The organism is Flindersiella endophytica, from assembly GCF_054779015.1.
Genome location: NZ_BAAGYY010000004.1, coordinates 56,704 through 112,813, shown reverse-complemented (window position 1 = coordinate 112,813; position 56,110 = coordinate 56,704). Strand labels below are relative to the sequence as shown.

The window sequence follows — 56,110 nt, the reverse complement described above, 5'->3', positions numbered from 1 at the left end:
CGGATTGAACACCGACTCGAGCGGCTGGAAACCCGCGCCCATCGCCTGGGCCGCGGTCGAGTCCGGGCGGGACTTCTCCAGCCAGCGCCCGAGCAGCGGCAGTGCGACCAGCGCACACGCCACGATGCCGGCGATGGTGAGGACAACGGCCATGACGGGGGTACGAACGGGCGGCCGTCCGCGTTCCTTTCCGTGGCAGGTACGACTACCGCGGCGCCGCGTTCCGCGGTAGTCGTCGTCTTCTCGTTTCAGCGCAGGACGCGGTAGGTCACGTGGGTGACCGTGCTCGCGGCGCGCGCCGACACCTGCTCCAGCTGCAGCGGCGGGACGCCCTCGAACAGCCGGGAGCCGCCGCCGAGCGTCATCGGCACGATGTGCAGGCGGAGCTCGTCGATCAGGCCGGCCGCGAGGTACTGGTTGACGGTGGCCGCGCCGCCGTGGATGGAGATGCCCCCGTCACCGACCGCTTCGCGTGCGCGTTTCATCGCGGCATCGATTCCGTCGGTGACGAAGTAGAAAGTGGTGCCGCCCTCCATCGGCTGGGGGTCGCGCGCGTAGTGGGTGAGCACGAAGACCGGGCCGTGGTAGGGCGGATTGTCGCCCCACCAGCCCTTCCACTGCCGGTCCCACTCACCGCGCACCGGGCCGAACATGTTGCGCCCCATGATGAACGCCTTGGCCGTCATCATCTTGGCGAACTCATCCGGGTGCTTCTCGGGACCCTCGCTGTACCAGGCGTGCAGCTTGTCGCCCCAGCCGTCGCCGCCGTCCTCACCGAAAGGGCGTTCCTCGGTCTGGTTGAGTCCGGCGGCGTATCCGTCGGCGGTGATCGTGAGCTCGCAGGTCACTATGCCGCTGTCTGTGGTGGTCATCTCGCGTCTCTCCTGGATAGTTGTCCGCTCGGTAACTGTGTGCGCGAGGCACAGTGTACGATAGGCACAGTAAGCTGAGGGGTGCAAGAGGAGAAATGCGACAGGTGGTGGAGTTGGCGCATGGCGGCGTCGGAGGACCTTGGCATGCTGGACCTGCTGTGGGGCCTGCGGGAACTACCCACCCGCGGGCCGAAGCGCGCGATGTCGGTACGCCAGATCGCCGAAGTCGGGGTGGCGATCGCTGACCGCGAGGGCCTCGCCGCGATCTCGATGCAGCGGGTCTCGGGGGAGCTCAACTACACCAAGAACTCCCTGTACCGCTACGTCCGCAGCAAGGCCGAACTGCTGGCGGTGATGACCGACCTCGCCATCGGCGACCCACCGGACCTCGGCCCGTTGGCCGACGGCTGGCGCGTCCGGCTGGGGCGGTGGGCGCGGTTGATCCGGGAGGCGTGGAAACGTCACCCGTGGCTCCCGCACGTGAGCGAGTGGCAGGTCAGCCCGGGAGCAGCCCGGCCAGTGACCGACGACCGCGTCATGGGCCCGAACGAGGTCGCCTGGGTCGAGGCCGGCACGGCGACGCTCGTGGGCCTCGGCCTGTCCCCGCACGAACAACTCGACTCTGTGTTTCTGGTCAGCGCCCACCTGCGCGCCACCCAGGCGATGACGGCGTATGGGGTGCTGCCGTGGACGCTGGGCTTGCCTCAGCGGGGGACTCTTGATGGTCTCCGCAGCAAGTACGAGGAGCAGTTTCCGGCACTGACCGAACTCGCCGCCAGCGTCCGCGAACCGGAACACAACGGGTTCGAGTTCGGGCTCGCGCGCATCCTGGACGGGCTGGAACTCCTGATCAACCAACGAGCCAGCGGGCCTGCGGCCAACAACGACGCCCCCGCGCCGTGAGAGGGCAAAGACTCAAGGCACCACCATCACCTGCGACGAGGAGAAGCGTGGGTTGCGGTATCCGGCCCGCCATCCGGCTCGCCGCTACGCCCGATGCGCCTCCCGCCACTGCCGCACCCGCCACTGCCGCACCCGCCACTGCCGCACCCGCCACTGCCGCACCCGCCACTCCGTGCCTGAGACCCCACCGCGCCACTCGCAACCCCCGCCACCTCCGACGCGCAGCGTGGGCTGGTACTCAGTCCCAATTGGTACTGGGTCCCAATCGGTACGCGGTACCAGTTGGTACTCGATACCAAGTGGTACTCGGTCCCAAATGGATCTCAGTACCTTTTGGGACCCGGTACCAGTTGAGACACCGTGGCAGGTTGGGACTGGGTACCAAATGGGACTAAGTACCAAATGGGACTCGGTATCAGGACAGGCGCTTCAGCCACTCGACTTGCGGGTTCGCGAGCTCCAATGCTTCTCGCAGCCAGTGGCGGGCCGGTTCGTCGAGGAGAGGCAGCGCCGCCTCGAAGTCGGCGGTGTCCTTCTCCCGCGCTTGCTTGGCCTTCATGTGCAGCACGATCTCCGGCCGGAGGTAGGGGATCCCGTCCGCAGCGGTGAAGACAGCCTCTGACAGCGGTCGTCGGATCCGGGGGTCGCGCTTGGAGATCCACAGGTCATCCTCGTGCGGTGTCAGCAGCAGGTCGGCCAGCCAAGGCGACTGGCTATCCCTACGCAGCCACAGCTGCTCGCACCCCTCCAGCAGTTCACCCGGCTCGCGCAGAGGACGCAGGGTGCCCCCGTGGTTGGACCAGACGCAGTAGCCGGCCAGCAGATGATCGAGCACTGCCGGCAGGTCACCCGTGCGGAAAGCGATATCCACGTCCTCGTGCTCCCGCGCTACCCCGGTGAACGCTTCGATGGCCCAGCCGCCGACGATCCACCAGGGGACGGGGAGGCCGAACATCAGTGCAGCGGCGTCGGGTGGAGACAGCGACGCCCACGGTCCGTACCAGTGAAAGAATTCGGCGTCGTCCACAAGCCACGATCTTGTCACGGAGGGAAGGCCCATGGTTTCGGAACTGTTCGACGAGCATGCCTGGGAGCCGGTCGAGGGTTTCGCGTTCAGCGAGATCACCTACCACCGGTCGGTCGAGCGGGTGTCCGGCCACGGGACCGTACGCATCGCGTTCGATCGGCCGGAGGTGCGTAACGCGTTCCGGCCGCACACGGTCGACGAGTTGTATCGGGCGCTCGAACACGCCCGGACCTCCGCCGATGTCGGGTGTGTGCTGCTCACCGGCAACGGGCCGTCGCCGAAGGACGGAGGATGGGCGTTCTGCTCGGGCGGCGACCAGCGGATCCGGGGCAAGGCGGGTTACCAGTACGCCGAGGGCGTCACCGCCGACACCGTTGACCAGGCCAAGCTGGCGCGGCTGCACGTCCTGGAGTGCCAGCGGCTGATCCGCTTCATGCCGAAGGTCGTGATCTGCGTCGTACCCGGTTGGGCGGCCGGCGGCGGGCACAGCCTGCATGTGGTCTGCGACCTTACGCTGGCCAGCCGCGAGCACGCGCGGTTCAAGCAGACCGATGCCGACGTCGCGAGCTTCGACGGCGGGTTCGGCTCGGCGTATCTCGCCCGCCAGACGGGGCAGAAGTTCGCGCGCGAGATCTTCTTCCGCGGAGCCACGTACTCGGCGGAGGACGCACACCGGATGGGCATGGTCAACGCCGTCGTCCCACACGCCGAACTGGAGCAGACTGCACTGGAGTGGGCGCGCGAGATCAACGGCAAGAGCCCGACGGCTATCCGCATGCTGAAGTACGCCTTCAACCTCGTCGACGACGGGCTGGTCGGCCAGCAACTGTTCGCCGGCGAGGCGACCCGGCTGGCCTACATGACCGACGAGGCGGCCGAGGGCCGGGACGCGTTCCTGCAGAAGCGCGAGCCGGACTGGTCCGCGTACCCCTTCTACTACTAGGAGCCCCGCAGTGAAGTTCGAGGAGCGCGCCGAGTCCGATCCGGAGCTGGCCGGGCTGCTGGACGCCGCGTTCGCGGAGTTGGTGGCGAAGTACGGCGCGGGGGGACGATCGCACGTACGTGAAGGCGCCCGCTATCTCGTCCTGTCGGTCGAGGGGCGGGCGGTCGGCTGCGGCGCGATCCAGCCTTTCGACGCGGGGATCGGCGAGCTCAAGCGGATGTACGTCGCACCGGACTTCCGCGGCCGCGGCCTCGCACGCAAGTTGCTCGCGGAGCTGGAAGACCTCGCGCTGGCGGCTGGGTTCGTGGCGTTGCGCCTGGCGACCGGGCACAAGCAGCCGGAGGCGATCGGGCTGTACGAGAGCAGTGGGTACGAGCAGACCGAGCCGTACGGAAAGTACGTCGACCAGCCCGGCACGCACTGCTACTACAAGCGCCTGGTCGCCGAGACGGCGCTTCCGCCCGGGATCGGGAAGGTCGCACGGGCCCAAGGCGATCCGGATCCTGCGGGATGAACTGGCGGCGCGCGGCCTCCCCTTCGCTAGGTGGCCCGGGCGGGAGTACGGAGCTTGGCGCGAAGCTCGCGGATGCCGTCGACCTGGCGGGTGATTCCGGGGAGGCCGACGCGGGCGAAGAGGCGTTCCGGCCCGTTGTTCTCGGGCAGGCTGAGGGCCAGCAGCTCCTCGACGCCGGTGGCGAGGGCTTGGCGGATCACCTGGCGCAGCAGCAGGGTTCCGATGCCGTGCCGTTGCCAGGCGTCCTCGACCAGCAGGGCGATCTCGCCGCAGGCAGGCTTCTCGTACGGCACGCACTGGGCCATGCCGACCAGCTTGCCGGACTCGGTGAACGCCAGGACGGCGAAGCCTTCCGACGGCGCGGCCAGGGCGTCCAACCAGCCGGCGGGCAACCGGTCGGCAGGCGCCATGAACCGCATGCGGCGGGACTCGGCGCTGCAGCGGTCCAGTAGTTCGGTGACCTGGGCCCTGTCGTGCGGCGTGCCGAGGCGGATCCGGAGCTCCGTGCCGTCGACCAGGGCGGCTCGCGTGCCGGCACGGACGCGTTCGCTCTCGACGGCAGCGGCCGCGGCGGCGAAACGCTCGGCCCGGGCGCGTTCGGTGAGGGTGAACGGTGCCCACGCCCGGCGAACCGTGACGTAGCCGCGGTGCCAGGGCACGGCGACTACCAGCTGGTGGCCGTCCTCCGGCAGTCGGTGACCCGACAGCTCGGCGGTGTCGGCGTTGAGCAGCTGGCAAAGCAGGCCGGGCAGGCCGGTCGGGTCGCTGATCAGGCGAGTCGTGAGGTCGAGCGCCCGGCTGGGACCGTCGACCAGCTCCTGTACGCGGGCGGCGCGAGCGTGCATCTCGTCCGGCCGCGGCGTCTCGTCCCCGCCGGGCAGCGACTGGCGCAGGGCCTCGGCGTCCAGCCGGTCGGGTACCTCGATGTAGAGGTCGTCGTGGACGTGCTCGGCGTCGCAGCGGTGGATGTCGACCGACACGATGTTGCCTCGGAGCCGGCCGAGAGCCGTTGCCAGTTTGGCGAGTGTGCCGGGTTCGTCGCGGACCTTGGTACGGATTTGCCACAAAGCCATTGGGTACCTCCTGCACACCAACGGTCGCCCCTCAGAGTTTCGTACGAAAGCACGCGGTGTTGCTAGTAGGAAACCAGGCGAATATGAGTTGGCTTTGCTCCGGCAGGCGGCTGCGCCCTGTTATGCAGTGGTTTGTGGGTCAGTCGGCCACCAGGCGCCGGGTGAGGGCGGCGAGCTGTTGCTGGGTGAGGCCGTTGGCGAGGAGGTATTTCTCCGCGTTCTCGTAGCGGCGTTCCAGATGGTCGAGCATGCCCAGCATGGACTCCGGCTCCGACCCCTGCAGCTCCCGCGACCGCCGGCGGCGGGCTTCGTCGGAGATCGCGACGAGCTCGGCGTCGAACGCGGTGGCCATCCGGCCGTAGCTGTGGGCGTAGTCGGCCGCGATCACGTGCCGGTCGACACCCACGAGATCCAGCAGCAACGCGATGACGATGCCCGTCCGGTCCTTGCCGACGGCGCAGTGCACGGCGGCGCCACCGCCGGCCGGGGCGTCGGCGATGAAGCCGATCGCCCGGGCGATCTTGTCGCTGTGCTGGTCGAGCCGGGCGGAGTAGAGCTCGGCGAGCGACCCGGTGGCCGACAGGCCGGCGATGGTGTCGGTCCAGTCGACGTTGAGGTAGTGCTCCGCCCGCGCGAACGGGCTCGGCTCCGCCGCACACTCGTCGGCCGCACGCAGGTCGACGATGGCGGAGATGCCGAGCGATTGCACCGCTGCGACACCGACATCGGTCAACCGGCTGTGCCGGTCGGACCGGATCAGCGCTCCGTCACGTATCCGTTTGCCGTCGCCAGCGGGCATGCCGCCAAGGTCGCGGGCGTTCAGACAATCAGGCCAGTCCAGATGTCGCGGCAGGTAAGAGGTCACGCAGGACGAGCGTAGCCAGCGATGTCAACGACGCGGTGACGATGATCCGAAGTCTGGACGGATCAGCTGCCGGCGTCGGCTGCGGGCCCAGACCTGTGCGGCCTCGCTGCCCTTGAGAACGGAGTTTTCCGTTGGCTCTGCCTTCGCTGTCAGGTGCAGCTTGCGTACTTTGTCGCGTACCTGCCGAAAACCCATGTCGTAACCTCCCCTACGAACAATCGCTAGCTTGCCGTAGTTGTGTTTCCGCCGCCAACTTTTCGTGTTGCGAACGTGAAACAGGAGGGCGATTCGGGGCCCAGCCTTCGTTGCTGGACCTCCAATCCGCGATCAGGTTTCCGACATCAGGGTGTCCATGCAGATGAGCCCATTCGACAGGGTCCTTATGCAGAACGGAATCCGTTGCCGAGGCATCGGGATCGGCGGCAAGAATCATTCGCGCGAACTCGATGTCCCCGCGATACGCGGCAACGTGGAGCGGTGACAACTGCCAGCTGCCGGTGCGTTGCCTGGCCAGGGTGGGGTTCTCGGCGAGCAGCTTGGCCGCCTCGTCCCGCCAGCCGAGCAACCACGCGGCTGCGACGTCGAGGGTGGCGCCGTGATCGACCAGCCAGCGCGCGGAGAGCGGCTGTCCGAGTCTGGTCGCGATGCCGAGCGGGGTGAGGTCGCAGGGTTGAATGGCGTCGAGGTCGCGCTCCTCTTCGTGGTGGGCGGATTCGGCTGCGTCGAGGTCGCCGGTGCCCAGGGCTTCGAGGAAACGTACGGCGGCTGGGCTTGGTGGATCTGCGTCGAGGTTGTGCTTCGGCAGCCACCAGGTCTGGCCGGCTTCGCCGAGGTGCTCGAAACCGGCGCGGGCGTAGACCGGCTGGCCGAGACCGGTCGCGTTGAGCATCACGAGCCGGCAGCCGAGCTCGCGGGCCAGGTGCCGGCCGGCGGCGACCGTCAGCGCGGTGCCGACACCTTGGCGGCGCGCCTCCGGCTCGACGCCCATGTCGTAGATGCCGCCGATCGGCCGGCCGTCGTGGTCGGACTGGTGGAACGACACGTGGCCGACCCGGCTGCCGGCGAGCCAGGCCTCGAATCCGGATTCGGCCGGCTTGACCTCCAACCCGGATGGGACGGGATGGTCAGTGAGGTGGGCGGGATCGAGTGCCATCCAGTTGGGCCGCCAGCCCCAGTGGAAGCCGCGGGCCAGCAGTGGAGCACCGATCGTCTTGGCGGCTGCTTCGTCGAGCGTCCACCAGCCGACTTGGTGCGGCCGAGGCTCCCGTCGGGCAAGGCCGACCACCTCGTCGGCGAACGCGGCGAGCTCGCCGGCCGGAACGTCCGGGAACCCGACCATCAAACTGCCGCCCGGCTCCTTGGCCACGACGCCGCCGTGCCGGAAGTCGGCGCTCCCGCCGGCCGCGGTGGCGGAGGCGGAGGCGGCGAAGAACGAGCAGTGGTTGGCCGCGCCCGCGAGGATCCGCCAATCCGTCACCGCAGCTCCTCTCCGGGGATGGTGCCCAACCGAGCGGGTGCGACGCAGCCGCACGGCGGACGGATGGCGGCGCCGCTGGTGGTGATGGCGCTGCCAGCGGGGTGAATGGCGAGTCGGCGGTCGGTCATCGCAGTTCCTTCGGGATTGGTGGCTAAGCGAGTGGGTGTGATGCGGCCGGGTGGGCAGTGCGGCGGGTGGCAGGTACGCGGCGACTGCGGGGATGGGCTGGCGCCGCGGTGGCGGGGGCGGGGGCGAACATGGCGTGGGAGGAGTAGTGGGTGGTCGTCCCGCGGCGGCGGTCGGTGTGCTGGGTCCGGGACGGCGTCGCGAGGGCTGACGGTTGGGGCTGGCTCGGGTCGTGATGGCGGACATGGAGAGGAACGGAGCTGTCGGCGATGGGAAGAAGACGTCGGGCGGTCATCGGGGCTCCTTCCCGGTGGGTTGGGAGTGGAGGCGTTCGGGTCGGTGGCTTGGTCGAGCGACGCCGGCGAGGCCAGCGGCGGGCGTTTGTGGGATGGCGGAGGCGACGGGGCTTGGGACGGCGAGGGAGATGGCAACGGGGACAGGCAGTGGGTCGGTGAGCGGGCTCGGAGTCGGTCGAGTGGGCCGCTGGCTCGATGGCTTGGCGAGCCAAGCCAGCGAGGCGGGCGGAGATGGCGTGGCGGCGGAGATGGGGCTGGTGGAGCGGCTGCGTGACGAGGGCGGCGGAGCGGCGACCCGGGTCGCCGGGCGCAGAGGTGGGTCGGGGTGGCGGGAATGGCATAGCGGTGTGCGGGCGGGGCTGGTGGAGCGGCTGCGTGACGGGGGCGGCGGAGCGAGTGGAGCGGGTGGAGATGGCGGGCGGGCGGCGACCGGGTGGTGGGCGCAGCAGCCGGGTCGGGTGGCGGGGATGGCGGAGCGAGACGGCGGCGCGGTGGAGCTGCGGGGATGAGGCGGCCGGGGCGGCTGGACTGGCGGAGCCACCGTCTCTCGGTGTAGGCGGCGCGGCAGCTGGGGTGGTGGCTGGGTGGGGATGCGATGGCGTTGCCGCCACCTGATGGGTGGGCGGATGGCGATCGTGGCTGACGGCATGTACCCGACGGCTCGTACCCGCAGGCCGCCATCCGCCCTGCCGGCCCGCTCCTCCCTGCCGGCCTGGTGGCCCGGCAGGGGGCGGGTCGGGATTAGGTGTCGTCGGTGGTGAGGGGGGTGAGGAGGGTGGTGGTTTCGGGTTGGTTTTCGTGGCGGGCCCAGCCGAGCGGGGTGGCGTTGAACTCGAGGTCGCGGATGTTGGGGTCGGCGCCGAGGGCTAGGAGCTTGCGGGTGAGGGAGACGTCGCCGCGGGAGGCTGCGTTGTGGAGGGCGGTTTCGCGGCCGCCTGGGCGCGGGGCGTCGCCGCGGCCGTAGGCGTTGATGTCGAAGCCCAGGGACATCAGCAGTTCGACGACAGGCTCGCGGCCAGGGGCGCTGGCGGCCCAGGACATCAGGCCCGGACGGCGGGAGATCGCCGACTCGAGGACGCCGGGGTGGGCGGCGCGCAGGGCCTCCACTGCCGCCGCGTCGGCGCGGAGGGCGGCGGCCAGGAGTTGGTCGACCGGGTCGACCTCGGGTGGGGTGGCGCCCTGTTCGCTGAGGAACTGGGCGATCGCCTCCTCGCCGTTGAGCTCGGCCAGCTCGCTCGGGAGGTAGCCGTCGTCGAAGCGGGCGTTGAGGGAGACGTCGTGGGCGGCCAGCAGGCGAACGCGATCGAGGAAGCCGTGCTCGATGGCCCAGCGCAGCTGGAAGCGGAGCTTGCCGCCCGGGGTGTCGTGCAGATCGCCGAGGCGCTCGTGCCAGGGGCCGCCGTCGCCCGAGCCGAGGCCGAACTCGAACAGCAGCTCCAGGTGGTCGTTGGCCGGCTGGAACATGCGGTTGTAGAGCGACTGGTCGTCGTTCGGGTTGGCGCCGGCCTCGAGCAACAGCCGGGCCAGCGCGAGCGAGTGCGGGTGTCGCGGCTGGCGTACGGGTCCCTGCTCGCCTTCGCCGAACGCGCCTGTGAGCAGCGTGAAGACATAGGGCTGGCCGTTCCACAGGTAGCCCTCGTTGGGATCCGCCCCGGCCTCGAGCAGCAGCCGCGCCGATCGGAGCACGGGCTCGGCGGGCGCGTCCGGATCGAGCCGGGAGTAGGCGAGATAGAACAGCGGACTCCACCGATGCGGCCCGCCGCGCTGTCGGGCCAGCGTCGGCTCGGCCTCGAGCAGCCGCTCGACCGTCGACGCCGCGCCTGCGGCCGCCGCGGCGTAGATGTCGTGTTCGGCGAGCGTCGGCTGCTCCGCCAGCACGGCACGAGCCCGCGCCCAGCGTTCCGGGGCGTCCTGCCCGGTGTAGGTGAGGCAGGCCAGCCAGCAGAACTCGCCGGCCAGCTCCCGCTCGGTCGGCAGGACGTCCCAGCGGTAGGTCGTGACGGCATCGACGTAGTGCTTGAGCTTCGGCCACGACGCGAAGCCGTATTCGCGCGCCACGACCAGCTGAGCCGTGGTCAGGCTGAACGTGTCGACGCCGCCGGACAGGCAGCCGGGATAGCGCGCATCGATCCTCGCGAGAGCCTCGGACTCGCCCGAACGGACACCGCGCTGCAGTGCCTTCGCCTGGTGGCGCAGCTGATCGAGCCGAGGGCGATTTGGGAGGGGCTTGTTGGTCGGCATGCCGACCTCCTTTCCAGGAGCCCGATGTCCGCGTCGTCGGGCGAAAGGAGGCGTGAGCCAAACCATTTCGCTTCAGGTGAATCAGGTGGGCTGTGCCCTTCCCGCGGACCGGGGGCTTCCTGGGGAGCCGAGATCGACCCTAGCCCAGATCTGGGGCAAATGCCAGAGGGAGTTCGAACGTATTTGCGAACCTCAGGGCCGCAGGTACGCCAGCACAGCCATCACCCGCCGGTGGTCGGAGTCGGACGGTGCCAGCCCCAGCTTGGCGAAGATGTTGCTGATGTGCTTCTCCACAGCACCGTCGCTGACGACCATCTTCTGCGCGATCGCGATGTTCGTCCGCCCCTCCGCCATCAGCCCCAGCACCTCGCGCTCCCGCGGTGTCAGCTTCGACAGCGGATCGCTGCGCGCGACCAGCAGCTGCGACACCACTTCGGGGTCGAGCACGGTCCCGCCGCCGGCCACCCGCCGCAGCCCGTCGAGGAATTCCTCGACCTCGACCACGCGGTCCTTCAGCAGGTAGCCCACTGCGCCGGCCTTGTCGGCCAGCAGGTCAGTGGCATACGACTCCTCGACGTACTGCGACAGTACGAGGATCGGCGCCGCAGGCACCCGCCGCCGGGCCTCGATGGCGGCTCGCAGCCCTTCGTCGGTGTGGGTCGGCGGCATCCGGACGTCGACGACCGACACGTCCGGCCGGTGCGAAGCGATCGCCTCGACCAGCGCCGGCCCGTTGTCGACGGCCGCCACCACCTCGTGGTCGGACTCTTCCAGGAGCCTGACCAGGCCTTCCCGCAACAACACACTGTCTTCGGCGATCACGATGCGCATGGCAGCTCCGCTGTGAGAAGGGTCGGCCCGCCGTGCGGGCTTTCGACGTCGAGGTGTCCACCAATGCCGCGTACCCGGTCGGTGAGTCCGGCCAGGCCGTGTCCTTTGGAGTTGTGGGCCCCGCCGAGGCCGTTGTCGGCGACGATCACGCGCAACGTCGCCATGCTCGGCTCAGAGCTCTCCGCACGGTAGACCTCGACCCGGCAGTTGCTGGCGCCGCTGTGCTTCGCGACGTTGGTGAGCGCTTCCGCGACCACGAAGTAGGCGGCGTTCTCCACCGCCGCCGGTAGTCGCTCGCCGTCGGTCAGGTCGATCGACAGTTCGGTCGGGACCGTACACCGGCCGGCCACCGCAGCCAGCGCGGCACGCAGCCCGCGATCGGCGAGAATCGGTGGCGCGATGCCACGAGACAGCGCCCGCAGCTCGTCGAGCGTCTCCCGGGTCTGGCGTACGGCGTCGCCGAGCAGCCTCTTCACGGCCTCCGGGTCGCGCTCGATCTTGCGCTGCGCGGCCGACAGGTCCATCGCGAGCCGCACCAGCCGTTGCTGCGGCCCGTCGTGGATGTCGCGCTCGATCCGGCGCAGCGCGTCGGCCTCCGCGGACACCGCCGCGTCGCGGCTCTCGGTCAGCTCCGACACCCGGAACTCCAGCTCCGCCACCCGGTCAGAGGTGAGCAGCGAGCGGGCCAGGCTGGCGTTCAGCGCGGCCGTGCCGCGTACGACGGCCGGCAGCGTCACCAGGAAGATCAGCCCGATGATCGTGTTCAGCAGGGCCTCGGCGAACGCGGTGTTGCCGTAGCCCAGCAGCTCGGCCAGCCCTGTCGCGTCCTTGTCGTACTTGTGGATCGCCCATTGGTACGCGAACGCCGTCAGTCCGGCCACTGTGACCGCCCACCACGCGATCGTGATCGCGAACGCGAAGATCGCCGGGAAGATCCCGAGCACGCCGTGCCCCCAGTCGGCCCAGCTCTGCCCCTGCCCGATCGGGACGAACAGCTTTCGAATGCCACGACGCTCCTTGGCGCTGCGGTAGGCCGGCCGGGTCGCCCTCCAACCCTGCACGGTCGACAGTCGCCCGCGGTCGACGTCGGCGAACCCCCGAGCGGTGTACATGCACGCAGCCAGCACCGGCCACCCCAGTGCGATCAGGAAGAGCCCGATGCCGATGAAGAACAGCACGATCAGCACCACGAACCGCACGATGGCCAGCGGGAGCTCCGACACGGCGTACCACGACCGGTGCAGCGTCTTCATGATCCACGGCCGGCGGGCCAGCGTGCGGATCCTGGCCGTCGATGGCGGTGGGGTGGTCATGCTGAGGAACCTACGCGGTCTCGCCACACAACCCAATCGGGCCGACCCCTGAAACCCCAGTAGGGCTGTCCCTAATCTTTGAGACATGAGCGACTCCGATCCGTACGTCATCGCCTGGGACGAGTTCCGCGACCGGCTCGCGGCGGCCGCACGAGAGGACGCCGACTGGTACCGCCAGGTCGCGGCGGGCCTGGCGCGCCCGGGCGACCGCCTCGCGCTCGACATCGGCTGCGGCGGCGCGGGCATGTCGATCGCGCTGGGTGACGCGCTGCCGCCGGGAGCGAGGGTCATCGGGATCGACGGCAACGCCGAGATCCTGGCCAGCGCACGGCAGAACGTCACGAACGCCGGCCTCGGCGACGACCGCGTGGAGCTGCGGCAGTTCGACCTGGAGGCCGGCCCGGTCGCGCTGGGCAAGGAGCTCGGCGAGCCGGCCGACGTCGTGTGGGCGTCCGGCGTCGTGCACCACGTCGGTGACCAGCAAGCGGTGGTTGACGGTCTGGCCGGGCTGCTGGCTCCCGGCGGCCGGCTGGCGCTGGCCGAGGGCGGCCTGCGTTCGCAGTACCTGCCGTGGGACGCCGGTGTCGGCGAGCCCGGGCTGGAGCTGCGGCTGATCGCCGCACAGGACGCGTGGTTCGCCCGGATGCGCGCCGAGCTTCCCGGCAGCGTACGGATGCCGTACGGCTGGACGACCGCGCTGAGCAGGGCCGGGCTCACGCAGGTGACGACGGTCAGCATCATGCTCGAGAAGCCCGCTCCGCTCGGCGACGCGGACCGGAAGGCGGTCGTCTCCCGGCTCGGCATGTTCGCCGGCCGGATCCGCGAGACCGGCCTGCTGTCGGCGGACGACGTGGCCGCCTGGGAACGGCTGCTCGACGAGACCGGACCGGACTGGCTGGGCCGCCGCGACGACCTGTTCAGCCTCAGCGTCCGCAGCGTTCACACTGGCATCCTGGAGAAGTGAAGCACCGGACGATCGACTGGGCCGACGGCGCGATCGTGATCATCGACCAGTGCGCCTTGCCGGCGACGTATCAGACGTTGCGCCTGACCAGCGTCGACGAGCTGATCGCGGCGATCCGGCGGCTCGCGGTCAGGGGTGCGCCGGCTCTCGGTGCGGCGGGAGCGCTCGGCGTCGCGCTGGCCGCGCTCACCGATCCCGAGAGCGTCCGCGAGCAGGCCGAACGCCTGGCCGCCGCGCGGCCCACCGCCGTCAACCTCGCCTGGGGCGTACGACGAGCGCTGGAGCGGCTCGACCGCGGCCCGCAGGCCGTCCTGGACTTCGCGCGCGAGCTGCTGGCGGAGGACGAGCGGGTCAACCAGCAGGCGTCCCGCCGGGCGGCCGACCTGATCCGCGAGCTCTGCCCACACCGTCCGCTGCGCCTCTCGACGCACTGCAACGCCGGCCACCTGGCGACGGTCGGCTGGGGCACGGCGCTCGGCGTGGTCTGGCACCTCCAGGAGTCCGGCGAGATCGGCGAGGTCTTCGTCGACGAGACCCGCCCGCTGCTGCAGGGGTCCCGGATCACGGCGTACGAGCTGCGCGAGGCCGGTGTGCCGTACCGCATCTGTCCCGACGGCGCGACCGCCTCCGCGCTGGCGCAGGGTCTTGTCGACTGCGTGGTGGTCGGTGCCGACCGCGTGGCCGCCAACGGTGACGTCGCCAACAAGGTCGGCACGTACCCACTCGCGTTGGCGGCCGCCCGGCACGGCGTCCCGTTCATCGTGGTCGCGCCGGAGTCGACGCTCGATCCAGAGACGCCGACAGGCGACGCGATCCCGATCGAGCAACGCGAGGCCGCCGAGGTGACGGCGTTCGGCGGTGCGCCCGTGGCGCCGGAGGGCTCGGCTGTCTACAACCCGGCGTTCGACGTCACTCCGAGCGATCTGGTGACGGCTGTGGTGACGGAGGCGCGGATCCTGCGTTGAGTACGTCGAGCGTGTGGGCGTACTTCCGTTCCAGCTCGAGTCGTAGGTCTTCCGGCAGCTTGGCCAGGCGTACGGGGTCGGAGTTGCTGGCGAGGTCGGCGCGCTTGACCAGGATCGCGCCGGGATGGGCGACGACGCGGGCGAGGTAGTCGTCGCGCGATTCGCCCGGCCGTTTGCTCAGTGCGTCGACGAGCTCAACGACCGGCTCGGGTGTGCCGAGCTCGCGCAGGTCGTCGAGCGTGCAGCCGGTGTCTTCCACGACGTCGTGCAGCAGCGCGGCCAGCTGCTGGTGGAGCGTCCCGCCGAACAGCGCCGTCAACCGTGCGACGCCACGCGGATGCTCGATGTAGGGCTCACCGGCCTTGTCGACCTGGCCTTGGTGTAGTCGCTCCGCGAGCCGGTCGGCGGCCTCCAGCGTGTCGATCATCGCTCAGCCTCCAAGCTGATCTCGCAGCATACGTAACACAGATGACCATCAGACAGCCGTGAAGTTACGCTTTCCTCCAACGACGTGTTTCTGGGGAGGGGTCGTCGTGGGTGGGGAGAAACCTGTACGCAGTCGTGGCTGGACCGCGGTGCTGTTCGTTGTCGTGATCGAGATCGCGGTGCTGGGCGCCGTCGGGATCTACGCCTCGGTCGCCGGCCATCCGACGTTCGAGTCGAGGGCATGGCTGAACCGGGCCCTGACGCCCGCGCCCACGCCGTCCGACAGCGCGAAGCCGCCGGACACCGGCAAGCAGCCGGCGAACGCCAAGCCGGTCGAGCTCGACCCGTGCGAGCTGATGCGGACCCAGGACATCAACATGACGCTCGGCACGCGCTTCCAGCCGACCAGGGCGTCCGCCGGCCCCGGCGGCAACGTCGGGATCCTGAGCGGCGAGGAGGGATGGTGGACGTCGTGCCTGTACGAGGACTACCCCCAGCGGACGGAGGGTCTCGAGGTGCTCGTCTTCACCGGCCCGCGGCTCAGCGCGCTCGAGCCGACCAAGGACGAGGATCCGCGAGCCGTTCCGGGACTCGGCGAGGAAGCGTGGGTGACCAAGGACGAGTCTGAGTCGACATTGATCCTCGAGGTGCGAACAGCGTCGGCGTTCCTGTCGCTGACGGAGTACCTGGAGGACACGCCGGCAGACACCGAGGAGCGTCGCCTGACCACGCTCGCCCGGGAACTGGTCGGGCGGTTGCCTGCCAAGCCGCGGATCACGCCGATGCGACTGGGCGACACCTGCGCGGCCATCCCGCTGGACGGCGGCGAGGACTTCCTCGGCGTCGATCTGGTCGGCGGCCGCCAGCTCCTGACGCCTGGCAGCGACACCACGTGCACGTTCACCGGTTACTACGGAGCGATGCTCGAGGTGACGGTGTTCGTGGAGGGCTCCGTGGACGGGGAGCGCGCGTTCTTCCGTGGTGAGGGCAAGCGCGTCGCCGGTGTCGGTGACGAGGCGTACGTCTACTACGACGAGCTGAACGGCCCGATCTTCTTCGTACGCGACGGTGACCTGGCGTTCTCGGTCATCTACTACACGGACGAGGAGCCGTCCGACGAGACAGAACCCACCGCGGCCGAGCTCGACCTGCTGAAGTCGCTGGTCGCAGACGGGGACGTGATCACCGGTTGAGGTTGGGAAGCCCCAGTTCAGGGCACCTTGATCGGATAGTTCCTAACCGGGAAGGGCGGCCATGGTCGAACAAGTCGATGTGGTCGTCGTCGGGATGGGGGTCGGCGGCGAGGCGGTCGCCGGTCAACTGGCCGACGCGGGCCTGCGAGTGGTCGGCGTCGAGGGCCGGTTGGTTGGCGGCGAGTGTCCGTACTGGGGATGCGTACCCAGCAAGATGATGATCCGCGCGAGCAACCTGCTCGCCGAGGGCCGCCGCGTCGAGGGCGTGGCCGGGCATCCGGTGGTCGTACCCGACTGGCGGCAGGTGGCGGCACGGATCCGCAGCGAGGCGACCGACGACTGGAACGACAAGGTCGCCGTCGAACGATTCACCGGCAAGGGCGGCCGGTTCGTCCGCGGCTGGGGCCGGCTGGCCGGCCGCGCGTCGAACGGCAACGTCCGCGTCCAGGTCGGCGACGACACGTACGAAGCCTCGCGTGGCGTGGTGATCGGTGTCGGCACCGAGCCCGCGATCCCCTCGATCGACGGCTTGTCCGACACGCCGTACTGGACCAACCGCGACGCGATCGAGGCCAAGTCGCTGCCGGCGTCGCTGACCGTGCTCGGTGGCGGCGCGGTCGGACTCGAGCTCGCGCAGGTCTTCGCGCGGTACGAGGTGCCGGTGACGGTCATCGAGGCCGACCGGCGGCTGCTTCCGATGGAGGAGCCGGAGGCGTCCGCGGTGGTCCACAAGGCGCTGGAGGCCGACGGCATCTCGGTGCACACGGGTGTGCCCGTGCAGCGGATCGGTCACAACCTCAAGGGCTTCGTCGTGACGCTCGGCGGCGGCATGGACGTGGCTGCAGAGCAGTTGCTGGTCGCGACCGGCCGTAAGCCCAACCTCGAGCTGCTCGGGCTGGAGACCGTCGACCTCGATCCGAAGGTGCGCGCGCTGGCCGTCGACGAGCGGCTGCAGGCCGGCGACAAGCTCTGGGCCGTCGGCGACGTGACCGGGCACGGCGCGTTCACGCACGTCGCGATGTACCAGGCCGGGATCGCCGCGCGCTCGATTCTCGGCGAAGAGGGGCCGCCCGCGGAGTACCACGCCGTGCCGAGGGTGACGTTCACCGATCCGGAGGTCGGCTCGGTGGGTCTCACCGAGGCGCAGGCGCTCGACGAAGGGCTCGAGATCGAGGTCGGGGTGGCGGAGATCCCGTCGTCCGCGCGCGGCTGGATCCACAAGGCGGGCAACGACGGTGTGATCAAGCTCGTCGCGGACGCCGAACGCGGAGTGCTCGTCGGCGCGACCTCGGCCGGGCCGATGGGCGGCGAGGTGCTGAGCGCGCTGGTGGTGGCAGTGCACGCCGAGGTGCCGGTCGAGCGGCTGCGGCAGATGATCTACGCGTACCCGACGTTCCACCGCGCGATCGAGGACGCCCTGCGCGACCTCAGCCCGCGTACCGACGGCGACTAGGCGACTGATACCTTTCTTTCATGGAAAGAAAGGATGTCGTACGCGGCCTGAACCGAGCGACGTTCGAGCTCGGGTCCGACGCCCAGCGCGGCATGGCGCGGTCGTTCGACGTGCCGCGGGTCGGGGTGTTGCGGTCGGTCGCGAACGAGAAGCTGCGGCCGAGCGAGATCGGCGAACGGCTCGACATGGCTCCCTCATCGGTGACCAGGCACGTCCAGGCGCTGGAGGACGCGGGTCACGTCAGCGTCGAACCCCATCCGGACGACGCGCGGACCTGCCTGGTCCTGGCCACCGCGGCCGGCGTGGAGGAGCTCGACAAGCTGGAACGCGCGGGGCTGGAGGCGTTCGAGCAGGTCGTTCAGGACTGGGACGAGGCAGACCTCCGGGAGCTCACCCGGCTGCTGTGGCGCCTGGCCACGGACTGGTCCGAACGCGGAGCCACCGCGCGCCGGCAGCCGAAGCCGGGGAGCGTTCCGCGATGGCGGTTCCGAGGTGCGACATGAGCCGGATCCGCTGGGCGGCGCTGTGCCTCTACGCCCTGGCCGCGTTCCAGGTCCTGATCGCCGTGCTGCTCTATCTCAACTGGGACGAGACCGTCGCCGGCTTCACGGGCAAGGCGTTCGCTCCGACCAGGGACGCGGCTGAGGGGTCGGCCGCCGGCGCGCTCGGCGTGCACATCCTGCTGGCGGCGCTCTACGTCCTGCTCGCGGTCAAGCTCCCGGCCGGGCGCCGCTGGGTGCGCGTCGTCGCGACGGTTCTGCTGGCGTACAACGTGATCGGCGGGATCGTGACGCTGGCCGCGATGTCCGAGCAGACGCCGCTGAACCCGATCGGCATCGTGCTCGCCGCGGCCGCGCTCCTGCTGCTCTGGCTGCCTCGGAACGATCGGAAGGCTCGGAAGGCCCCGGATCGCGCGGCTTCGTAGCCTGGGACGCATGCGGATCGCACTCGTCCAAGGCGACATCACCGAACAGGCCGTCGACGCGATCGTGAACGCCGCCAACTCCTCGCTGCTCGGCGGTGGCGGCGTCGACGGAGCGATTCACCGGAAGGGCGGGCCGGAGATCCTGGCGGAGTGCCGCGAACTGCGCGCCTCGCGCTACGGCAGCGGGCCCCCGGCCGGCCAGGCCGTCGCCACCACGGCGGGGAAGCTGCCGGCGCGCTGGGTGATCCACACCGTCGGCCCGGTCTACAGCACATTGGAGGACCGGTCGGCGTTGCTGGCTTCGTGTTACCGCGAGTCGCTGCGCGTGGCCGACGACCTCGGGGCGGAGACCGTCGCGTTCCCAGCGATCTCGGCCGGCGTCTACGGCTGGCCGGTTGTGGACGCCGCCCGGATCGCTGTGTCGACCGTCCGAGAGACGCCTTACCACCTGGCAGAAGCCCGGTTCGTACTGTTCACGCCGGATGTCTACGCCGCGTTCGCCGAGCAGGTCGGATAGACCTCCGCGGGAATGCCCGGGCGCGCTCAGGTGGTTGAACGTTGCGGACCCCATAGCGCGCAGGAGGGATGCGAGTGCGGCCGGATCGGGCACGGAATTCGCTCACGCCTCGCCGGGTCGCGATGCTGAGCGTGCACACGTCACCACTCGATCAGCCTGGAACCGGCGATGCCGGCGGCATGAACGTCTACATCGTCGAGCTGGCCCGTCAGTTGGCCGGCCTCGGTGTCCAGGTGGAGATCTTCACCCGGGCGACATCGAGCACGTTGCCCCCGGTCGTCGACCTGTCCGACGGCGTACGCGTGCGGCACGTGCTGGCGGGCCCGTTCGAAGGGCTCTCGAAGTACGACCTGCAGGGCCAGCTCTGCAACATCGCGGGTGAGGTGCTGCGGGTCGAGGCCGCGCACGAGCACGGGTGGTACGACGTCATCCACTCGCACTACTGGCTGTCCGGGCAGGTGGGCGTACTCGCCAAGCGGCGTTGGGGAATCCCGCTCGTCCACACCATGCACACGATGGCGAAGGTGAAGAACGCCTTTCTGGCCAAGGGCGATCGGCCCGAGCCGGAAGCGCGGATCCGTGCCGAGGAGGAGGTCGTCGCGTGGTCGGACCGGCTGATCGCCAACACCGGTGAGGAAGCCGGAGAGCTGATCACGGCGTACTCCGCCGACTCCACCCGGGTCGCGACCGTCAACCCCGGTGTCGATCTCGACGTCTTCTCGCCCGGTGAGCAGGTCGAGGCGCGCCGCCGGCTCGGCGTACCGCGCGAGGTGGACCTGCTGGTGTTCGCCGGCCGGATCCAGCCGCTGAAGGCGCCGGACGTCCTGATCCGGGCGCTGCCGCACCTGATGGCGGCTCGGGCGTCCGGCCGCCGGCTCGTGCTGGCGATCGTGGGCGGGCTCAGTGGATCGGGGCTCGCCGAGCCGCACGCGCTGGCGACGCTGGCCCGCAGGCTCGGTGTCGGTGACCTGGTGGTCTGGTCGCCTCCCGTACGTCAAGGGGAGCTTGCGCAGTGGTACCGCGCGGCCGATGCCGTGGTCGTGCCGTCCTATTCCGAGTCGTTCGGGCTGGTCGCGCTGGAGGCGCAGGCCTGCGGCACTCCGGTCGTGGCGGCGGCGACGGGTGGGCTGCGGACGGCGGTACGCGACGGCGTGTCGGGCGTACTGGTCGACGGCCACGAGCCGAAGCACTGGGGCCGCGTGCTGGGCGACCTGCTGGCGGCACCGGAACGGTTGCGGGCATACGGCCGGGCGGCGATCGCGCACGCGCGCGGCTTCGGCTGGGCGGCGACCGCCCGCGGCACGATCGACGTCTACGCCGACGCCCAGGCCGCACTGGGCCGCCCGCCGATTGTTGCCTAGGCCTGGCTGACCGTCGCGATCGTGCCTTGCGCGACGGCGACCGTACGTTCGGAGTCGCCGTCCGGCGTGGTGATCTCGCAGCGGGTGACGGCCAGCCGGGAGCCGGACGACTCGACGTGGGCGATCGCCCGGAGCAGTCCGGAGCGCGCCTGCCGGAGGTAGTTGATCTTGTATTCCGCGGTGACCACGTTGACGCCCAGCACCGATCCGCCGGCGAACGTCATCGCGTTGTCCGCGAGATAGCTGAGCACTCCACCGTGGACGCCGCCGTGCTGCTGCAGGAGCTCCGGCCGGATCGGCAGCGACAGCTCGGCACGCCCTGGCTGGAAGACGTCGAGCGACGCGCCCACAAGCACGGAGAACGGCTGGGCGGTGAGCAACTCGCGCCCGAGTGCGAGCAGCGCGGCAGGATCGGAAGGCAGGCCGGAGTCGGACACCTCAGGAAGTCTATTTAGGCTTCATGACCATGACTGGTGCGCCGTACCGACTGATCCTGCTCCGCCACGGCGAGAGTGAGTGGAACGCCAAGAACCTCTTCACCGGCTGGGTCGACGTCAGCCTGTCCGCCAAGGGCGAGGCCGAGGCCAGGCGTGGTGGTGAGCTGATCCGCGAGCGCGGGCTGGCTCCCGACGTCCTGCACACCTCCGTGCTCCGCCGCGCGATCCAGACCGCGAACATCGCGCTGGACGCCGCCGATCTCGGCTGGCTGCCGGTGCGGCGCAACTGGCGGCTGAACGAGCGGCACTACGGCGCGTTGCAGGGCAAGGACAAGAAGCAGACGCTGCAGGAGTTCGGCGAAGAGCAGTTCATGATCTGGCGTCGTTCGTACGACACGCCTCCGCCGCCGCTGGACGACAGCTCGGAGTTCTCCCAGGCCGGCGACCGGCGTTACGCCGACCTGCCGCCGGAGCTGCTGCCGCGTACCGAGTGCCTGAAGGACGTGCTGGGCCGCGCGCTGCCGTACTGGTACGACGCGATCGTGCCCGACCTGCGGGGCGGCAAGACGGTCGTGGTCGCCGCACACGGCAACTCGCTGCGCGCGCTGGTCAAGCACCTCGACGGCATGTCCGACGAGGCCGTGGTCAAGCTGAACATCCCGACCGGCATCCCGCTGCTGTACGAGCTGGACGAGTCGATGCGTCCGGCGAAGGCCGGCGGGGAGTACCTCGACCCCGACGCCGCCGCGGCCTCGATCGAAGCGGTCAAGAACCAGGGCCGCTGACCCCGCGACCTGGTGGAGGTATCTCGGCCCCGATATGAGAGAGACCGAGATACCTCCACCACCTTGCGGTCAGAACCTCAGAACGGGTTCTTGGCGACCGACACCGGCCCATCGCCCCGGCCATAGGCGTACAGCGAGCCCACCGCCGAGGTGTTGATCGGCAGCCGGACGAACGGTCCCCAGCCGGTCTCCTGGTCGTAGGTCACCAGCGGGTCGCCGCTCGCGACATCCCAGATCTGGATCCGGCGCGAGAACCCCGAGCCGGCGATCACCTTCGCGCTGTCGGCCGTGAACGCGACCCCCTGCATGAAGCCCTCGGAATCGCCCTTCAGCGTCTGGATCGTGCCGTCGGAGACGTTCACGACCTGGATGTTGGCGCCGAACTGCTGCACGCCGATCGCCAGGAACTTGCCGTTCGGCGAGAACGACAGCGGGCTCTCCGAGGTCGCGGCGCCGCCGAGGATCCGCAGCCGCGCACCGGTCAGCGCGTCGTACAACTGCACGCCACCCTGCCCCGGCACCGCCGCCACCGTGTTGTCCGGCGACATCTCCACCAGCCCCTGTGGGCGCCCGGTCGAGTTGGTCGCGAGCAGCGTGCCGTCCGAGACGCGCCACACCCGCAGCACGCGATCGTTGCCGGTGGTGATCAGCGTCCGGCCGCCTGGGCCGAAACCGACGCCGGTCGTGCCGAGGTTGTGGCCGGGCAGCGTGAGCGACGATGCCGTGCTGCCGGTCCGCCAGATCTTGATCAGGCTGGCCCCAGGTGTGGGGTTGCCGTCGACCGTGGCAAGCAGACCCCCGTCCGGCGAGAACGCGACCTGGCTGAGTCCGTACGGATGCTCGGCGAGCGTCGCCACCTCCTTGCCGTCGCCGGCGCGCCAGAGCCGGGCCGTCGTGTCGTCGCTTGCGGAGGCGAGCAGCGAGCCGTCCGGGCTGAACTCCACGTAGCGAACGCTTCCCGTGTGTTTCCCGAACGTCAGCTTCACGGCACCGGTCGCGACGTCCCAGATCCGGGCGTGGCTGTCGAACGAGCCCGACACCAGCGCACCTGGCGCGGTGCCCGCGGGGTTGCTGACGAACGCCACGCTGCTGACGCCCGCCTGGGTCTTGTCGTCCAGTGTGATCAGCAATCTGCCGGTGCTGACCTGGAACAGCCGGATCGCGTTGTCGAAGCCGCCGACGGCGAGCGTCTGGCTGTCGCCGGAGAAGTCGATCGAGCTGATCAGGTCCTCGCTCGCCTTGGGGATCGTACGGACCAGGCGGAAGTCGCTCGTCCGCCAGATACGTACGCTCTGGTCCCAGCTGCCCGAAGCGAGCAGCGTGCCGTCGGGTGAGAAGTCGACCGAGCCGACGAAGAACGTGTGTCCGGTCAGCGTGCGCTCCAGCAGCCGCCTCGGTACGTTCCAGACCTTCACGGTCTGGTCGGCACTCCCTGAGGCGAGTCGCTGCCCGTCCGGCGAGAACGCCACCGAGAACACCGAGTCCGTGTGGCCGACCAGACTGGCCACGAACGAGCGGTCGCTCATCCGGAACAGGTTGATCACGCCACCGTCGGCACCGTTCTGGTAGCCGGCGGCGAGCAAGGTGCCGTCGGGTGAGACCGCGATCGAGAAGACGAGGTTGGGCGTCGGGGAGGCGAAGTCGCCGAGAAACGCCCCGTCACTCACTCGCCATAGCTTGACGTTTCCGGAGGGGTCGCCGAAGACGAATTCTCCGGCCGACGCCAGAAATCGTCCGTCCGGTGAGAACGCCACGGAATAGACCGATCCGTCGTGACTTGCAAGGGTCCGGATCAGGCTGCCGTCGGAGGTCCGCCAGAGCTTGACCATGTTGTCCTGGCTCGCCGTCGCCAACACCTGACCATCAGGGGAAACGACTGCCTGCTGGATGCCGATCGTGCCGCCGCCGGTCCACGCCAGATCGGGCGCTGCGGCCGCAGCCGGAATTGCGGAGGACAGGAGTGTCGCGATAATTGATATCGCGACCAAAGCCCCCCGGCGTACGAGTTTCACCATTCCTCCAAGACTTGAAGGTGTCTTGTGCGGAGGAGATTAAGCGGAAGAGCTGACCAGAGCCTGACTTCGCGATGACTTGGGACGGGCCGCGGCCGACGCCAGGGCGTCCACGATCTGGGCACGTCCGGATTGAGCCATGCGCAATTGACGGCAACGGGCTACAGTGGTGGATTGCTGGACGAGGCTGTCCAGTCACGCAATACCGTCTTGCCCGGCTTATCAAGCTGAACTTGGGGTGTTTCAGCGCCATGCCAGCGTCACATCGGACGCCACGCTCGCTCTCTCCTCTTCCTCCCTTCCGCTTCCGTCGAAGGATTCGTCCACGCAGGGACATCGCTTACCCGTCGCTGCTGTGAGAGACAGAGCCGCCCGCTGCCGTTCGTAGCGGGCTGAGCTCAGCCGATCCATCCACACTCTTCGGACCACACGGAAGAAATCATCGTGCCTACCTCGGGGTCCCATGCCCGGACCCACGTCAAACCTGTCCTTCCCTCGCCGCGCCGTCCCGATGGCGACGCGCCCAAAAGTCAAGCAAACAAGGGTTGGCTCCAGTGGCTCTCGCCGTACCTCGGCCGCCACAAGGGAGTACTGATCTGGTCGCTCGCGGCGGCCACATTGTGGACGGCCGCGATGATCGCGGCTCCGCTGATCCAGAAGGTCGTCGTCGACGACGCCATCGTCGAGCACAGCAAGCCGGTCTTGCCCTGGGTGCTCGCACTCATCGGTGTCGGCGTGCTGCGCGCACTCACCAGCGCTCGCTGGCGGGACGCCGGCGGCCGGCTCAGCCTCCATGTGCTGAACGACATCCGCGACGACCTGTACGCCCACCTGCAGCGGCTCGACCAGGCCGCACACGAGCGTATGCAGTCGGGCCAGCTGGTCGCCCGGGTCAACTCCGACCTGGTGCTGGTCCAGCAGGCGGTCGGCCAGCTGCCACCGGTGCTCGGCACCGTGCTGCAGGTCCTGCTCGCGCTGACCATCATGGCGTTCCTCTCGCCGCTGCTGGCCCTGGTGCTGCTGGTCGTCCTGGCCACGATCGTGATCGTCGCCCGCAGGCTGCACATGCGGGTGTACGCAGCCTCGTGGGACGCCCAGCAGCGTGAAGCCGACATGACGACCGTCGCCGAGGAAGCGATCACCGGCGTGCGGGTGGTCAAGGGCTTCGGCCAGGAGAAGCCGGAGCTCTCCCGGTTCGTCGAGTCGCTGTCGTACATGTTCCGCTCGCGGGTACGCGCGGTCCGCCAGCGCGGCCCGCTGCTCGCGACGCTGCAGGCCTCGCCGCTGGCCGGCCAAGTGCTCGTGCTGCTGATCGGCGGCTGGCTGGCACTGAACGGCCACCTCACCGTCGGTACGTTCTTCGCGTTCCTGGCCTACCTCGCCGACCTCAACGGCTCGGCGAGGCTGCTGGCCGGCGTGCTGACGCTGCTGCCCCGGGCACGTTCCGGCGCGGAGCGGATCGCGGAGGTCTTCGCGGTCGAGCCGGAGATCCAGGACCGTACGGACGACGGCACCCGCCCCGAGCTGGACGCGGCGCCGGCTGCCGGGCACACCATCGGGCGCAGCCCGGGCGCGTTCGTCCGGTTCGACAACGTGCGCTTCACCTACCCCCAGGGCCCGGAGGCGCTGCGCGGCTTCGACCTCGACGTACTCCCCGGTGAGACGGTCGCGGTCGTCGGGCCGACGGGCTCGGGCAAGTCGACGGCGCTGCAGCTGGTGTCGCGGCTCCGCGACGCGTCGTCCGGCCGGGTGCTGGTCGACGGCATCGACGTCCGCGACCTGCCGCTTCCGGACCTGCGGCGCCGGGTCAGCGTCGTCTTCGACGAAGCGATGCTGCTGTCGGGAACGATCCGCGACAACATCGCGTACGGACGCAGCGACGCCACGCCCGAGGACGTCGAGCGGATGGCGAGGATCGCGGCGATCCACGACTTCATCGCCGGCCTGCCCGAGGGGTACGACACCGAGGTCGGCCAGGAAGGCCTCAGCCTGTCCGGCGGCCAGCGGCAGCGGATCGCGCTGGCGCGGGCGCTGCTGGCCGACGCCGATGTGCTCGTCCTCGACGACGCGACCTCCGCGGTCGACGTCCACGTGGAGCGCCGGATCCTCGACGCGATGCGTGAGGTCGTCACCGGACGTACGGTCATCGTGGTCGCGTACCGCGAGTCGACCGTGCAGCTCGCCGACCGCGTGGTGCTGATCGACGAAGGCAGCGTGGTCGACCAGGGCACACACGCCGAGCTGATCGAGCGTTCGGAGCTCTACCGCGCGCTGATGTCGGAGCTGCCCGACCACACCGAGGACGAGTCCGCCGAAGAGGACGTGACCCCGGAGGCCTGGCAGCCCGCTTCGCACGCGACCGGGGAGATCCGCGCGAGGGTCGGCGACCCGGCCACACCGGAGCTGCTCGCCGCGCTCGCCGAGCTGCCGCCGGCCCGCGACGACACCCGGGTCGACGTCGGCCACGAGTCGACGCGCGCGGAGAAGTTCCGGCTCGGCCAGATCGTCCGGCCGCAGCGCTGGGCGATCCTGCTGGGTCTCACGCTGCTGCTCGCCGACGCGTTGGCCGGCCTGTCCGGACCGCTGCTGGTGCAGAACGGGCTCGAGCACGCCCTCGACAACAAGTCGATGGCGATGCTGGGCGTGACGTGTGCGGCGTTCGGCCTGATCGCGGTGCTGAACTACTTCAACGTGTGGGGCACGCACCTCACGACGTCCCGTACGACCGAACGCATCCTGTACGCCTTGCGGGTAAGGCTGTTCGCGCACCTGCAGCGGCTCGGCATGGACTACTACGACCGCACTCACGCGGGCCGCATCATGACCCGGCTGACGGCCGACGTCAACGCGGTGGCGGAGCTCATCCAGGCGGGTCTGACGAACTTCCTGGTCGCGATCGTGACGTTCACGGGCATGACAGCCGTGCTGCTCGTACTCAACCCCACGCTGGCATTGGTGGTGCTGGCGGTGATCCCGCCGGCGGCGATCGCGACGATCTGGTACCGGCGCGTGGTCGGGCCGGCCTACGAGCGGGCGCGGGAGCTCAACTCCGCGTTGAACACCTACCTCCACGAGACCCTCGCGGTGCTGCCGGTGACGCAGGCGTTCCGTCGTGAGGACGCCAACCTCGCGCACTTCCGCGGCATGGCGAAGGAGCAGCTGGACGTCCGGTTCACCAGCACGCGGGCGACCGCGATCTACGTGGCGTTCATCGAACTGCTTGCCACATTGACGATCGCCGCGACGCTGCTGGTCGGCTGGCGGCTGATCGCGGCCGGGCAGCTGCAGGTCGCGGAGCTGGTTCCGTTCCTGCTCTACCTGGCTCTGGCGTTCGCGCCCGTCCAGCAGATGGCGACAGTGTTCGACGTCTACCAGCGGGCGAAGACCGGGGTCAGCCGGATCTCGGCGCTGCTGGCCGAGGAGGTCAGCGTTCCGACGCCTTCGGCGCCGTCGGAGGTCGGCGAACTGAAGGGCGACATCGAGCTGCAGGCGGTTTCGCTGCAGTACAACGGAACCCACAAGCCGGCCCTGCGCGAGGCGGACCTGCGGATCGACGCGGGCGAGCGGGTCGCGTTCGTCGGCCAGACCGGCGCCGGCAAGTCCACGATCGCCAAGGTGATCACGCGGTTCTACGACACGACCGGCGGGGAAGTCCAGGTTGACGGCACGTCGGTGCGTGAGTTCGACCCGTCGGTGTTCCGGCAGTCGATCGGGTACGTGCCGCAGGAGCCGTTCCTGTTCTCGCGGACGATCCGCGACAACATCGCCTACGGTGCGCCGGATGCCTCCGACGAGCTGGTGGAGGCGGCGGCGCGGGCGGTTGGCGCGCACGGCTTCATCTCGGAGCTCGACGGCGGCTACCTGCACGAGGTGACCGAGCGCGGGCGTTCGTTGTCGGCGGGGCAGCGGCAGCTGCTGTGCCTGGCGCGGGCGCTGGTGCTGGATCCGCGGGTGCTGGTGCTGGACGAGGCGACCTCGCACCTGGATCTGAAGAGCGAGCGCCGGGTCGAGCGGGCCATGCGCAAGGTGGCGGACGGGCGGACCACGATCGTGATCGCTCACCGGCCGCAGACCCTGCGCTGGGTGGACCGGATCGTCACCGTCCACGATGGGGAGATCGTCGCGGACCAGACGTTCGACGATTTCTCGGCGTCCCGCCACTGAGGCGCGAATGACCACGTTGACCACGGCTTTGCGTGGTTAACGTGGTCATTCGCGCTTCGCCACGCTAGTGCCGCGGCAAGAAACGTTGGCGTTGTAATCGTGTCGGTCTGACGCGTTGAGGGTTGCCTTGGCAGGGTTGTTGTCGGAGGTGGGCTGATGGCACGTCAGGCTGAGGTGTTCGTGCGGCCGCTGGAGCCGGAGGAGGCCGAGCGGCTGGTACGGATCACGCGTCGGACCAGGGATCGGGTGCGGCTTCGCCGGGCCGGGATCGTGTTCGCGTCGTTTCAGGGCCGTTCGGCGACAGAGGCGGCGGCGATGTTCGCCGCCACGGCGCAGTATGCGCGGGAGGTGATCCACGCGTTCAACCAGCAGGGGTTTGCGGCACTGGACCCAAAATGGAGCGGGGGCCGGCCAGTGCGGATCGGCCCCGCGGCGCGTGAACAGATCTGCCGGGTGGCCAAGAGCCCGCCGCAGAAGTTGGGGCTGCCGTTTACGACGTGGAGCCTGACCAAACTGGTGGAGTATCTGGCCAGGCAGCACACCATCAAGGTCAGCACCGAGACGGTGCGGCAGGTCCTGCGCAACGCCGGTGTCAGGTGGCAGGCGACTAAGACTTGGAAGGCCTCCAGGGATCCCGACTTCGTGGCCAAGAAGGACAAGATCCTCGCTCTGTATGACTCGCCGCCTGCCGACGGCAGGGTGATCTGTGTGGATGAGTTCGGGCCGCTGAACCTGCAGCCCAGACCCGGCCGCGGCTGGTTCCCCATCAGCGATCCAGCCCGGCTGCGGGCGACCTACCACCGCCTGGACGGCGTGCGGCACATGTTCGCCGCCCTCGACCTGGCCACCGGCAAGATGTTCTACCGGTTCCGCGACCACAAACGCTGGCCCCAGTTCCTGGACTTCCTCAAACAACTGCGCCACCGATTCGCCGGGAAGCTCTACCTGATCTGCGACAACTACGGCTCCCACGGCAAGGCCGAGGTCAGGGCCTGGTGCAAGGGCAACGACATGGAGTTGGTGTTCACCCCGTCCAACGGATCCTGGCTGAACTGGATCGAATGCCACTTCACCGCCCTGCGCTACTTCACCCTCGACAGCAGCGACTACCCCAACCACGCCACCCAAGAACACGCCATCGCCGGCTACATCCGCTGGCACAACCGACACGCCCAGCCGAAAAGCCACTTCGCCATCGGCTCCAAGATCCGACGACCCGATTACCTACCCAACGTTGCTTGACGCGGCACTAGGACGTCTTGAGACGGTCGGCTACGTCCCTCGAAGTCCCGCCGATGTGGCCTATGGTCATGAGACGTGACCCGAGCTGAATGGGCCGAGCGGACGGCCCGAACCCTCCTCGCCGATTCGCTTCCCCAGCGCCGGGCACACTCCCAAGGCGTGGCAGCGCAGGCACGAACGCTCGCCCCGATCCTCGGCGAGAACGCCGACCTGATCGAAGCCGCCGCGTGGCTGCACGACATCGGGTACGCGCCACGGCTCGTGACGGTCGACTTCCACCCGCCACGGTACCTGCGAGACAGCGAGCAGGCTGACGAGCTAGTGTGCCGGCTCGTCGCGCGCCACTCCTGCGCCATCAACGAAGCCAACGACACGGCTTGGGCAAGGACCTACTTGCGGAGTTCAGACGCCCGCCCCTTGACCTGGAGAAGGCTCTGATCTACTGCGACATGACAGCGAGCCCCACCGGCAAACCAGTGCCCGTTGAGGAACGGATAGCAGACATCTACGCACGATACGACGAGGAGGATCCGGTAACGCGCGCGACACGCCGCTCGGAGCCATCGTTGTTGGCAGCCACTCGATGCATTACGCAACGCCTTAGCCCGTAGCGATACGAGCTACAGATCGTCAGGATACGCGGCAGTGTTCGGCTATCGGATGGTGCCAACGTGCCACGCGCGGCGACCAGTCTTGTCGTTGGGGTTGTCCACCGACCAGGCGACGGCCGTGTCGTTCACGTGGACGTCGGCGAGCCCATGGGTCTCGGCGAGCTTGTGCAGGCAGTTGGTGCGTAGGTCGAGCAGGTAGTCGCTGGTGATCTCCTTGCCCGCGTAGAACCCCACCACGTCGCGGCCGGCGGTCAGCCAGAAGATGCCTTCGCCGCTGACATGGGAGATCTTCTCGGTGTCTCTGTAGACCACGGCGCCGTCGCGATTAACCCAGGCTGAGACATTCTCGTAGGCGGCCAGATACGCGCCACCGGCGTGTTTGTCGTCTTGATGGATCAGGCTGGTTTCGCCGGTGGTCAGGTCCTTGCGGTAGATCGCATAGGTGCGTGTGCGGTCGTAGCGGCCGGGGTCGAAGCGGGCGTAGTAGAGCCAGTGTCCTGTGACCACGGGTTGCGCTGCGTGGGCCACGATGAGCCTCTTCGGCTTGGGGGAGCCGAGCTTGCGGCCGTAGATGTTGACTTCGGGCTGGTTGCCGTTGGCCGGGCTGGAGCGGGCCTCGGCCCAGTACACCCAGCCGTTCAGCAGGCGTGGAATTGTCCAACCGGGGACCGCCGGGGAGGTGCCGATCTCCTTGACGATGGGCGCCTTCGCGACCTGGCTGATCTTCCTGGTCTTACGGTCGAACGCGTACATCGTCCAGCGATCGACGTCAAGGGAAGCGTCCGGCGTCTCGTTCCAGACCGCGTAGTCTTCGTCCAGAGCAGCGAACGTGGTCTGGGTTCCATCGTGTACGTCATCTCTTCCGAGGACAAGTTGGCGTTTCCCCGTCGCTGGATCGGTGACGTACAATCGCCCCGGATGCATGGAGCCCGCCCCAGCCGTACCCTCGCTGTGTTCACCGATTTCCTGCAGAACCTCCCCGGTCTCGGCGATCGCCCGGTTGCCGATGTACTCGGATCCCTCGTATGCGGGCAGCGCCAATTCACCAGTGACGGGCCAGCCAGCTGGATTGGTTAGTGCGGCGGCAGTGCGCTGTTTCATCGGATCACACTGAACTCGCGTCGACGCCGGATTGGATGTGTGCCGTACCGGGATCGCTTTCGGACCTGTCGTGCTAGCCGGATCCTCTTCGTTGGCAGTGCAAGCGGTCACGACAGCAGCCGCAACCGCCAACACCACAAGCGATCGCCTCACCAGACAATCGCTCCGTCACCGACGAAGGTACCCGCGAAAGTCCTCCCGGAGTAGTTGAAGTAGGCCGCCGGACCGCTCCAGACCGAGGTTGAGGAGTCCGCGAACCGAGCATCGGTCATGGTGCCGTTGCTGTAGTAGTACCCGTAGGCTGGCACCCAGTGCCCGATCCGCTGGTTCGGATGACCGTTGTAGTGAGCGCCGTTCGCGTACTCGTTCGTGGCCACTTCCTGGGCTTCTTTCACGTTCACGTCGAACGCCAGGGCGTCATAGAACTCGCCGAAGCTTGGGCCACCTATGAGGGCATAGGAGTACGGCGGGTTTGCCCATCGGTTCAGGCCCCGCTCCATGTCGGTGCGGTAAGTTCCGTCGAATACAGCATCGAGAAACTCCGGTAGGGCGAGGTTCGCCTCGGTCCAGGCGAGATTCTGGCCGTCGCGCGAGCGTTCGGTCGGGATTACGCCAGCGCGGTACATCTGCCGGATAATCATCGCCGCCGACGCTGGCCCGCACCAGTTGCTCTGATGTTGCCCGATCTGCCACAGATCCAGGTGATAGAACGTCGCGGTCGGTGTTACGTCTTTGCGCTCGAAAGCGGGAAGTCTCGCCTCGCCCGGGAACTGCGCCTCATACTCCTCCCTGGCGGCGTCATAGTCCGCGACCGATCCCTCGCCTCGCTGAGCTGCTCCCCAAGCCCTGGCTGCCCTCAGCTTGGCGTCACCCCGCGCTGTCTCCTCGGCAGTCGGAGGCGGCTTCGAGATTGAATCGCTGTCACCGCCACCCGAGGTAGTGGTCTCGGCAACAGCCGGAGGGACTGGTAGCACTTCCACGACCCCCGTGAGCTCACGCGCAGGGCGTCCCACCCTGATGCTGCCACGTCAAGCAATTCGCGAACGTCACTTACCAGATACGGAGCTTTGTGCCACGACGTGTTATCGAGCGCAACGCTGCCACGCCTGACTTCTAGTTGGCCTCCCAGAATCTCCGAAGCTTCTGGTTGCAATTGTGTGTCATCGGCCGTTTCGTCTCAGTCGAAGTACGGTTGTTGACGAGAACGGCAAGCGGCAGCAGTTCACCAAGACGTTCGACACCTTGAAGGAAGCGCGAGCGGAGCTGTCCCGGATACGCCACGAGTACAACAAGGGCGTGTACGTCAAGCCGTCCGAGGAGACGCTTGGTGCGTACCTTGACGAGTACTACAAAGGTGCGACCCGAGGTAGGCGCGAGTCCACCAAGGTCTCGTACCGGGACGCGTTCCGATGCCCGCGCGAGAAGCTCGGACACCGACCGCTCCAGTCGATCAGCAAGGCCGACATCGAGAACCTCGTCGAGTACATGCTCACCAGCGGTCGCAGGCGTGGAGGTACACCGGGTACAGGGCAGGGTGCGCGAAGCGTCCGCCTGACCCTCGGGCGACTCTCTGCGGCGTTCGAGATGGCGATCCGAGAGGGCAAGCTGGTACGCAACCCGGTCAAGCTGGTCACGCCGCCCGAGTACAAGAGGCGCAAGGCGGATACGTGGAGTACGGCCGAGGTACGCGCGTACCTCCGCAAGACCGAGCACGACCGCCTCTACGCGGCGTGGCGGCTCACGCTCTGCGGGCTCCGCCGTGGCGAGGTGCTCTGGCTGCGCTGGTCGGACATCGACCTCAAGGCCAAGACGCTCCGGGTCGACCAAGCCAGAGTGCTGGTCGACTACAAGGTCCGGATCGAGGAGCCGAAGAGCGAGAACGGCAAGCGGACGCTTCCGCTCGACGACGAGCTGGTGACGGCGCTCAAGGCTCTTCGCAAGCGGCAGGCCCAGGAGAGCGAGGAGGCGGGGGAGAGCTACCAGGCGGCACTCAACGACATCGACTGGTATGAATACAAGGATCAGTATGTGGTCGTCGACGAGCTGGGCATTCCGGTCCACCCGGAGTGGTACTCCGATCAGTTCGACCGGCTACGCACGGCCGCGAACCTCAAGAAGATCCGGCTCCACGACTCCCGCCACACGGCGCTGAGCCTGATGGAGAAGGCCGGGGTCCCGATCTCGATCATCAGCAAGTGGGCCGGGCACTACGACGCGGCCTTCACGATGAAGACGTACGTCCACGCGAACGACGACGACCTCAAGCAGGGGACGAAGTCGCTCGCGAAGATCCGCAAGATCGCCTGAACCATCTGTGAGAGATTGTGAGAGGCAGAGCGATGAGCTAGCCTCTCACCACGTCAGCAACATGGGGCTGACCTGCAGGAACGGTGCGCGCTCGGAGGGATTCGAACCCCCAACCTTCTGATCCGTAGTCAGATGCTCTATCCGTTGAGCTACGAGCGCAGGTCTTCAGTTGTGTGCCGCTTCGAGCACGTTCGACCATGATAGGGGTTCGCCCTGGTCACGGCCAATCAAAAAGTGCCTGCGCCAGCATACGGTACGGCAGCCAGCCCTCGCGCACCCCCGTCAGGCGGTGCGGCCGGGGAGCGGCCGCACCCGCGCCGACCTGGGGATACAGGGCTCAGGACTCGGGCGGCCACACCACCTCGTACGGCAGGGCGTTGGCCGGGCCCTCGTACGCGATCGTCCGGTCGGGGGCGACGGCGAAGCGTTCCTCCACCGGCAGGTCGTAGCCATCGCCGGGGTCGGTGAGGAGCCGGCCGCCTGGGCCCGGATCGCCGTCGGGGCCCAGGGGGTAGGCCTGCAGCACGGTCCGGCCGTCCTTCACGACCGGGATGACGGAGCCCGCGCGCACCATCACCGGCGTCACCTGCAAGCCGGCCTGGACGGTGACGTGGCCCGGGCCCTCGTGCGCGACCCCCGTCCAGCGGTCGTACCAGCGGCCCTTCGGCAGCCGGATGGTCCGCTCCCGCACACCCTCCTCCAGCACCGGTGCCACCAGCAGCGCGTCGCCCAGCATGAACTGGTCGTCCTCCCATCTCAGGGCGGAGTCGGAGGGGTCGGCCCAGACCATCGGGCGGACGTACGGCGCGCCTGTGCGGTGCGCCTCCCAAGCAAGCGCATACCAGTACGGCAGCAGTTCGTACCGCTCCAGCAGCGCCGGCCGCACCTGGGCCAGCACATCCGCCCCCAAGGCCCACGGTTCCCGGGGCGGAAGCGCCGCCGCGCAGTGGACGCGGAAGAACGGGAGGTACGCGCCGAGCTGGAACCAGCGCACGTAGAGCTCGTTCGACGGGTGGTCGTCGAAGCCGCCGATGTCGGGCCCGGAGTACGGAACGCCGGAGCAGCCCAGCCCGATCGTGAACGTCAGGCTGATCCGCAGGCCTTCCCACGAGGTCTCGATGTCACCCGACCAGGTGCCGGAATACCGCTGCAACCCCGCGAAGCCCGAACGGGAAAGCAGGAAAGGCCGTTTGCCCGGCCGCAGCTCGCTGACCGCCGCGAAGCCCGCGTGGTTCAACGACAGGGCATAGACGTTGTGCGCCTCGCGATGGTCGCCGCCGCGGCCGTCGAAGTCGTGCCGGGTGGACAGCGGCAGCGTGCCATCTCCCCAAGCCACGAACGAAGACGGCTCGTTCATGTCATGCCAGAAGCCACCTACGCCGAGCTCGAGATATTCCTTGTACTGCTCGCCCCACCACTGCCGCGCGCGTTCGGCGGTGAAGTCGGCGAACACCGACCACCCGGGCCACACCACGCCGGTCACGACGTGGCCGTCGGCGTCTTTCAGGAACGCGTCGGCGGCCAGACCGCTTTGGTACAAGGCGTCTCCGCGCTGCTTCCCCACGCCCGGGTCGGCGATCACGACGACATGGGTGTCGGTCTCGGCGAGCGAGGCGGTGAACGCGCCCAGGTCGGGATAGCGGTCCTTGGCGATCGCGAACGGACGATTGTCAACCAGGTGGTCGATGTCGAGCCAGATCGCCGACAGTGGCAGGTCGTGCTCCTTGAACTGCTCGACGATTCCGCGTACGACAGCCTCGCTGCCGTAGCCCCAGCGGCACTGGTGAAACCCGAGCGCCCACCGCGGCGGCAGCGCCGGCCGTCCGGTCAGGCGGGTGTACTGCTCCAGCGCGGCCGACGGCCCGCTCACGCCGCCGTCGGCGAAGACGTAGTAACGCAAGGGCCCGTTGGTCAGACGCGACACGACTTCGGGCCCGACCTCCACCTTGCCGTCGAACGTGTTGTCGTAGAACGCGAGGTGCGTCCCCGCGTCGGCGACGACGAGGTAGACGGGAATCGACAGGCAGAGCGGGTCGTCGCCGGTGGTGTACGTGCCGCCGGGGTCGGTGTTCCACAGCCGGTACGTGCGCCCCTGCCGGTCCATCCGCGCGCTGCGCCCGCCGAGCCCGAACACGGCCGCGTCGCTGTCGAGAACGCTGCGATGCGCCCAGGCCGGACCCGTCCAGCTCGGCGCCGGATCGTAGCGAAACGCCTTGGCAGGCTCGGCTCCGCTGTCTTCCCGGAACGTCAAGGCGCCCACGGCGTCGACCTCGACGACCAGGCCGTTGGCACGGACTCGCCACCCACCGTCGATCTCGTCCAGCCGGCTGTCGGCGCTCCACTCCGGCGTGACATCGACACCGCCGTAGCTTCCCAGCGCGTACGAAGGAACCGCCTGCGCACCGTCCCAGCTGACGAAAACCCCACCAGCGTTGAGGAAACGTACTTCGAGCGCCATCGTCGCGAACTGGAAGCGTGCCCCGCCGGCGATCGCCGCGGCCGACTCGAGCGTGCCAGGCGCCTTCGGCTGCGTCGACGGATGCTCCCGAGCAAACGCCTTACGGTCGATCTGCCCGCGCCGGATGGTGTAGATGACCGCGCGCAGGCTGTTCTTCCAGCCGATCAGCTTGAAGGACTTGAAGACAGCGCGAAATCGAGCGAAGACGTCCTCCCGGGCTCGTAGCCGTAGGTGGCGCCACCAGCCGGTGATGGGTTCGGCGGGCGTTCCGGACTCGGTCGGACGAAGTTCGCTCTGCCTGGTCATAACGCGAAATGTTATGGGAACGCTTCGCACTGTGCATGTGAGATCCCTAACGCTTCACCTAGCGGCATCGTCCAGAACCCGACAAGCACCCGGCAAACGCCCGGCAAGCCGGTCGCTCAGTCCGGCGAGATGCCCAGGTCGAAGTCCCACTCACCGGCAACCTTGCCGTGCTCGAGCGCGCTCATGATGCGCCGCGCCGGAACGTTCGGCGGTACGTCGACGGCGACCAGCCCGAACTGCGTGGCCTTGGCGTTCGCCCCCAGGCGGATGAAGTGATGCGCGACGCTGTGCAGGGCCTCGGGTTTCCAGGGGAGTACGCGCACTGTCCAGTGCCCGCCGGAGTCGAGCACCTGCGTGGCCCAGACCCGCGTGTCGCCCTGGACGTGGACGACCTCGACGACATCACCGCAGGCGAGCCCTTCGACGAAAACGGGGATGCCGTCGATGCGGTAACGCCCGTTGCCCAGCGACGTCGCCGCGATTTCCTCTGCCTCGAAAGGCGGGTAGCCGTCGGCGTCTTGCTGGAGCTTGACGTACACATGGGTGCTTTCGGTCATGTGAGGCCCGGCTCGCAATCTAGAGGCGTCCTGTCGTCCATCCGCGTCAGAGAGGATTCTGGCAGGACGTCGCGACCACGTGTCGATCCCGAAGCCGCTCGTTCGTCATGCCTGTGGAGGCGATGATGTTCACCGAAATGTTCCCCATCTTGACAACCCGTGACATGCAGCGTGCGCTGGCGTTCTATCGTGACCTACTGGAGGCGAAGGTCGACTATCAGTTCCCGCCGGACGGCGAGCCAGTCTATGTCGGCATGCGGTTGGCATCGACCCACTTTGGCATCGGACTGGATGCCGACCAACGGCCGGCGCAGGCGGCCGACGGCAAGCGCTGGATCGAGCTGTGGATCTACGCCGACGACTGCGACGCCGCGCTGGAACGCCTGCGGTCGGCCGGCGTCACCGTCGTGGACGAGCCGGTAGACCAGCCGTGGGGCGAACGCGTGGCGAAGGTGGAGGATCCGGACGGGCACCGGATCTACGTCGCCTCGCGCGCGGCCACATAGGCCGCCGAACGCGGGTTCGACTTTCTGCCGGCTCGAAGGCTGAGAACCACTCGAAAGCAGGGAATCCGCTACCCGGCCGTGACGTCGGCCAGGTAGCGGAGAGCTTCGCCCAGGATCAGGACCAGCATCAGAAGGAGACGCCGACGCCGCCGCGCGTGTCGGCGCCGTAGCGGGTGATCTCCTTGGCCAGGTCGAGCGCGCGGATCTGCGTACGCCCGGCCACGGTCTCGGCGGTGAGAAGGTCAGCGGGTACGAGCCAGGACACCTCGAACTCGATACCGTCCGGATCCTTTGCGTACAAGGCCTTCGTGGTCGAGTGGTCGGCGCTGCCCACCAGCGCGCCGAGCTCGCTCAGCTTGGCCGCGATGCGTTCCAGGTCGGCTAGCGTCTCGACCTCCCAGGCCAGGTGGTAGAGCCCGACCGAGCCGCGGCCTGCGGCCGAGGAGGCCGCGTCCGCGCCGACTTCGAACAGCCCGAGGTCGTGGTCGTTCCTGGAGCCGGGCGCCTGCAGGAACGCGGCGCCCTTCAGCGCGTCCATCCCCGCGATCGGCCGGAAGCCCAGCGTTTCGGAGTAGAACGCGACGCTGCGCTCGACGTCACGGACGTAGAGAACCGCGTGGTTGAGCCGGAAAACGGCCATGTCGCACCTCTGGTTGGTTACTACGGCCGTCGCACGACGGCCGAGCCACAGTTTGTCGACGGCGAGCAGCGTGCCGAGCACCGGAGCATCCCCCAACCCTAACTGGTAGTTTAAATTTGAACAAGTGACCGGCAGGGTGAATAATCAGGAGGCGTGACCAGACCCCGGTGGCTCAGCGCGGCCGAGCTCGACGCGTGGCGTACGTACCTCATGACGACGCACCTGCTGGAGCGTCGGATCGAGGAGCAGCTGAAGGCCGACGCGGGCCTGACCCACGGCCAGTACGAGATCCTGGTCCGGCTCGCCGACGCGCCCGAGCGCAGCATCCGGATGACCGAGCTGGCCCGGCAGACCGTGATCTCCAAGAGCGCGCTGACCTACCAGGTCGGCCAGCTGGAGAAGGCCGGGCTGGTGGAGCGGGCCAGCTGCGCGACCGACGAGCGCGGCGTGCTCGCCGTGCTCACCGACGAGGGCATGCGGACGCTGGAACGGATCGCGCCCGCTCACGTCGAGGTGGTCCGGGAGTACCTCCTCGACCAGCTGACCAGCGACGACCTGGGCGCGCTGGCCGAGATCATGGCGAAGGTGAAGACCCGCCTTTCGGCCTAGCGGCCCGGCGGCCCGGCGGCCCGCAGACGGAGAAAGCTACTTCGCGCCGAGCTCGGTGAGCGCCTTCTCCGCACCGGGGTTGAGCTTGATCGGTGTGGTCTGCTTCGCGGTGTCGAGCGAGATGCCCTCGGCCGCCGGGTTGACCGCCACCAGGTCCGACTTCTTGTCGAAGATCAGCTTGACCAGCTTGCCGGCCAGCTCGTCGTTGAAGCCCTTCTTCACCAGCAGCACGTTGGGTACGACGATCGTGGCGGTGTCGGCGGGGGTGTTGTAGGTCTTGCCGGGGATCGAGCCGGCCTCGTAGATGTCGCCGTACTCCTGCTGCAGCTTCGGCAGCTCCTTCGACAGGTCGATGAAGTCGACCTTGCCCTTCATCTCGGTCGTGAGGTCGGTGATGCCGCCGGTCGGCAGCCCGCCCGACCAGAACAGCGCGTCGATCGTGCCGTCCTTCATGCCGTCGACGGACTCCGGGAGGCCGAGCCGCTGCGCCTGGATGCCGCTCTTCGGGTCGACGCCGGCGCCCTCCAGCAGCCGGTTGGCGATCACCTCGGTGCCGGAGTTGGGGGAGCCGGTGGAGATCCGCTTGCCCTTCATGTCGGCGATCGAGGTGATGCCGGAGCCCTTACGGACGACGACCTGCGTGTAGTTGGAGTAGATGCGCATCAGCGCCTCGACGTCCTGCTTCTCCTTGAACGAACCCTTGCCGGTGACGGCGTCGCTCGCGGTGTCCATCAGGCAGAACGCGATGTCGTACTTGCCGCCGACGATGCCCTGGACGTTCTGGACGGAGGCGCCGGTCTCGCTGGCGGTGGCCTGGGTCCCCTTGATGTTCCGGCCGATCAGCTTGGCCAGACCGCCACCGAGCTGGTAGTAGACGCCGGTCGTGTTGCCGGTGGCGATCGTGAGCCGCGACGGAGTACCGCTATCGCCGGTGTTCTCCCGGCGGCCACCACAGCCGGCGGTGACGGCGAGCGCGCCGACCATGACGGCGACGAGTGCGACCTTGCCACGCATGCGCATCCCAGATCCCTCCGGTCGTCCAACTGATCCAAGTAGCGAACCAAACCAGCACGTAGAGTGCAAGCGACCTTCCGGTAACCGCCAGGCCGGCTGGTACGGCCAGGTCGGCTACGGCACGATCCGGACGGTGGCGCAGGTGGCGCCGGCGGGAGGAGCGGGCTTGCCGGCTTCGCGGAGCCCGCAGTTGCCGGCCGCGACCGGCTGGACCCCGGCACGTTCGTCGCCCAGTTGGGCCGTCACGCCCGCCCAGGGAAGTTCGGCCTTGGCCGGAACGGTGATCGTGAAGCTGTAGTCGAGGTCGCCCGCAGCGTTCGGGCCGGCGAAGGTCCGGTACACCTCGGCCGGAGGGTCGGGCACGCGCACGTCCTGATCAAGGAGTTCGACCCGGATCTCGTAGCGGTCGTCGTTGGACAGGCCGGTCGCCGCCACCTTCCCCGTAAGCGTCACGCTTTCACCGGACGGCTTGGCGGTGAGCTCGATCGTCGGGCGCCCGGTCGTACGCAGCGTCGCCGCGATCAGGATCACCACGCACAGCACGGCCATGCCGAAGAGGTAGACGCCGGCCATGGAGAGCACGGGACCGGCCCTCCAGCCGGGCTTGCGCCAGGCGACGGCCGCGATGCCCGCCGTGACGCCGGCCAGGAAGGTGAGGAAGAGCCACCAGGCGACCATCTCGCCGAGGGAGTTCGCGCCGCGGCCGGTGAAGAACCACCCAACCATCACCAGCGCGTCGGCGACGCACAGCGCGCCGAGCGCCAGGGCGAGCTTGGTCCACCTGGACTCACCGAGCCGCTGGTTGCCGACGAACGCCGAGCCGAGCCCGACCATGACGCCCACACCGCCCAGGCCGGAGACCGTCAGCGAAGGAGCCGGCGCGTTGCGGAGCAGTGCGGTGGCGATACCGGCGCTGACGCCGAAGATTCCGAGGACACTCGCCGCGATCGTGACGGTGCCGGCCGCGATGTTGATCAGCTGCCCGTAGCTCCGCTCGTCGCTGTCCTCAGCCATGGTCGGTCCCGCTCGGCGGGTGAGCGGTGGACGGCTCCTCGTCCGGGGCGAGCTTGCGGCGGACCACGTGCACAGCCACGGCTGCCACCAGCAAAGCGCCGCCGAGGGCGATGGTGAGCGGAGCGAGGTAGAGCAACAGCAGGGCGGCTCCGAGCGCCAGCACTCGTTCGACTGCGTTCGCCGGCCCGAGCAGCCAGCCGCCCGTGGCCGCGCCCAGCGCCACCACCGCCACGATCGAGACCGCCGCGGTCCACAGGATGCCGGCGAACGAGCCCTGGGCCAGCAGGTGCGACCCCGCCGGCGTCAGAACGAACGCGAACGGCACGAGGAACGCCGGCAGGGTGTAGCGCCAGGTCGCCCACATCGTGCGCATCGGATCGCCGCCGGTGATCGCGGCGGCTGCGACGGCGGCCAGTGCCGTCGGCGGGCTGACCTCGGACAACACGGCGTAGTAGAAGATGAACATGTACGCCTCGGGCCGCTCGACACCGGCCGCGACCAGCGCCGGGGCGATGATCACCGAGGCGATGATGAACGACGCGGTGACCGGCACCGCCAGGCCGAGGATCGCGACCGCCACCGCCGAGAAGACCGCCGTCAGCAGCAGGACGAGCGTGGGATGGTCGCCGACCGCACGAGCGGAGTCGACGATGATCGCGGCGAGGTTGAGTCCGAGGCCGGTCTGGGTGACGACCGCGACGATGACGCCTGCGGCCGCGCAGACGGCGGCTACCGGCAGTACGCCCCGGATCCCGTCGGCCAGGGCCCGGAAGAGCCGCGCCGGCCCCATCCGATGGGCGGGATCGAGGAAGGAGAAAACGAACTGCAGGATCGTGGCGTAGACGACCGCGCGAAACGGCGGGATACCCAATGCCATGAACGCGACAATAAGAAAAAGCGAAAGGAAATGATATCCGAAGCGGAGCAACAACCGTAGGGGCGATCCACGATCTGGGATTTCGACGGAGTGCGCCTGATTCTTTCGAGCGTCGATTTCGATTGCCACAATGATGCCGACGTAGTAGAGAATCGTCGGAATCAACGCGTAAACCAGCACCAGAAGATAGCTCGTGCGCAACAACTCGGCGATGATAAACGCCGCCGCCCCAAGCGTTGGCGGGGACAAAATCGCGCCGATTCCGGTCGCCGCGAGAATTCCTCCGGCCTGCTCCTTGGGGTAGCCGGCCCGCCGCAGAATCGGCCAGGAGACCGTGCCGAGGCTCACCGCGGTGGCGGTTCCGGACCCCGAAACGGTGCCGAGCAGGAAGCCCGCGAGCGTGACCGTACGCCCCGGCGCCGACCGCGAGCGCCCGAACGCCGCGAACGACAGGTCGATGAAGAACTTCGACGCGCCGGACCGGTCGAGCACCGCGCCGTAGATCGTGAACAGCACGATGTAGGTCGCAGCGACGTTCAGCGGGACGCCGTAGAACCCGCTCGTGCCCATGTACAGATGCGCGACGATCTCGTCGACGTTGAAGCCGGTATGGGCGATCGCCCAGGTCACCGGCAGGTAGCCGCCGTAGTAGGCGTACGCCAGGAATCCGACGCAGATCAGTGGCAGCCACCAGCCGGTCGTACGGCGAGCCGCCTCCAGGATCAGCACGAGCAGGACGAGGCCCATCACGATGTCGAGCGTCGACGGCACCTGCCGCCGCTCGAGGAAGTCGTCGAAACCGGCCAGAGGGTACGCCGCGACCACGAACGACAGCGCCGCCAGCACGTAGTCGACGACGCCGGGGTTGTCGCTGCGCTGGCTCTGGACAGCGGTTTCCACCATGCGGGCTTCGGGTTCCGGACCGGCGGCGTCGTCACCCGTCTCGGCGGCACGCTTCCGCGCCGGCCGGCTGAGCCCTGAGCGGTAGCCGCAGAACACCAGCGGCAGCACGACGGCCAGGAAGATCGTGGCGTAGTACTGCCCGCCCTGCGGCACCGGCCGGAACACGTTGTACAGCACGAACAGGCTCAAAAGCGCGCATACGACCGCGAACCCGATATCTACGCCACCCGACAGCCGCCGGCCCGGGCGTTCCTCGTCGTACTCCGCGAGGAGGGTCTCCTGGTTGGTCGTCACGCTGTCCCTCCTGTCGCGTTCGGGTCACGTTGCGTCGCCGCCACGGTCGGACACACCCGTCCGCAGCGGTGTGGAGAGTCAACCAGATTTTCTCTCGCCGCCGCCTACAGTCAAGACTTTTGCATTATTTCGGCAAAAACCGGACGCAGATTTGCGTATAGGTGGGCACTTCGATGGGATGGAATTATGGACGGGGGCGCCAAAGCGCGCTTCCGCACGGAACGTCCGACCCAGAAGGAGGACCCGTTGCCGCCGCGAAATGCTGAACACAGCGAATCCGCACGCGCGAAAACCCCACTGAAGTTCACCGTCCATCTGCCCACCGCCGACCAGGCTGGGGTCGACCAGGACGCCGAATGGTGCATCCTGGAGACGCCGGAAGAACGCCGCCGCGTTCGTTTCCACGACTACAACGAGATTTACAACGTTCCGGGATTCTACGAGCACCTGTTCTACGACAAGCTCGAATGCGTCTCGCCTCGTGTAGTGCGCAACCTGGTAGGTGAGGTGCTCACCGACCGCAACCTGGGAGCCGAGCAGTTGACCGTCCTCGACGTCGGCGCCGGCAACGGCATGGTGGCCGAGGAACTGGTCGATCTCGGTGTCGGCTCCGTGGTGGGCGTCGACATCATCCCCGAGGCGGCCGCCGCCGCAGAGCGCGACCGTCCCGGCATCTACGACGACTACCGCGTCGTCGACCTGACCGACGTACCCGCGGAGGACAACCAGTACTTCGAGTCCGTCGGCTTCACTGGAATGACCACTGTCGCGGCCCTAGGGTTCGCCGACATCCCTCCGAACGCGTTCGCCCAGGCCTACAACTACGTCCGGCCTGAGGGCTTGGTCGCGTTCACCATCAAGGAGACGTTCGTCGGTGACCAGGACCAGTCCGGCTTCTCACGCCTGATCAAGCAGATGCTGGACAACGGTCTCATCGAGGAGCTCGCTGAGGAGCGGTACCGCCACCGTCTGGCGGTCTCCGGCGAGCCGCTTTACTACCTCGCCTATGTCGCGGAGAAGCACTCCGACATTCCGGAAGACTGGATCGCTTCGCTCCAGCCGGTCACCGCTTGACGCCGAGCGGTTGGTGTAAGCGCAGGGTGACGTGCCACGCTCAGAGTTATGAGCGCATCTCGTGAGTTACAGGGTGGTGCTGCCGAGCCGGGCGGACGACCGTTCGCGCGCTGGTCGGCGGAGGCCGAACCCCCACCCGCTCACGCGTTCTCATGGCTGGCACACCGGCTGGGTGACCTCACGCCCAGTCCTGAGGTACCGCCCGACGAGATCGAGTTGCCCGCGACGGCGTTGCCCGTCCCCACCAGGGACGGCCTGCGCCGGATCGTGGGTGACCAGCATGTCGACGACACGCCAACTGGCCGGCTCAGCTGCGCCGGCGGTCAGTCGTACTCCGATCTGATCCGCCGGCGCAGTGGCGCCGCAGTCGCCGCGCCGGACGCCGTTGTCCGGCCCGCGACCCATGACGAAGTACTGGCCGTGCTGGCGCTGTGCTCCGAGCACCGCGTCGCTGTCGTTCCGTACGGAGGCGGCACCAGCGTGGTCGGCGGCGTCGAACCGCAACGCAACCGGCACTACGCCGTGGTCACGCTCGACCTGCGGCGGATGGACCGGATGCTCGCGGTCGACGCCGTGTCCCAGGTGGCCGTTTTCGGTGCCGGCGTGACCGGGCCGCGAGCCGAGGAGCTGCTGGCTCCGCATGGGCTGACGCTCGGTCACCTGCCGCAGAGCTACGAACGGGCAACGCTGGGCGGGTACGCCGCGACGCGTTCGGCCGGTCAGGCGTCAACTGGCTACGGCCGGTTCGATGATCTGCTGGTCGCGCTGCGCGTCGCGACTCCCGTCGGCGAGCTCGCGCTCGGCACCGGCACGCCCAATGCCGCCGGGCCCGACCTGCGCGGCCTGTTCTCCGGCTCGGAGGGCACGCTCGGAGTGCTGACCGAGGTGACCGTGCGCGTCCGGCCCAAGCCGCCGGAGCAGCGTTTCGAGATGTGGGCGCTGCCGTCGTTCGAGGCGGGGCTCGGCGCGCTCCGTTCGATGATCCAGGAGGACGCCGCCGCCGACGTCGTACGGCTGTCCGACGAGTCGGAGACCGAGGTCACCCAGCAGCTCGCGGGCATCAAGGGCAAGGCCGCCGGGCTGTTCGCGCGGGCCAGGGGCGCGCGCTCGCCGGCGTTCTGCGTGGTCGGCTGGGACGGCACCAAGGGCTCGATCAAGCGCCGCCGGGAACGCACGGTCGAGGTGCTGCGCCGGGCGAACGCGGTCCGGATCGGTGAGCAGGCCGGCGAGACCTGGCGCCGGCACCGCTTCGCCGGGCCACGGCAGCGCGACCAGTTGCTCGACGCCGGTGTCATGGTCGAGACGCTCGAGACCGCGACGGCGTGGTCGCAGCTCGGCGAGCTGTACGCCGCGGTCCGGGCGGCACTGAGCCAGGCGCTCGATCAGCAGGGCACGCCGCCGATCGTGATGACGCACGCGTCGCATCTTTACCCGACCGGTGCGTCGCTCTACTTCACGGTGCTGGCCCGCCGGCAGGCCGGCGGACCGGAGGCCACACTGGCGCAGTGGGCGGTCGCGAAGGCCGCCGCGTGCGAGGCGATCCTCGCGCAGGGCGGCACGATCACCCACCACCACGGAATCGGCCGCGACCATGTGCCGTACCTCCCGACGGAGATCGGCAAGCTCGGCGTCGCCCTGCTGGCGGCCGCCAAGCAGACGTTGGATCCGTACGACATCCTCAACCCCGGCGTGCTGTTGCCGCCTACTCCCAGTGGAGTAATGCGAAACGCTTCCCAGAGCTGACGTGGAGCGCCCGGATCGCGGCGATGATGAGCGTATGACGACAGCAGACAGGAAGTTCCGGTTCGGTGTGGTGGCGGCGATGGCGCCCGACGCGCAGGCGTGGACGAAGCTCGCGCAGCGCGCCGAGGAGCTCGGCTACTCCACGTTGATGATGCCCGACACGCCTGGCACGTTCGCACTTTCGGCGCTCGGCGCCGCGGCCGCCGTGACGAGCAAGCTCCGGGTCGGCAACCACGTGCTCAACGTGAGCTTGCGCACGCCTCAGATGACCGCCTGGGAAGCACTCTCGCTCGACGTGGTGTCCGGCGGGCGGTACGAGGTCGGGCTCGGCACCGGCCGGGCTCCTGACGACGCCGAGCGGCTCGGTCTGCCGTTCGGCTCTCCGGGGGAGCGGCTGGCCCGGCTGGGCGACACGATTGCCGCCCTGAAGCAGGGGTTCGCGAAGGCCCAGGGACCTCTGCGACCCGTGCAGCAGCCGCACCCGCCGATCCTCGTCGCGGCCGGAGGCAAGCGTGCCCTGACGCTGGCCGCCGAGCACGCCGACATCGTGACGTTCGCGATCCCGGCCGACACGACCGAGGAAGCCCTTGTGGAGAAGGCAGATCAGTTCCGAACGATCGCGGGCAGCCGCCTCGACCAGATCGAGCTGGCGCTGAACATCTCCTGGCTCGGTGAGGATGTGCCTGACTGGATGCTCCGCATGATGCGCAAGCCGAGCCTCGGAATTCCTGTCTCCGAAGCGGCCGCGTTCCTCACCGGCACCCCGAAGGAGATGGCCGACACGTTGCTGCGGCGCAGAGAACGCACGGGCATCTCGTACGTCATGGTCAACGGCCAGTTCATCAACGAGTTCGCGCCGGTGGTCGAGCAGCTGGTCGGAACCTGACGCCCGACCACCGGTAGGCGATGCGAACTCAGTTGTAGGAAACGGAGAAGTTGTTCGTGCGGAAGTCCATGCCGCCGCTCGACGACGTGATCTCGTAGCCGAACTGCACGTCCCCGACTGTCACGTCGCCGAACCAGCCGCGAGCTCGGATCCAGTTCAGCACCGCGCGAACGTCCACGGTGCCGGAGCTCGTGTTGCTGGTTCGGACGAACGAGAACACCTCGTTCGAGCCGTTGCTGCCGCGGTAGACCTGCCAGCTGTGCCCGCCGACGGACACCGTGGTCTGGTAGGAGCCGAGCGGCCCGACCGGCCCGAACTTGTTCATCCACAGCATGATCTCGTACGCGTGGTTGTTGGCCCAGATGTCGTACGCCGAGGTGTACGACCCTCCGCTCGGGACCGACACGTTGAACTGACTGGTCAGCGAGTTCAGCGAGCCGAGCTGGCGATTGACGTTGCGGGTCGCGTTGGGGTACGACTTCACGCCGCCGGTGTTGGGATGGTTGGCCCAGACTCCCCAGTTGCTGAAGGAGTTGGCCCAGATCGTCTGCGGTCCGGCGCCGCTGCCCCAGATGTTGTTGTAGAGCGTGTAGCCGCCGTTCTGCCAGGTGCCCCACTGATCGGACGAGGACCAGACCGCCGCTGTGGCAGGGGTTTGGGTCAGCCCGACGATCAGGGCGAGGAGGAACGCGGGTGTGAGAATGCGAAGGATCCTGCGCATAGGTTTCCTTATCGTGCGGGGTTTCCTCGCACGCTAGGAGTCGAACGAATCGAACGCAAGGGCCGCGGAATGCGCTTCCACCAGGACAACCTTCACCGGCCGGCCGGTCTTCTCCGCCGCTGCTACGACGTCGTCGTATTCCGGCTGCACGTTCACCACATCGCCTTCGTACGACGCGATCTTCACCCGAATCGAAACGCCGCCAGGCAGTTCGATGGTTCGAAACTCGCGTACCAGCGGGTGTTTGGCGACTTCGTGGCTGCGCAGGCCGATCGCCGAGGTCTCGGTGAACACGACCTGGCGGACGGCGCCGGCGTTGGCCGGTTCGACGAGGATCGACAGCTGGTGCGCCGGACGACCCTTCTTCATCAGGATCGGTGTCAGCCACGCGTCGGCGGCACCGGCGTCCAGCAGGCGTTGCAGGACCGCGGGCCAGAGCCGCGGATCGAGGTCGTCGACGTTGGTCTCGATCACCAGCTGCGTCGAAGCCTGGTCGCGCGCGTCGGGTAGGTCGCCGACCAGCAGGCGCACGACGTTGGCACGGCCTTTGGTGACGCGTGTGCCGGCGCCGAATCCCTGTGTGGCAACGCGCATCGGCGGCTGGGCGCCCCATTTGTCGACATGTGCGAGCAGGAGTGCCGCGCCGGTCGGCGTGCAGAGCTCGCCGACCGGCGTGCCGGGCTCGATCTCGCCGGCGTACGACGGAACGCCTTCCCGCGCCAGCAGCTCGACGACCGCGGGCACAGGGACGGGCAGCTTGCCGTGCGCGGCGCGAACGAATCCGGAGCCGACCGCGATCGGCGATGCGTGCAAGGCGTCCAGCTCGAGGTGCGCGAGACCGGCACAGACGCCAACCACGTCGGCGATCGCGTCGAGCGCGCCGACCTCGTGGAAGTGGATGCTGTCGGGCGTCGTGTCGTGGACCTTCGCCTCGGCTTCGGCCAGGCGGCGGAACGTGTCGTGGGCGCGCTCGCGTACGGCCGGGGCCAGGTCGGCGGCGTCGAGCAACGCGCGTACGTCGGCCCAGGTGCGGTGATGCGTGGAGTCGGTGCCGTCGATCTGGACGTGCTGGGCGGCCAGGCCGCTGCGCTTGACCGGCTCGGCTCGCAGCGTCAGCCGCTCGGGCGCTACGGCGTCGACCGCGGCGGAGATCACCTCGAGTGGAACGCCGGCTGCCACCAGGGCGCCGAGCAGCATGTCGCCGGAGGCGCCGGACGCGCAGTCCAGCCAGCCGATTCGCTTGCTCAAGCATCGTCCTTCCGGGACCGAGGGGCGGCGCGGCGGGCGACCCGGGACGCGAACACGCCGGCGCCGAAGCCGTTGTCGATGTTGCACACCACGACGCCGGGCGCGCAGGAGTTGAGCATCGCCAGCAGTGCCGCCAGCCCGCCGAACGAGGCGCCGTACCCGACGCTCGTCGGAACCGCGACCATCGGAACGCCGGTCAGCCCGCCGACAACCGACGGCAGCGCGCCCTCCATTCCGGCGATCACGATCAGGCAGTCGGCGGCCTCCAGCCGGTCTCGTACGGCCAGCAGGCGGTGCAGGCCGGCGACGCCGACGTCGACGATCTGCTCGACTCCGGCGCCGAACGCCCGCGCGATGAACGTCGCCTCCGCCGCGACGGCGAGGTCGGACGTGCCCGCGGCGACGACCGTCACCAGCCCCTGCGGCTCGGGCAGCGGGCCGACGGCGATCGCCTGGGCCTGCTCGTCGATCAGCGCGTCCGGGAACGTCGTACGCGCCTTGGCCAGCGCCTCGGGCGGGAGCTTGGTGGCCAGCGCGGGGCGGTCCGGGTGTGCCTCGCGGAGGGCTTCCAGCAGGCCGAGCGTCTGGTCGGCCGTCTTGCCGGCGCCGTAGACCACTTCGGGGTCGCCGGTACGCCCCAGCCGGTCGGTGTCGAGTCGGGCGTATCCGAGGTCCTGCCACCCCTGGTCGTTCATGGCTTCGAGCCTAAGCGGTCACCGAAGGCAGCCGAGTGGTGCCGGATATGTCATAGTCCGGCGCTTGCTCGCCGACGAGCGCTTGACAATGGATACTCGCTTACGAGTATGCTGAGTCGAACATCCACTAGAGAGGTAGTGACAACCATGAAGACCCTGATCATCGGCGGCGGGATCGCCGGCCCGGTGGCTGCGATGGCGCTGCAGAAGGCCGGCATCGAGGCGACCGTCTACGAGGCGTACGACTCGACTGCTGACGGCATCGGCGCGTTTCTCGGGTTCGCGCAGAACGGCGTCGCGGCGCTGGAGGCGATCGGTGCGGACCACGCCGTGACCGAGGTCGGCTACGAGACGCCGCGGATGCGGATGGGCAGCTACACCGGCAAGTGGCTCGGCGAGATGGGCAACGGTGGCTGGATCGTCCGGCGGTCAGACCTCTATCTGCGATTGCGCCAGGAGGCGCTGGCTCGCGGCATCGAGATCGTGCACGGCAAGCGGCTGGTCGACGCGTCGCAGACCGCGAGCGGTGTCGTCGCGACGTTCGCCGACGGTACGACCGCCACAGGCGACCTGCTGATCGGTGCCGACGGGATGCGCTCGCGTACGCGTCAGCTGGTCGACCCGAACGCGCCGGAGCCGCACTACGTCGGCATGATCGGCACCGGCGGCTACACGACGTCGGTCGACGTCGACCTGCCGGCGGGCACGCAGGCGTTCGTGTTCGGCAAGCGGGCGTTCGTGGGCTACGGCAATCCAGGCGACGGCACGACCTGGTGGTTCGGCAACATCATCCGCCAGCCGGAGCCGTCGCCGGCCGAGCTCGCGGCCGTCTCGTCGGACGAGTGGAAGCGCGAGCTTCGCGAGCTGTACGCCGGCGACTCGACGCCTGGTGTGGCGCTGGTCGACGGCACCGAGCACGACCTGATCACGCCGCTGGCGATGCACCACATGGAGGCGCCGGCGCGGTGGTACCGCGGGCGGTTCGTCCTGATCGGGGACGCGGCGCACGTGACGTCGCCGAGCTCCGGGCAGGGTGCGTCACTCGCGGTCGAGGACGCTGTGATGCTGGCGCGGTGCCTGCGCGACAAGCCGACGCCCGCGGACGCGTTCTCGACGTACCAGCGCTTGCGTGCAGGTCGCGTGCACAAGGTGCTCGAGAACGCGAAGCGGACCAACAGCAGCAAGGCGGCAGGGCCGATCGCGCGGATCCTGCGCGATGCGATGATGCCGTTCTTCATTAAGAAGCTGGCGGACCCGAAGGCGACCGAGTGGCTCATCGGGCACCGGATCGACTTCGACGCGCCGGTCGACTCGGAGCTGATGGCGGCCTGACGGGCTGAGGTCCAACGTCATGGTCCGCATGCCATCTGACCTGTTGTCCGGGGGATTTCTGCCTGGGTGGGTGAGCCCGCGATGCGAAGACGTCGGATATGAGATAGCCTCCGGTGTGTGACCGAGGACTACCTACGCCGGATCGGCTATCTCATCCGCGACTCCCGCAAGCACCGCGGGTGGACGCAGACCCAGCTCGCTGAGGCGCTGGGCACCAGCCAGAGCGCGGTCAACCGGATCGAGCGCGGACATCAGAACGTCAGCCTCGAGATGCTCGCCCGCATCGGCGAGGCGCTCGACTCCGAGATCGTCTCGCTCGGACAGGCGGGGCCGATGCACCTGCGGGTCGCCGGTGGCGCCCAGCTGTCCGGCAGCATCGACGTGAAGACGTCGAAGAACGCCGGGATCGTGCTGCTGTGCGCGTCGTTGCTCAACCGTGGGCGCACGGTGCTGCGCAAGGTCGCGCGGATCGAGGAGGTCAACCGGATCCTCGAGGTGCTCAACTCGATCGGCGTGCGCACCCGCTGGCTGAACGCCTCCAACGATCTGGAGATCGTCTGCCCGGAGAAGCTCGACCTCGACGGGATGGACGCCGCCGCCGCGCGACGCACCCGGACGATCGTCAACTTCCTCGGGCCGCTGATGCACAGGGAAGACTCGTTCCAGATTCCCTACGCCGGCGGGTGCGATCTCGGCACGCGTACCGTCGAGCCGCACATGCAGGGGCTGCGCCACTTCGGCCTCGAGGTGAAGGCGACCGGCGGCCACTACCAAGCGTCGGTGGACCGTTCGGTGTCGCCGACGCGCGCGATCGTGCTGACCGAGCGCGGCGACACCGCGACCGAGAACATCCTGATGGCGGCCGCCCGCCACGACGGCGTGACGGTGATCCGGAACGCCAGCCCCAACTACATGGTGCAGGACCTCTGCTTCTTCCTGGTCTCGCTGGGCGTTCAGATCGAGGGGATCGGGACGACGTCGCTGACGGTGCACGGCGTACCGTCGATCGAGCGCGACGTCGACTACTCGCCGTCCGAGGACCCGATCGAGGCGATGAGCCTGCTGGCGGCGGCGATCGTCACGGGCTCGGAAATCACCGTACGGCGGGCGCCGATCGAGTTCCTGGAAATCGAGCTCGCGATCCTCGAGGAGATGGGCCTCGACTACGACCGGTCCGCGGAGTATCCCGCGGCGAACGGTCGTACCCGCCTGGTCGACCTGACCGTGCGTCCGTCGACGCTGCACGCGCCGATCGACAAGATCCACCCGATGCCATTCCCCGGCCTCAACATCGACAACCTGCCATTCTTCGCCATCATCGCGGCGGCGGCGCAGGGATCGACGTTGATCCACGACTGGGTGTACGAGAACCGGGCGCTGTATCTGACCGAGCTGACGAAGCTCGGCGCGCGCGTGACGTTGCTGGATCCGCACCGGGTGCTGGTCGAAGGCTCGACGCACTGGTCGGGCGCTGAGGTGATCTGCCCACCCGCGCTGCGTCCGGCGGTCTGCGTCCTGCTCGCCATGCTGGCGGCGAAGGGCACGTCGGTGCTCCGCAACGTCTACGTCATCAACCGCGGCTACGAGGACCTGGCCGAACGCCTCAACCAGCTCGGCGCGCAGATCGAGACGTTCCGCGACATCTAGGGCGCTGCGTTGCTCCAGAGCCGGTCGAAGTCGTTGGTGATCGTGGCTGCCGGCGTCCTCGGATCGATCTCGCGATCGACCGGCAGCCCGACCATCTCGACGTCGCGATAGCCGAACCACATCGTCGGCAGGCTTAGCACCAGGCCGGAGCGTGGCAGGAGGTACGGCACGACGTTGCCGAACGTTATGCAGCCCATCGACCGGCCGCCCATCAGCTTCGCGCCGAACGCGGCTCGGAGTATCCACGCCGCGCCCTCGGCCGCCGATGCCGACCGTCGGTCGGTCAGCACGATCATCCGGCCGCGCCAGGGCTTGGAGCCGGCCTTGAAGATCGGCTGGTCATCCTTCTCCAGCTGGAACTCCGCGTCCGGTGCCGGCGTGGGTTGGTTCGCTCTCACCAGCTCGGGCACCCAGTCGGGGCCGTGCTGGATCTCGTCCTGCACGATCGGGTTCCACGCGCCGAGCGGCTTGCCGTCCAGCTTCCACTCCTGGCCGGCCGTCTGCGGGAACGCCGTCGGCACGTGCTCGGCCATCCACCGCTGCACGAACTCCTCGCTGCCGCCCGGGTTGTACCGAACGTCGACCACGATCCGCTCGTGCGCGAAGTGCTCGTCGTGCCGCTCCACCCATTCGTTCAGCAGTTCCGTGCTGGCCGCGCCACCGCCACACTGCCGGATGCGTACGTAGAGCACGCCGTGCTCGACGTGCGTCTCGATCACGGGCTGTCCGGGCTCCTCCTCGTAGGCCGGCTCCCGCAGGCGAGCGTCCACCTCGGCGAGCAGTTCCTTGTCCTCACCGACCGCGCCGACATGCCGGTCGCGAAGCAGCCAGCGCAGCCGGTGGACGTCGGTGCCGAGTGCCTCGCCCCACGTCCCCGGCTGCTCCGTGGCGAGCCGCGCCTCCCAGCCGGCCGCCCACTCGTCGAGCCCAGTCCCATCGGTGATCCCGGTGGCGACGCCGAAGTGGCGTTCGCGTAGCAGGATCAGCAGATCCGCCAGATCGGCGGCAAGCGCTTGTGCATCACAGTTCGTCGCGGGTGTCCGGTCACGCGCCTCGCGTAGCTTCTCGACGACATCTGCGTTGTCCGGATCGAGCAGCCAGGACGCTCCTGTCTCGGCTGGATCCAGGTACAACGCCCGCAACTCACGACTCGGCTCCACGGCGAACCCCCTCCTGCGCAAGCCGCTGATCCGCGGCACTACGACAGATCACGTCTCGTCAAGATCCACAAGGATATGTCGGTGGTCGATGCGAGCCTGTCTCCATGGTGGTTGCGTTCAAGGGATGGCCCGAGGAGGCCTACGACCTGCTCCTCAGACTCGAAGGCGAGCCCTCACTCGCCTACCTCCAACGGCATCGCGAGCAACGCGTTCGCCTGGTCCGGGATCCGATGGATCAGTTGTGCGCCGCGCTCGACGGGTTGGAGAGATACGGCGAGCCGCACGTCTGGAACCTCCACAAGAACCCCTGGCTCTGGCAACACCAGTGCGCCGACCTCTGGATGGGCCGCCGTGTGCGGTTGTTCCTGCGCTTCGACCTCGATGGCATCACGATCGAGGGTGGCTGGTCCGGCGGCGGCGAGCCCGGCCAGATCGCCCGTTATCGCGACGCCGTGGCCGCCGCCGACACCGGTGAGGAGCTGGCCGCCATCCTCGACGACGTCGCCAAGGCCGGCTACGAACCCATCGACACCCCGATGAAGCGCATCCCACGCGGCTACCCGCCCGACCATCCGAGAGCCGACCTGCTCAGGCGAAGGGGCCTGGTCTTCCGCCGCGAGCTCGGTGCCGATCCCTGGCTGCACACCCCAGCCGCGCTCGACCACGTCAAGGACGGTCTCGACCAGCTGCTCCCGTTGAACGAATGGTGCCTCACCCATGTCTCGATCGCCGGATCCGTCCGCGCCGACTGAGCCGCCGAGTCGCCGGGCCGCTACAGCGGCTCGAGAAACTCCGTCGCGATCCACGGCAGCCGCCCGCCGCCACGGCTGCCCGACTGCTGGATGCCCCAGATCAACAACACGTGTACGAGCTCCTCGCTCGACCACTCCGACCCCGTGGAAGCCTTCGCCCGCAGCGCCCGCGCCGCCACCTCGACCAGTTCGTCCGGCAGCTCCCAGCCGGTCACGACCAGAAGCACGTCACGCGCCAGCGAAACCCACGGCCGCGGCAGCGAAGAACGAACCGTCCGTACCCGATCCCCGGAGGTGCACACGACCCCCAACCCCTCAGCCGAGCGCTCGAAGACCAGCGACCACGTGCCGGGCGCGTTCAGGTAGTGACCAGCCAACGGATCATCCGGCGGCAACGCAACGACATTGCCCAGCCACAGCTCCTGATACTGGTCGGCCGTCGCGTCCACGATCGTCCCGTCCGGCAGGCGGTTCCAGCAGTGCACCCAGCTCACCGTGCCGTCGAGCAGCTGCAGATACCCGTTCTCGCCGGCCCACCCGAACTCCGCCGAGAGCGCCGACACGACGTTCCCGCACCGCCCGTCGTTCGGCCGCGCGTCGGCCAGCCGCACAGCCCGGCGTACGGCATGGATCCGCCGCAGCACGGCGGGATCAAGCGACGCCGGTTCAGGAGAAGAAGGTCTCATCGAGCCACCAGCAAACAATCCGCCAGGCCGCCACACAACCGATTTCCGGTACGTTCCGAAGCCATGCATCGAAGCCGCGTCTACGCCATCCTGATCGACACTCCGAAGGAGAACGCCGACGACGTAACCCAGTTCTGGGCCAAGGCCCTCGGCGCCACCCCACATCCGCTCCCGGAAGCGCCGCAGTTCATCTCGCTGCTCAATGCCATTCCGGGCGTCAACACCGCCATCCAGGCGACCGAGACCGCCGACGAGGCACCGCGCGTCCACATCGACATCGAGACCGACGACATCGAGGCCGAGGTCGCCCGCCTCCAAGCCCTCGGCGCCAGGCTCGAGTCCCAGTGGCAGGAGTGCCGCACCCTGCGTGCTCCCGGCGGCCACGTCCTCTGCGTACTCCCCGTCGAAAGTGACCTCGAGCAGTTCGCGGCCACGGCCAACACCTGGGGGTGAACGAAGTAGGGTCCCCGCATGGCCGACACCCCCGCAGACCAGCAGATCGACCTGGACCCGCTGACCGGCAGCCTCGTCCGCCTGCGTGAGCTGCGCGAAGAGGATCTTCCCCTGCTCATCGAATGGTGGAACGACCCCGGTATCGCCGCGTACCAGCGCCCCTTCACCCAGCCGAAGACCCACGACGGCATCGCCGAGATGATCCGCGGCTGGAGCCGCAACGACGCGGCCGACTGCGGGTTCTCGATCGTCAAGCGCAAGGGCGGCGAGCTGGTCGGCCAGGCCTCGCTGTTCGGTGCCACCACGAAGGACCGTTGCGCGCTGTTCGCGATCGTCGTCGGCACCAACCACCAGAACCGCGGCTACGGCACCGAGGCCACCCGCCTGCTGCTCCGCTACGGCTTCGCCGAGCTCGGCCTGCACCGCATCGAGCTGAACGTCTACAGCTTCAACTCCCGCGCGATGGCCGCCTACGCCAAGGCCGGCTTCCGGGAGGAAGGCCGCCGCCGCGAGTCGGTCTGGCGGTCGGGAGCCTGGCACGACAGTGTCGGCATGGCCGTCCTCCGTCACGAGTGGGAGGAGCTCGAGCGTGCCGGCCGTTGACCCGACCGAGGCGGCGCGCTACGAAGCGTTCCGCGCGAACGGTCGCGCCACGCTGCTGGCCGGCGACAACACCTACGACCGGCCACTCGGCGAGACCGGCCGCTGGGGTGTCAGCGCGGTCTTCCGTCCGAGCCGCGACGTCCTCGACCAGCTCGCCGAGCTGAACGCGGAGCTCCACGACGTGATCGGCGACGGCCACTGGATCCACGGCCCCGGCTGCCTGCACTCCACGTTGCGCGCGCTCGAGCTGTACCGTGCCGACATCTCACCAGGCGACCCCGGCATCCAGGCCTACGCCGACGCGCTCGACGAAGCCGCGGCCGGCATCCCGCCGGTCGAGTTCGACATCAGCGGCGTCAGCCCACACCAGGGTGGCCTCCTCTTGCTGCTCAGCCCGAGCGACAAGACCCTCGTCACGCTGCAGGAGCGCTACGACGACGCCCTGCACGCCCGCGAAGCCTGCCGGTTCGACGGCGAACACCGCCGCGACCTGTGGAACATCGGCCTGGTCCACTTCGCGTCCAGGCTGACGGATCCGGAACGCTTCGTCGCGTGGTGCGACCAGCGCCGCGACCTGGGCCTGAGCACCATCACGTTCGACGCGGTCGACCTCGTACGCGCTCACCAGGAGCCCTCGGACATCCGGCTGGAGACACTGCACCGCGCTGCCCTTCTTGGCCATCCGCACGCAGGGGAGTAACCGGCCGGTAAGGGGCAAGATGAAACCCATGGAGAAACGTCGACTCGGCCGGCTCGGTCACGAGAGCACAGTCCTGATTTTCGGTGCCGCCTCGCTTTCGGACGTGACCCAGGATGTCGCCGACGCCTCGATCCAGGAGGCGCTCGACGCGGGCATCAACCACTTCGACACGGCGGCGAGCTACGGCGAGGCGGAACTGCGCCTCGGGCCATGGATGCCGCGGATTCGCGAGCAGATCTTCCTGGCCACCAAGACCGGCGAACGCGGCCGCGAGCAGGCCTGGGCGCA

Annotated in this window: 54 protein-coding genes and 1 tRNA gene (2 of these 55 running past the window's edge); 29 read left to right on the top strand and 26 right to left on the bottom strand. The window is 68.7% G+C overall.

The genetic code is table 11. From position 1 onward, the window contains the following. Window positions 1-153, bottom strand: the start of a protein-coding gene (locus ACYVF6_RS02830) for a hypothetical protein (protein WP_460515379.1). Its footprint begins 192 nt before the window's first position; the window shows 153 of its 345 coding nt (coding positions 1-153); its start codon is at window positions 151-153; its stop codon lies beyond the left edge, outside the window. Window positions 154-248: 95 nt separating this feature from the next. Beyond that, a complete protein-coding gene (locus tag ACYVF6_RS02825) occupies window positions 249-872 on the bottom strand; it encodes a dihydrofolate reductase family protein (RefSeq protein WP_460515377.1) in 624 nt (207 codons plus the stop codon). A gap of 120 nt (window positions 873-992) precedes the next feature. On the opposite strand from ACYVF6_RS02825, the gene ACYVF6_RS02820 reads away from it, so the two are divergent. Then, on the top strand, window positions 993-1,775 hold the full coding sequence (locus ACYVF6_RS02820) for a TetR/AcrR family transcriptional regulator (protein ID WP_460515376.1): 783 nt from the start codon (window positions 993-995) through the stop codon (window positions 1,773-1,775). Between the two features lie 415 nt (window positions 1,776-2,190). On the opposite strand, the gene ACYVF6_RS02815 is transcribed toward ACYVF6_RS02820, so the two are convergent. Further along, complete coding sequence (locus tag ACYVF6_RS02815; protein ID WP_460515374.1) at window positions 2,191-2,802, bottom strand: nucleotidyltransferase domain-containing protein; 612 nt, start codon at window positions 2,800-2,802, stop codon at window positions 2,191-2,193. A gap of 31 nt (window positions 2,803-2,833) precedes the next feature. Between ACYVF6_RS02815 and ACYVF6_RS02810 the strand changes: the two genes are divergently transcribed. Continuing rightward, window positions 2,834-3,745, top strand: a complete 912-nt coding sequence (locus ACYVF6_RS02810) for a 1,4-dihydroxy-2-naphthoyl-CoA synthase (protein WP_460515372.1) — start codon at window positions 2,834-2,836, stop codon at window positions 3,743-3,745. Window positions 3,746-3,755: 10 nt separating this feature from the next. Next, the gene (locus ACYVF6_RS02805) at window positions 3,756-4,259 is read left to right on the top strand and encodes a GNAT family N-acetyltransferase (RefSeq protein ID WP_460515370.1); all 504 of its coding nucleotides are present in this window, start codon (window positions 3,756-3,758) and stop codon (window positions 4,257-4,259) included. 26 nt (window positions 4,260-4,285) lie between these two features. Here ACYVF6_RS02805 and ACYVF6_RS02800 read toward each other — a convergent pair whose 3' ends face one another. From ACYVF6_RS02800 to ACYVF6_RS02790, 3 genes are all read right to left on the bottom strand, one after another. After that, window positions 4,286-5,332 (bottom strand): GNAT family N-acetyltransferase, encoded by a 1,047-nt coding sequence (locus tag ACYVF6_RS02800; RefSeq protein ID WP_460515368.1) that lies wholly within the window; start codon window positions 5,330-5,332, stop codon window positions 4,286-4,288. A 139-nt stretch (window positions 5,333-5,471) separates the two neighbouring features. Further along, the gene (locus tag ACYVF6_RS02795; RefSeq protein ID WP_460515366.1) at window positions 5,472-6,197 is read right to left on the bottom strand and encodes a tyrosine-protein phosphatase; all 726 of its coding nucleotides are present in this window, start codon (window positions 6,195-6,197) and stop codon (window positions 5,472-5,474) included. Window positions 6,198-6,405: 208 nt separating this feature from the next. Next, the gene (locus tag ACYVF6_RS02790; RefSeq protein ID WP_460515364.1) at window positions 6,406-7,674 is read right to left on the bottom strand and encodes a GNAT family N-acetyltransferase; all 1,269 of its coding nucleotides are present in this window, start codon (window positions 7,672-7,674) and stop codon (window positions 6,406-6,408) included. A gap of 658 nt (window positions 7,675-8,332) precedes the next feature. Between ACYVF6_RS02790 and ACYVF6_RS02785 the strand changes: the two genes are divergently transcribed. Further along, window positions 8,333-8,605 carry a hypothetical protein gene (locus tag ACYVF6_RS02785; RefSeq protein ID WP_460515363.1) on the top strand — a complete coding sequence of 91 codons (273 nt, stop codon included), beginning with the start codon at window positions 8,333-8,335 and terminating at the stop codon, window positions 8,603-8,605. Window positions 8,606-8,837: 232 nt separating this feature from the next. On the opposite strand, the gene ACYVF6_RS02780 is transcribed toward ACYVF6_RS02785, so the two are convergent. The 3 genes from ACYVF6_RS02780 to ACYVF6_RS02770 form a co-directional block, all read right to left on the bottom strand. Next, complete coding sequence (locus ACYVF6_RS02780; protein ID WP_460515361.1) at window positions 8,838-10,337, bottom strand: ankyrin repeat domain-containing protein; 1,500 nt, start codon at window positions 10,335-10,337, stop codon at window positions 8,838-8,840. Between the two features lie 192 nt (window positions 10,338-10,529). Further along, window positions 10,530-11,168 (bottom strand): response regulator transcription factor, encoded by a 639-nt coding sequence (locus tag ACYVF6_RS02775; RefSeq protein WP_460515359.1) that lies wholly within the window; start codon window positions 11,166-11,168, stop codon window positions 10,530-10,532. Further along, the gene (locus ACYVF6_RS02770; RefSeq protein WP_460515357.1) at window positions 11,156-12,481 is read right to left on the bottom strand and encodes a sensor histidine kinase; all 1,326 of its coding nucleotides are present in this window, start codon (window positions 12,479-12,481) and stop codon (window positions 11,156-11,158) included. The genes ACYVF6_RS02775 and ACYVF6_RS02770 overlap by 13 nt, the downstream gene beginning before the upstream one ends. 85 nt (window positions 12,482-12,566) lie before the next feature. Between ACYVF6_RS02770 and ACYVF6_RS02765 the strand changes: the two genes are divergently transcribed. Continuing rightward, window positions 12,567-13,445, top strand: a complete 879-nt coding sequence (locus tag ACYVF6_RS02765; RefSeq protein WP_460515355.1) for a methyltransferase — start codon at window positions 12,567-12,569, stop codon at window positions 13,443-13,445. Then, window positions 13,442-14,410: an S-methyl-5-thioribose-1-phosphate isomerase gene (mtnA, locus tag ACYVF6_RS02760; protein WP_460515353.1), complete on the top strand. Its 969-nt coding sequence runs from the start codon at window positions 13,442-13,444 to the stop codon at window positions 14,408-14,410. Before ACYVF6_RS02765 ends, mtnA begins: the two co-directional genes overlap by 4 nt. On the opposite strand, the gene ACYVF6_RS02755 is transcribed toward mtnA, so the two are convergent. Next, on the bottom strand, window positions 14,355-14,837 hold the full coding sequence (locus ACYVF6_RS02755; RefSeq protein WP_460515352.1) for an HD domain-containing protein: 483 nt from the start codon (window positions 14,835-14,837) through the stop codon (window positions 14,355-14,357). The genes mtnA and ACYVF6_RS02755 overlap by 56 nt on opposite strands. A gap of 106 nt (window positions 14,838-14,943) precedes the next feature. Between ACYVF6_RS02755 and ACYVF6_RS02750 the strand changes: the two genes are divergently transcribed. The 6 genes from ACYVF6_RS02750 to mshA all read left to right on the top strand — a co-directional run bounded on the left by ACYVF6_RS02750 (window position 14,944) and on the right by mshA (window position 20,285). Next, window positions 14,944-16,029 carry a hypothetical protein gene (locus ACYVF6_RS02750; protein WP_460515350.1) on the top strand — a complete coding sequence of 362 codons (1,086 nt, stop codon included), beginning with the start codon at window positions 14,944-14,946 and terminating at the stop codon, window positions 16,027-16,029. A gap of 61 nt (window positions 16,030-16,090) precedes the next feature. Then, window positions 16,091-17,482: a dihydrolipoyl dehydrogenase family protein gene (locus ACYVF6_RS02745; protein WP_460515348.1), complete on the top strand. Its 1,392-nt coding sequence runs from the start codon at window positions 16,091-16,093 to the stop codon at window positions 17,480-17,482. A 20-nt stretch (window positions 17,483-17,502) separates the two neighbouring features. Beyond that, the gene (locus ACYVF6_RS02740) at window positions 17,503-17,985 is read left to right on the top strand and encodes a MarR family winged helix-turn-helix transcriptional regulator (RefSeq protein WP_460515346.1); all 483 of its coding nucleotides are present in this window, start codon (window positions 17,503-17,505) and stop codon (window positions 17,983-17,985) included. Next, window positions 17,982-18,407, top strand: a complete 426-nt coding sequence (locus ACYVF6_RS02735) for a hypothetical protein (RefSeq protein WP_460515345.1) — start codon at window positions 17,982-17,984, stop codon at window positions 18,405-18,407. The genes ACYVF6_RS02740 and ACYVF6_RS02735 overlap by 4 nt, the downstream gene beginning before the upstream one ends. 10 nt (window positions 18,408-18,417) lie before the next feature. Beyond that, window positions 18,418-18,924: a macro domain-containing protein gene (locus tag ACYVF6_RS02730; RefSeq protein ID WP_460515343.1), complete on the top strand. Its 507-nt coding sequence runs from the start codon at window positions 18,418-18,420 to the stop codon at window positions 18,922-18,924. 68 nt (window positions 18,925-18,992) lie between these two features. Further along, window positions 18,993-20,285, top strand: coding sequence for a D-inositol-3-phosphate glycosyltransferase (mshA, locus tag ACYVF6_RS02725; protein WP_460515342.1), 1,293 nt, complete (start codon window positions 18,993-18,995; stop codon window positions 20,283-20,285). On the opposite strand, the gene ACYVF6_RS02720 is transcribed toward mshA, so the two are convergent. Beyond that, on the bottom strand, window positions 20,282-20,722 hold the full coding sequence (locus ACYVF6_RS02720) for a PaaI family thioesterase (protein ID WP_460515340.1): 441 nt from the start codon (window positions 20,720-20,722) through the stop codon (window positions 20,282-20,284). The two genes, mshA and ACYVF6_RS02720, sit on opposite strands and share 4 nt — an antisense overlap. 29 nt (window positions 20,723-20,751) lie before the next feature. Between ACYVF6_RS02720 and ACYVF6_RS02715 the strand changes: the two genes are divergently transcribed. Next, the gene (locus tag ACYVF6_RS02715) at window positions 20,752-21,507 is read left to right on the top strand and encodes a 2,3-diphosphoglycerate-dependent phosphoglycerate mutase (protein ID WP_460515338.1); all 756 of its coding nucleotides are present in this window, start codon (window positions 20,752-20,754) and stop codon (window positions 21,505-21,507) included. Window positions 21,508-21,584: 77 nt separating this feature from the next. Here ACYVF6_RS02715 and ACYVF6_RS02710 read toward each other — a convergent pair whose 3' ends face one another. Next, window positions 21,585-23,522, bottom strand: a complete 1,938-nt coding sequence (locus ACYVF6_RS02710) for a WD40 repeat domain-containing protein (protein ID WP_460515336.1) — start codon at window positions 23,520-23,522, stop codon at window positions 21,585-21,587. A 441-nt stretch (window positions 23,523-23,963) separates the two neighbouring features. Here ACYVF6_RS02710 and ACYVF6_RS02705 point away from each other — a divergent pair, with 441 nt between their 5' ends. The 3 genes from ACYVF6_RS02705 to ACYVF6_RS02695 all read left to right on the top strand — a co-directional run bounded on the left by ACYVF6_RS02705 (window position 23,964) and on the right by ACYVF6_RS02695 (window position 29,363). After that, on the top strand, window positions 23,964-27,683 hold the full coding sequence (locus tag ACYVF6_RS02705; protein ID WP_460515335.1) for an ABC transporter ATP-binding protein: 3,720 nt from the start codon (window positions 23,964-23,966) through the stop codon (window positions 27,681-27,683). A 246-nt stretch (window positions 27,684-27,929) separates the two neighbouring features. Continuing rightward, window positions 27,930-28,925, top strand: a complete 996-nt coding sequence (locus tag ACYVF6_RS02700; protein ID WP_460515333.1) for an IS630 family transposase — start codon at window positions 27,930-27,932, stop codon at window positions 28,923-28,925. Between the two features lie 75 nt (window positions 28,926-29,000). Further along, the gene (locus tag ACYVF6_RS02695; RefSeq protein WP_460515331.1) at window positions 29,001-29,363 is read left to right on the top strand and encodes an HD domain-containing protein; all 363 of its coding nucleotides are present in this window, start codon (window positions 29,001-29,003) and stop codon (window positions 29,361-29,363) included. Window positions 29,364-29,578: 215 nt separating this feature from the next. Here ACYVF6_RS02695 and ACYVF6_RS02690 read toward each other — a convergent pair whose 3' ends face one another. Then, entirely contained in the window at window positions 29,579-30,637 is a 1,059-nt protein-coding gene (locus tag ACYVF6_RS02690; protein WP_460515329.1) for a hypothetical protein, read from the bottom strand. A gap of 149 nt (window positions 30,638-30,786) precedes the next feature. Further along, window positions 30,787-31,617 carry a hypothetical protein gene (locus ACYVF6_RS02685; RefSeq protein WP_460515327.1) on the bottom strand — a complete coding sequence of 277 codons (831 nt, stop codon included), beginning with the start codon at window positions 31,615-31,617 and terminating at the stop codon, window positions 30,787-30,789. Window positions 31,618-31,879: 262 nt separating this feature from the next. Between ACYVF6_RS02685 and ACYVF6_RS02680 the strand changes: the two genes are divergently transcribed. Next, window positions 31,880-32,944: a tyrosine-type recombinase/integrase gene (locus ACYVF6_RS02680; protein WP_460515325.1), complete on the top strand. Its 1,065-nt coding sequence runs from the start codon at window positions 31,880-31,882 to the stop codon at window positions 32,942-32,944. A gap of 86 nt (window positions 32,945-33,030) precedes the next feature. Here the strand turns inward: ACYVF6_RS02680 and ACYVF6_RS02675 are convergent. The 3 genes from ACYVF6_RS02675 to ACYVF6_RS02665 form a co-directional block, all read right to left on the bottom strand. Then, window positions 33,031-33,103: transfer RNA gene (locus tag ACYVF6_RS02675), tRNA-Arg, on the bottom strand. A gap of 178 nt (window positions 33,104-33,281) precedes the next feature. Continuing rightward, on the bottom strand, window positions 33,282-35,708 hold the full coding sequence (locus tag ACYVF6_RS02670; RefSeq protein ID WP_460515322.1) for a glycoside hydrolase family 31 protein: 2,427 nt from the start codon (window positions 35,706-35,708) through the stop codon (window positions 33,282-33,284). 116 nt (window positions 35,709-35,824) lie between these two features. Next, window positions 35,825-36,265, bottom strand: a complete 441-nt coding sequence (locus tag ACYVF6_RS02665; protein WP_460515320.1) for a DUF4265 domain-containing protein — start codon at window positions 36,263-36,265, stop codon at window positions 35,825-35,827. 107 nt (window positions 36,266-36,372) lie between these two features. Here ACYVF6_RS02665 and ACYVF6_RS02660 point away from each other — a divergent pair, with 107 nt between their 5' ends. After that, entirely contained in the window at window positions 36,373-36,771 is a 399-nt protein-coding gene (locus tag ACYVF6_RS02660) for a VOC family protein (RefSeq protein WP_460515318.1), read from the top strand. Window positions 36,772-36,898: 127 nt separating this feature from the next. On the opposite strand, the gene ACYVF6_RS02655 is transcribed toward ACYVF6_RS02660, so the two are convergent. Then, entirely contained in the window at window positions 36,899-37,411 is a 513-nt protein-coding gene (locus tag ACYVF6_RS02655) for a VOC family protein (RefSeq protein ID WP_460515317.1), read from the bottom strand. A gap of 153 nt (window positions 37,412-37,564) precedes the next feature. Between ACYVF6_RS02655 and ACYVF6_RS02650 the strand changes: the two genes are divergently transcribed. After that, the gene (locus ACYVF6_RS02650) at window positions 37,565-38,020 is read left to right on the top strand and encodes a MarR family winged helix-turn-helix transcriptional regulator (protein ID WP_460515315.1); all 456 of its coding nucleotides are present in this window, start codon (window positions 37,565-37,567) and stop codon (window positions 38,018-38,020) included. A gap of 36 nt (window positions 38,021-38,056) precedes the next feature. Here ACYVF6_RS02650 and ACYVF6_RS02645 read toward each other — a convergent pair whose 3' ends face one another. From ACYVF6_RS02645 to ACYVF6_RS02635, 3 genes are all read right to left on the bottom strand, one after another. After that, window positions 38,057-39,034, bottom strand: a complete 978-nt coding sequence (locus ACYVF6_RS02645) for a TAXI family TRAP transporter solute-binding subunit (RefSeq protein WP_460515312.1) — start codon at window positions 39,032-39,034, stop codon at window positions 38,057-38,059. A 114-nt stretch (window positions 39,035-39,148) separates the two neighbouring features. Beyond that, window positions 39,149-40,048: a hypothetical protein gene (locus tag ACYVF6_RS02640; protein WP_460515310.1), complete on the bottom strand. Its 900-nt coding sequence runs from the start codon at window positions 40,046-40,048 to the stop codon at window positions 39,149-39,151. Next, window positions 40,041-42,122 carry a TRAP transporter permease gene (locus ACYVF6_RS02635; RefSeq protein ID WP_460515308.1) on the bottom strand — a complete coding sequence of 694 codons (2,082 nt, stop codon included), beginning with the start codon at window positions 42,120-42,122 and terminating at the stop codon, window positions 40,041-40,043. Before ACYVF6_RS02635 ends, ACYVF6_RS02640 begins: the two co-directional genes overlap by 8 nt. Window positions 42,123-42,368: 246 nt before the next feature. Here ACYVF6_RS02635 and ACYVF6_RS02630 point away from each other — a divergent pair, with 246 nt between their 5' ends. Genes ACYVF6_RS02630 through ACYVF6_RS02620 form a run of 3 tightly spaced genes read left to right on the top strand, consistent with a single transcriptional unit; the run spans window position 42,369 to window position 45,825 of the window. Continuing rightward, the gene (locus tag ACYVF6_RS02630; protein ID WP_460515306.1) at window positions 42,369-43,196 is read left to right on the top strand and encodes a methyltransferase domain-containing protein; all 828 of its coding nucleotides are present in this window, start codon (window positions 42,369-42,371) and stop codon (window positions 43,194-43,196) included. Between the two features lie 48 nt (window positions 43,197-43,244). Beyond that, window positions 43,245-44,939, top strand: coding sequence for an FAD-binding oxidoreductase (locus ACYVF6_RS02625; protein WP_460515304.1), 1,695 nt, complete (start codon window positions 43,245-43,247; stop codon window positions 44,937-44,939). A 34-nt stretch (window positions 44,940-44,973) separates the two neighbouring features. Next, window positions 44,974-45,825 (top strand): LLM class flavin-dependent oxidoreductase, encoded by an 852-nt coding sequence (locus tag ACYVF6_RS02620; RefSeq protein ID WP_460515302.1) that lies wholly within the window; start codon window positions 44,974-44,976, stop codon window positions 45,823-45,825. A 28-nt stretch (window positions 45,826-45,853) separates the two neighbouring features. On the opposite strand, the gene ACYVF6_RS02615 is transcribed toward ACYVF6_RS02620, so the two are convergent. The 3 genes from ACYVF6_RS02615 to larB are packed head-to-tail and all read right to left on the bottom strand — an operon-like array spanning window position 45,854 to window position 48,489. After that, on the bottom strand, window positions 45,854-46,558 hold the full coding sequence (locus ACYVF6_RS02615; RefSeq protein ID WP_460515465.1) for a glycoside hydrolase family 12 protein: 705 nt from the start codon (window positions 46,556-46,558) through the stop codon (window positions 45,854-45,856). Window positions 46,559-46,579: 21 nt separating this feature from the next. Then, complete coding sequence (gene larC / locus ACYVF6_RS02610; RefSeq protein WP_460515300.1) at window positions 46,580-47,794, bottom strand: LarC family nickel insertion protein; 1,215 nt, start codon at window positions 47,792-47,794, stop codon at window positions 46,580-46,582. Next, complete coding sequence (gene larB / locus ACYVF6_RS02605) at window positions 47,791-48,489, bottom strand: AIR carboxylase family protein (RefSeq protein ID WP_460515298.1); 699 nt, start codon at window positions 48,487-48,489, stop codon at window positions 47,791-47,793. The genes larC and larB overlap by 4 nt, the downstream gene beginning before the upstream one ends. Window positions 48,490-48,636: 147 nt before the next feature. Between larB and ACYVF6_RS02600 the strand changes: the two genes are divergently transcribed. Beyond that, entirely contained in the window at window positions 48,637-49,821 is a 1,185-nt protein-coding gene (locus tag ACYVF6_RS02600) for an FAD-dependent oxidoreductase (protein WP_460515296.1), read from the top strand. A gap of 117 nt (window positions 49,822-49,938) precedes the next feature. Next, the gene (locus tag ACYVF6_RS02595) at window positions 49,939-51,468 is read left to right on the top strand and encodes a helix-turn-helix domain-containing protein (RefSeq protein WP_460515294.1); all 1,530 of its coding nucleotides are present in this window, start codon (window positions 49,939-49,941) and stop codon (window positions 51,466-51,468) included. Here ACYVF6_RS02595 and ACYVF6_RS02590 read toward each other — a convergent pair. After that, entirely contained in the window at window positions 51,465-52,628 is a 1,164-nt protein-coding gene (locus ACYVF6_RS02590; RefSeq protein ID WP_460515292.1) for a S41 family peptidase, read from the bottom strand. The two genes, ACYVF6_RS02595 and ACYVF6_RS02590, sit on opposite strands and share 4 nt — an antisense overlap. A gap of 104 nt (window positions 52,629-52,732) precedes the next feature. On the opposite strand from ACYVF6_RS02590, the gene ACYVF6_RS02585 reads away from it, so the two are divergent. After that, window positions 52,733-53,380, top strand: a complete 648-nt coding sequence (locus ACYVF6_RS02585) for a DUF2461 domain-containing protein (protein WP_460515291.1) — start codon at window positions 52,733-52,735, stop codon at window positions 53,378-53,380. A 20-nt stretch (window positions 53,381-53,400) separates the two neighbouring features. Here ACYVF6_RS02585 and ACYVF6_RS02580 read toward each other — a convergent pair whose 3' ends face one another. After that, the gene (locus ACYVF6_RS02580; protein WP_460515289.1) at window positions 53,401-54,066 is read right to left on the bottom strand and encodes a hypothetical protein; all 666 of its coding nucleotides are present in this window, start codon (window positions 54,064-54,066) and stop codon (window positions 53,401-53,403) included. A gap of 63 nt (window positions 54,067-54,129) precedes the next feature. On the opposite strand from ACYVF6_RS02580, the gene ACYVF6_RS02575 reads away from it, so the two are divergent. The 4 genes in view from ACYVF6_RS02575 to ACYVF6_RS02560 are tightly spaced (at most 28 nt apart) and all read left to right on the top strand, a layout consistent with a single transcriptional unit that may run on beyond the window. Next, window positions 54,130-54,519, top strand: coding sequence for a VOC family protein (locus ACYVF6_RS02575; protein ID WP_460515287.1), 390 nt, complete (start codon window positions 54,130-54,132; stop codon window positions 54,517-54,519). An 18-nt stretch (window positions 54,520-54,537) separates the two neighbouring features. Further along, window positions 54,538-55,122 carry a GNAT family N-acetyltransferase gene (locus tag ACYVF6_RS02570; protein WP_460515285.1) on the top strand — a complete coding sequence of 195 codons (585 nt, stop codon included), beginning with the start codon at window positions 54,538-54,540 and terminating at the stop codon, window positions 55,120-55,122. After that, complete coding sequence (locus tag ACYVF6_RS02565) at window positions 55,109-55,822, top strand: 2'-5' RNA ligase family protein (protein ID WP_460515283.1); 714 nt, start codon at window positions 55,109-55,111, stop codon at window positions 55,820-55,822. The genes ACYVF6_RS02570 and ACYVF6_RS02565 overlap by 14 nt, the downstream gene beginning before the upstream one ends. 28 nt (window positions 55,823-55,850) lie before the next feature. Beyond that, a protein-coding gene (locus ACYVF6_RS02560) for an aldo/keto reductase (RefSeq protein WP_460515281.1) crosses the window boundary here: on the top strand, window positions 55,851-56,110 show its 5' end (the start). It continues 610 nt past the right edge of the window; the window shows 260 of its 870 coding nt (coding positions 1-260); the start codon lies at window positions 55,851-55,853; the stop codon falls past the right edge of the window.

Excerpts from the sequence above, each read along its gene's own strand:
- ACYVF6_RS02825 (WP_460515377.1), bottom strand. The coding sequence starts at position 872 with ATGACCACCACAGACAGCGGCATAGTGACCTGCGAGCTCACGATCACC.
- ACYVF6_RS02820 (WP_460515376.1), top strand. The coding sequence starts at position 993 with ATGGCGGCGTCGGAGGACCTTGGCATGCTGGACCTGCTGTGGGGCCTG.
- ACYVF6_RS02810 (WP_460515372.1), top strand. The coding sequence starts at position 2,834 with ATGGTTTCGGAACTGTTCGACGAGCATGCCTGGGAGCCGGTCGAGGGT.
- ACYVF6_RS02800 (WP_460515368.1), bottom strand. The coding sequence starts at position 5,332 with ATGGCTTTGTGGCAAATCCGTACCAAGGTCCGCGACGAACCCGGCACA.
- ACYVF6_RS02780 (WP_460515361.1), bottom strand. The coding sequence starts at position 10,337 with ATGCCGACCAACAAGCCCCTCCCAAATCGCCCTCGGCTCGATCAGCTG.
- ACYVF6_RS02775 (WP_460515359.1), bottom strand. The coding sequence starts at position 11,168 with ATGCGCATCGTGATCGCCGAAGACAGTGTGTTGTTGCGGGAAGGCCTG.
- ACYVF6_RS02770 (WP_460515357.1), bottom strand. The coding sequence starts at position 12,481 with ATGACCACCCCACCGCCATCGACGGCCAGGATCCGCACGCTGGCCCGC.
- ACYVF6_RS02765 (WP_460515355.1), top strand. The coding sequence starts at position 12,567 with ATGAGCGACTCCGATCCGTACGTCATCGCCTGGGACGAGTTCCGCGAC.
- ACYVF6_RS02755 (WP_460515352.1), bottom strand. The coding sequence starts at position 14,837 with ATGATCGACACGCTGGAGGCCGCCGACCGGCTCGCGGAGCGACTACAC.
- ACYVF6_RS02745 (WP_460515348.1), top strand. The coding sequence starts at position 16,091 with ATGGTCGAACAAGTCGATGTGGTCGTCGTCGGGATGGGGGTCGGCGGC.
- ACYVF6_RS02740 (WP_460515346.1), top strand. The coding sequence starts at position 17,503 with ATGGAAAGAAAGGATGTCGTACGCGGCCTGAACCGAGCGACGTTCGAG.
- ACYVF6_RS02735 (WP_460515345.1), top strand. The coding sequence starts at position 17,982 with ATGAGCCGGATCCGCTGGGCGGCGCTGTGCCTCTACGCCCTGGCCGCG.
- ACYVF6_RS02730 (WP_460515343.1), top strand. The coding sequence starts at position 18,418 with ATGCGGATCGCACTCGTCCAAGGCGACATCACCGAACAGGCCGTCGAC.
- mshA (WP_460515342.1), top strand. The coding sequence starts at position 18,993 with ATGCGAGTGCGGCCGGATCGGGCACGGAATTCGCTCACGCCTCGCCGG.
- ACYVF6_RS02715 (WP_460515338.1), top strand. The coding sequence starts at position 20,752 with ATGACTGGTGCGCCGTACCGACTGATCCTGCTCCGCCACGGCGAGAGT.
- ACYVF6_RS02710 (WP_460515336.1), bottom strand. The coding sequence starts at position 23,522 with ATGGTGAAACTCGTACGCCGGGGGGCTTTGGTCGCGATATCAATTATC.
- ACYVF6_RS02690 (WP_460515329.1), bottom strand. The coding sequence starts at position 30,637 with ATGAAACAGCGCACTGCCGCCGCACTAACCAATCCAGCTGGCTGGCCC.
- ACYVF6_RS02670 (WP_460515322.1), bottom strand. The coding sequence starts at position 35,708 with ATGACCAGGCAGAGCGAACTTCGTCCGACCGAGTCCGGAACGCCCGCC.
- ACYVF6_RS02665 (WP_460515320.1), bottom strand. The coding sequence starts at position 36,265 with ATGACCGAAAGCACCCATGTGTACGTCAAGCTCCAGCAAGACGCCGAC.
- ACYVF6_RS02660 (WP_460515318.1), top strand. The coding sequence starts at position 36,373 with ATGCCTGTGGAGGCGATGATGTTCACCGAAATGTTCCCCATCTTGACA.
- ACYVF6_RS02655 (WP_460515317.1), bottom strand. The coding sequence starts at position 37,411 with ATGGCCGTTTTCCGGCTCAACCACGCGGTTCTCTACGTCCGTGACGTC.
- ACYVF6_RS02645 (WP_460515312.1), bottom strand. The coding sequence starts at position 39,034 with ATGCGTGGCAAGGTCGCACTCGTCGCCGTCATGGTCGGCGCGCTCGCC.
- ACYVF6_RS02640 (WP_460515310.1), bottom strand. The coding sequence starts at position 40,048 with ATGGCTGAGGACAGCGACGAGCGGAGCTACGGGCAGCTGATCAACATC.
- ACYVF6_RS02625 (WP_460515304.1), top strand. The coding sequence starts at position 43,245 with ATGAGCGCATCTCGTGAGTTACAGGGTGGTGCTGCCGAGCCGGGCGGA.
- ACYVF6_RS02620 (WP_460515302.1), top strand. The coding sequence starts at position 44,974 with ATGACGACAGCAGACAGGAAGTTCCGGTTCGGTGTGGTGGCGGCGATG.
- larB (WP_460515298.1), bottom strand. The coding sequence starts at position 48,489 with ATGAACGACCAGGGGTGGCAGGACCTCGGATACGCCCGACTCGACACC.
- ACYVF6_RS02600 (WP_460515296.1), top strand. The coding sequence starts at position 48,637 with ATGAAGACCCTGATCATCGGCGGCGGGATCGCCGGCCCGGTGGCTGCG.
- ACYVF6_RS02585 (WP_460515291.1), top strand. The coding sequence starts at position 52,733 with ATGGTGGTTGCGTTCAAGGGATGGCCCGAGGAGGCCTACGACCTGCTC.
- ACYVF6_RS02580 (WP_460515289.1), bottom strand. The coding sequence starts at position 54,066 with ATGAGACCTTCTTCTCCTGAACCGGCGTCGCTTGATCCCGCCGTGCTG.
- ACYVF6_RS02575 (WP_460515287.1), top strand. The coding sequence starts at position 54,130 with ATGCATCGAAGCCGCGTCTACGCCATCCTGATCGACACTCCGAAGGAG.
- ACYVF6_RS02570 (WP_460515285.1), top strand. The coding sequence starts at position 54,538 with ATGGCCGACACCCCCGCAGACCAGCAGATCGACCTGGACCCGCTGACC.